Below are 47,191 nucleotides of genomic sequence, written 5' to 3' on the forward strand. Positions count from 1 at the left end.
ACCAGGGACGCCACCACCACGAACGCGCGATAGGCCGGCAGGAACATGAAGCCCAGGTCGAAGCCACCCTGCAGAACCTCGGGCGGCTCATAGCCCACCCCTGAAATGCCGTAGAAGTAGCGAAAGCCGCCTTCCATCATCAGCGCGATGCCGAAGGTCAGCAAGAGGCCGTACAGGTGGTCCAGGTGGTACAGGCGCTTGAGCAGCGTCTTCTCGATCACGACCCCCACCAGCCCCACCAGCAGGGGAGCCAGGATCAGCGCGGCCCAGAAGTTGATCTGCACGCCCGGCCCAAGCAACTGCGGCAGCTGCGTGAAGCCGATCCAGGCCAGGAACGCCGCCATCATGAACTGGGCGCCGTGCGTGAAATTGACGATGTTGAGCAGGCCGAAGATGATGGCCAGCCCCATGCTGAGGATGGCGTAGAAGCAGCCGTTGATCAGGCCCACCAGCAGTTGGGCGAGCAAGGCGGAAAGCGAGATGTCGAACATGGTAGGCGGCGGGCGGAAAGGTGTCGCGTCGATTTCCGGGAAGCGCGCGGCGGTGCGCCGCGGCCATGGCAGCCGGCGCCGCACGCTGTGCGTGCGGCGCGTGGCGGCATCAGGTCTTGTTCAACGAGCACGCGGCCTGGGGCTTGGGGAACACGTCCTCGCCCTTGAGCACCGACTTCACGTTGTAGTAGTCCCACGGCGCCTTGGACTCCTTGGGCGTCTTGACCTGCAGCAGCAGCATGTCGTGCACCAGCGCGCCGTCGGCGCGCAGCTTGCCGTTGCGGATCACGGCGTCGTTGATGGTCATTTCGCGCAGCTTGGCCATCACGGCGGGTGCGTCGTCGGTGCCGGCGGCTTCGATCGCCTTCAGGTACGACAGCGTGGCCGAATACACGCCGGCCTGCGAGGCGGTCGGCATCTTCTTGGCCTTTTCAAAGAACTTCTGGGCCCAGGCGCGCGAAGCGTCGTCATAGTCCCAATAGAAGGCTTCGGTCAGGTACATGCCCTGCGCCTTGGCCAGGCCCATGCTGTGCACGTCCGAGATGTAGGTGAGCAGCGGCGCCACGATCTGCTTCTTGTTGATGCCGAACTCGTTGGCCTGCTTGACCGCGTTGACCGTGTCGTTGCCGGCGTTGGCCAACGCGATCACGTCGGCCTTGGAGGCCTGCGCCTTCAGCAGGAAGGAAGAGAAGTCGTTGCCGGGGAAGGGATGGCGCGACACGCCCACCACATTGCCGCCGTTCTCCTGGATGACTTCGGTGCCGTCCTTTTCAAGCGAGTGGCCGAAGGTGTAGTCGGCGGTGATGAAGTACCAGCTCTTCTTGCCTTCCTTGACCAGCGCGCGTGCGGTGCCGGCGGCCAGGGCGTAGGTGTTGGTGGTCCATTGGGCGTTCAACGGCGAGCACTTTTCGCCCAGGATCGCGGTGGACAGGCCCGCCGACGGCATGGTCACGCGGTTCTTCTGCTTGGCGATTTCCATCACCGCCAGCGCGGTGGACGCGGTGGGGAAGTCGGTGATCATGTCGACCTTGCCCTGGTCGAACCATTCGCGGGCCAGGTTGGCCGCGACGTCGGGCTTGTTCTGGTGGTCGGCGGAAACCACTTCCACCGGCTTGCCCAGCACCTTGTTGCCCATTTCCTCGGCGGCCATGCGGGCCGCGATCACGGAGCCGTTGCCGGCCAGGTCGGAATAGACGCCGGACAGGTCGGTCAGGACGCCGATCTTGACCACGTCATCGCTGACCTTGGTCTGGGCCTGGGCGGCGCCGATCATGCCGATGGCGAACAGCGCTGCTGAGATTCGATTCAATTTCATCTGACTACGCTCCGTGTAGGAAGGGGACTGCGGTCGGAAGGAATGCGTCTGGAAAACTCAAATGCCGAGCAGGGCGTTCAACCTGTCCTGCGATTGCTGGACTTCGGCGCGGTCTATCACCGCCACCACCTGGCCGTGCTCGATGACGTAATGGCGGTCGGCCAGGTGCTGGGCAAAGCGGAAGTTCTGCTCGACCAGCACGGTGGTGTAGCCGCGCTCTTTCAATTGCCGGATCACGCGGCCCAGGGACTGCACGATGACGGGGGCCAGGCCTTCCGTGATTTCATCCAGCAATAGCAGGCGGGCGCCGGTGCGCAGGATGCGCGCCATCGCCAGCATCTGCTGTTCGCCGCCCGACAGGCGCGTGCCGGGGCTGTGCGCGCGTTCTTTCAGGTTGGGGAACATGTCGTAGATCTCTGCCACCGACATGCCGTCCGGCCCTACCGAGGGCAGCAGCATGAGGTTTTCCTCGGCGGTCAAGGATGCATAGATGCCGCGCTCTTCAGGGCAATAGCCGATGCCGCGGCGCGCGATCTTGTGGGGCGGCAGGCCGACGGTCTCCTGGCCCTGGATCCTGATTGAGCCGCTGCGCCGGCCCACCAGGCCCAGGATGGACTTCAGCGTGGAGCTGCGGCCCGCGCCGTTCCTGCCCAGCAGGGTCACGCATTCGCCGGGCTTCACGTCCAGATCGATGCCGTGCAGGATGTGCGATTCGCCGTACCAGGCGTGCAGGTTGCGGATCTCCAGCATGCTGGAGGCTGCGGCGGCTTCATTCATCTTCGGCTCCCATGTAGGCTTCGCGCACCGCCGGGTTTTCCGATACGGTCGCGTAGGGGCCTTCGGCCAGGATCTCGCCCCGCTGCAGCACGGTGATGGTGTCGGAGATGTCCGCCACCACTTTCATGTTGTGTTCGACCATGAGGATGGTGCGGCCCGCGCTGACCTGCTTGATCAGATGCTTGACCCGGTCCACGTCCTCGTGGCCCATGCCTTGCGTCGGTTCGTCCAGCAGCAGCAGCTCGGGTTCGAGCGCCAGGGTGGTCGCGATTTCCAGCGTGCGCTTGCGGCCATAGGGCAGGTCGCCCGCGGCCACGTCCAGGTGCGTGCGCAGGCCGACCTGATCCAGCAGTTCCTCGACGCGGTGGTGCAGGCTTTCCAGCGTGCGTTCCGACCGCCAGAAGCAATAGTCCACGCCCAGCTTGCGCTGCAGGGCCACGCGCACGTTCTCGCGCACCGACAGCTGCGGAAAGACGGCGGAAATCTGGAACGAGCGCACGATGCCGCGGCGCGCGGTCTGCGCGGGGCGTTCCTGCGTGATGTCCACGCCGTCGTACAGGATCTCGCCGCGCGTCGGGATGTGGAACTTGGTCAGCAGATTGAAGAAGGTGGTCTTGCCCGCGCCGTTGGGGCCGATGAGCGCGTGGATGGCGCCGCGGCGCACGCTCATGTCGACGTTGTTGACGGCCACGAAGCCGCGGAATTCCTTGCTCAGGCCCCGTGTCTGAAGAATGATGTCGCTTTGCATGATGTCCGTTGGGCTTGCTGGGGACAGGCCCTGGCGCGTCGCGGTCCCGCCACGCGCCAGGAGGTTCGTGCTTCTTCCGGAGCCCGGCCTTACTTCGACTGGTACTGCGCGGGGCGCTTGGCCAGAGAGGCCTGGATGATGGCGGCGCAGCGTTCGCGTTCGGCGCCGGCCAGCGGCAGGCGCGGGCGGCGCACGTGCTCATTGCCCACGCCGGCCAGGGTCTCGGCCAGCTTGATGTTCTGCACCAGCTTGGTCGAGACATCCAGGTGCAACAGTGGCGTGAACCACTGATACAGCGCCAGCGCTTCCTGCCACTTGCCGGCCTTCATCAGGTCGTACAGGGCCACGGTTTCGCGCGGGAAGGCGGTGACCAGCCCGGCGAGCAGGCCGTCCGCGCCCAGCGCCAGCGCCTCGAACGACAGGTCGTCCACGCCGATGAACAGCTGATAGCGCGTGCCTAGCGCGTTGCGCAGGTCGGTCAGGCGGCGCACGTCGTCGCTGCTTTCCTTGATGGCGACCAGCCACTTGCAGTCGGCCAGTTCGGCCATGTGCTCGGGCTTGAGATCCACGCGGTACGCGACCGGGTTGTTGTAGATCATGCAGGGCTTCTGCGCGGCCTCGGCCATCGTGCGGATGCTCTGCATCGCTTCGCGCGAGTCCGCCACGTAGATCAGCGAGGGCATCAGCATGAAGCCGTCCACGCCCAGTTCCACGGCGGCCTTGATGAAGCGCAGCGCTTCGCGGGTACTGGTCTCGGACACGTTGGCCAGGACCGGAATGCGGCCGGCGCTGACTTCCACCGCGCAGCGCGTCACTTCCAGCTTTTCTTCCAGGGTCAGGGTGCTGGCTTCGCCCAGCGAACCGCAGGTGACCAGGCCGTGTACGCCGTTGTCGATCAGGAAGCCGAAGTGCTTGCGCATCGCCTCGAAGTCGAGGGTCTCGTCGGCATGGAACTTACTCGTTACGGCAGGGAAGACGCCCTGCCAATGCACGTTACTCAACTGGCTTCTCCTCAAGATGCCGTCGCTTCAATGGCGGAGCGGCGAGCAGGTGCAAAGTCTAATATCTGATAAATATATTTAGAAGATATTTTGATTCGGGGATTTCCCGGGGCGGGTCAACCCGGGGGGATTTCCCAAGAGGGCATTGCTTTCGGCGTGGGGCCAGCGCGGCGCGTGTCTTTCCGCGGGGCGGGTCACGAAAGGGAAGCGCGCTAAGGAGGCGTGGGCAGGCAGTCCGAGCCTGCCGCGTCGACGCGGAGGGCTGTCAGCCTGCCTTGCGCGGATACGCGCGGCTCGCGTCCTGCATGAAAGTCTTCACCGCGGTTTCATACTGCGCGCCGCTGCGGAAGGCGCCGGAATGCGAGGCGCCTTCGATCTTGACCAGGCGCTTGAGCTCGGGCGCGACGTTGCTGGCGGCGGCGTAGAGCTCGTCGCTCATGGTGTGCGGCACCACGCGGTCGGCGGTGCCGTGCATGAACAGCATGGGCGTGTGCATGCGCGCAAGCTTTTCCACCGAGGCGAACGGCTGCGTGACCAGCAGGCTGGCGCCGGGCACCTTGCCCCAGCGCAGCGTGGCAAGCATCGCGCCGATGCTGGTGAAGCTGGATTCCACGATCAGCCCGGCGAAGGCCGGCTGTTCGGGGCGCGCGGCCAGGTCAATCGCGATCGCGCCGCCCAGGCTGTGGCCGTAGATGAAACGGCGCGCCGGATCGGGCTGGATGCGGGCCAGCTCCTTCAACCCGGCCATTGCGTCTTCCAGCGCGCTTTCCTCGGACGGCAGGCGCGGGGTCGAGGCGCCGAAGCCGCGGTAGTCGATAGCCAGCACGGAATAGCCCATGCGCGTCCAGCCGTCGATGCGGAAGGCGCTGCCGTTCAGGTTCCAGCGTGCGCCATGCAGGTACAGCACGGTGGGCGCGCCGGCTTGGGGACTTTGCCAGTACCAGGCGCGCACCTTGTCGCCGCCGGCCAGCGTCAGGTCGTAAACCTGGGTGCCGGCGGCGGGCTCGCGCCACCACGTTTGCGGTTCGGACTGGGGGGAGAAAATGGTCTGCCGCTGCCAGGAATCGAGCTGGGTGCAGCCGACGACGCTGGCGCCGGCCAAGAGGGCAACGGCGAACAGGCGGCGGGGAGAGAGGCGGGGGAAGGCTGGCATGGATTATGTGACCCGGGCGAGGCGGCTGGGTTCCGGCATCAGCATACTTCGGGATGGACTTCGCGGGTCAGGGCCAGCCAGGCCTGGGCGGCATGCGACAGGTAACCGCCGCGCCGCCACACCTGCACCATCTCCCAGTCCGTGCCGGCATCGCGCAGCGGCACCCGCGCCACGCCGGCGTGCAGCTCTTCGCGGGCCTTCAGGCGTGGCAGGAAGGCCACCCCCAGGCCGGCCGCCACCAGCGCCGCGATGAAATCGATCTGGCCGCTGCGCGCGGCAACGGCAGGGGCGAAGCCGGCGCGCTGGCAGGCGTCGTGGATGATGCGGTTCAGGGCGAAGCCCGTCTCGAACAGAATGAAAGGCGTGTCCCGCAAGTCGCTCAGCCCGACGGTTTCAGCATGCGCCTTGGGGTGGTCGGCCGGCATCAGCGCCACCAGCGGCTCGCGCGCCACGGGCTGCCATTCGAAGATGTCGGGCACCGGTTTGAGCGAGGCGGCCAGTTCGATCTCGCCGGCCATCACCATTTCCTCCAGCCGGCGGCTGCCGTGTTCCACCAGACTGATTTCAATCTGCGGATAGCGGCTGCGAAAGCGCGCAAACATGGGTGCGAACAGCGTGCTGCTGCCCAGCGGCGGCAGGCCCAGGCGCAGCACGCCGCGCTTGAGCCCCTTCAGTTCGTCCAGCTCGGCGTGCAGATCGTCGCGCTGCGCCAGCATGGCGACGGCTCGGCGGTAGACGATTTCGCCGGCGGCGGTCAGCCGCGGCGGCTGGGCGTGGCGGTCCAGCAACGGCATGCCCAGTTCGTCTTCCAGTTGCCGCACGGCTTTGCTCACGGTGGGCTGGGTCGCGAAGATGGTCTTGGCGGCCTGGGAGAAACCGCCCTGGCGGACCACTTCGACCAAGGCGCGCAGGGGACGCAGTTCCATATTTATGCCTTATTGGAATGGCCTGAATTCAACGAATTCATTTTATCTATGGGCGGCGCAGGCGTAAAACATCTGCTTGCCGCAGGAACTTCGTCTCATGTCTCGCCCACGTCTCGCCATTCTTCTACGCAGCAAGCTGCGCCGCAGCCGCGTGCTGCAAATCTGCCTGCTGGTCCTCTTCTCCCTGCTGGGTCAGGCGCTGGCCCAGTTGCTGGGGCTGCCCGTGCCGGGCGGCGTCATCGGCATGGCGCTGGTGCTGTTGCTGCTGGCCACGCGCCGCCTGCGGGTGCGCAACGTGCATCGCGGCGCCAGCTGGCTGCTGGGCGAGATGCTGCTGTTCTTCGTGCCGGCCGTCATGTCGCTGCTGGACCACCGCGAATTCCTGGGCGTGCTGGGCCTGAAGCTGCTGGCCGTCATCCTGCTGGGCACGGCCCTGGTGATGACGGGCACGGCCTTGACCATCGATCTCTGCTACCGCTGGATGAACCGCCATGCCAGCTGATTTCAACTTGTTGTTCTGGCCCGCCGCGACGGTGCTGGCCTATGTCTGCGCGCGCCTGTTCTACCGGCGCTACGCCTACTGGTGCACGTCGACCCTGGTGGTGGCGCCCGCGCTGTTGCTGGCGCTTGCGCTTGCGCTGCACACCGGCTACCGGGACTACATGGCGGGGTCGCACTGGCTGATGGGGATGCTGGGGCCGGTCATCGTCGCCTTCGCGCTGCCCTTGTACGAACAGCGCGCGCTGATCCGCCGCTACTGGCCCGTGCTGGTGGCGGGCGTGGCGGTGGGCAGCCTGATCGCAGGCGCCAGCGCCTGGATGCTGGGCAGCTTGCTGGGCCTGTCGCCGGACCTGCGCCTGAGCCTGCTGCCGCGTTCGGTGGCCACGCCGTTCGCGGTGGCCGTGTCGTCGCACGTGGGCGGCGTGCCGGACCTGACCGCCGTCTTCGTGATCGTTACGGGCGTGTTCGGCGCGGCCATGGGCCAGTTGATGCGGCGCTGGCTGCCGCTGCGCTCGGCGCTGGCGCGCGGCGCGTTGTTCGGCATGGGTGCGCATGGCGCCGGAACGGCCAAGGCCCGCGAGCTGGCGGCCGATGAGGGCGCCGTCGCGGGCCTGGTGATGGTGATGGCGGGCCTGTTCAATGTGCTGGTCACGCCCGCCGTGGTTGTGGGATTGCTGGCCTGAGGGCCGTGTCAGTGCAGCATTTCCAGCGCCACCGGATACAGCGACGCTACCAGCAGCAGCGCCATGCCCACATTGAAGGCGCGGATCGCCCAGGGCTTGTGCAGCACGCGGCGCAGCGCCGTGCCGAAGGTCACCCAGATGCCGATGCTGGGCAGGTTGACGATGCCGCAGACTACGGTGGCGATGACCAGATTGGCGAAGAAACCGTTCTGCGGCGTGTAGGTGGCGATCACGCCCACGGCCATGACCCAGGCCTTGGGGTTGACCCACTGGAAGGCGGCGGCCTGCAGGAAGGTGAACGGCTTGCCGCGCGTCTCGCCGTCGTCCATTTCACCTGAATTCGCGATCTTCCACGCCAGGTACAGCAGATAGGCCGCGCCCGCGTACTTCAGCACGGTGTACAACTGCGGCACCTGCTGGAACACCGAGCCCAGTCCGATGCCCACCAGGAAGATCATGAAGGTGAAGCCCAGGTTCACGCCCAGCAGATGCGGCACGCTGCGGCGGAAGCCGAAATTCAGGCCGGACGAGGCCAGCATTACGTTGTTGGGTCCGGGCGTAATGGAGCTGACCAGCGCGAACATGGCCAGGGGGCCCAGCAAGGACAGGGACATCAGAGGCACGTCGGCCCAGTTGGAGGGGAGCAGATTCATTCTTTGGTCCTGACGATGGCGCGGCGTCCGCCGGCGATGACGGCGATCACGGCAGCGGCGAAGACATACGTCGCCGGTTCCACCGATTCGCCAAACAACAATGCGGCCGCCACCACCGTCAGGAACGGTTGCAGCAACTGCACCTGGCCGACCCGGGCGATGCCGCCCACGGCCAGGCCGCGATACCAGGCAAAAAAGCCCAGGAACATCGATCCCAGCGCCAGATAGGCGCTGGCGTAGATCACCGGGGCGCTGGGCCAGCTGGCCTGCTGCGCCGCCATCCAGCCGACTGGCGCGGCCACCACGGGGGCGCTGATCACCAGGGCCCAGCAGATGGTGCGCCCGCCGCCCAGCGTGCGGGAAGCGCGCGCGCCTTCGGCATAGCCCAGGCCGCCCAGCAACACGGCCAGCAGCAGCCACAGATAGCCCGTCTGCAGGGCGCCTTCGCCTTGGCGCAGCGCATAGGCCGTCACCAGCGCGGCGCCCAGCACGGCCCAGGCCCAGAAGGCGGGCGAGGGGCGCTCACCGCTGCGCAGCGCGGCAAAGGCCGCGGTCGACAGGGGCAGCAGCCCATTGAAGACGGCGCCCTGCGACGCGGGCACGGTCTGCATGGCGAGCGAGGACGCTAGCGGCCAGCCCACCACGATGCCCAGGGCGGCCAGGATCACGCCGGGCCATTCCTCGCGGTTGGGCCGGCGGGCGCGCGTCAGCCAGAGCACGGCAATCGCCGGCACGGCCGCCAGCAGCGCGCGGCCCAGTCCCACCAGCAGCGGCGCCAGCTCGCCGACCGCCAGGCGCGTCATGGGCAGCGTCAGGGAAAAGACCAGCACTCCCAGAAAACCATAGCCGTACCCCTCCCATAGCCCAGCGGGGGCGCCAGGCGCAGCCTGGGAGGTCGGATAGAAAGCGGGACGGGTCATCGCAGCCACCAAGGTAGGGGAACGCCGCGGGCATCGCGCCCATCCGCTATTGCGGGTTTTCGGCATTGCTGTCACTCTACGCATAGTTGTCGGTACAGTACCGGTACACTTTTGCATATCACTTTAATCACTGGCCTGGTGAAATCCCCATGACAGTTGCTTCCGCCGCGACCGCCTCCATGCCTTGGCAGCCCGTGCGCCAGGCCGACGCCACCCTGGTGGCGCAATTGGCCGACGGGCTGGCGCGCCGCATCGATGAACAGGGCCTGCGGCCCGGCACCCGCCTGCCGTCGATCCGCAAGATGGCCGAACAGTCGGGCGTCAGCCGCTTCACCGTGGTCGAGGCCTACGACCGCCTGGTGGCCCGCGGCCTGGTGCAGTCGCGGCGCGGCGCGGGATTCTTCGTACGGGCGCGCAGCGGGCAACTGGCCGCCGTGGCCAGCGCGGCGCCCGCGGCGTTCACGCCGCCTGCGCGGATCGACGTCGCCTGGCTGCTGCGCAGCATGTTCCGCGACACCAATCCTTCAGGCATGCCCGGCGGCGCGGGACTGCTGCCCGCGGACTGGCTGGACCCCGAGATGGTGGCAGGCGCGGTGCGCGCCGTGGGCCGCTCCGTACGCGGCCATCTGGTCAGCTATGGGCATCCCCAGGGCTTCGGCCCCTTGCGCCAGCAGATCGCCGCCTTCCTGCAGAACGACGGCGTGCCTGCGCATCCGGAACTCAATCTGCTCACGACCAACGGCGTCACGCACGGGCTGGACCTGATCGCGCGGCACCTGGTCAAACCGGGCGACACCGTACTGGTCGAAGACCCGGCATGGTTCGTCATCTTCGGCCGGCTGGCCGCCTTCGGCGCGCGCCTGATCGGCGTGCCGCGCGGCCCGGACGGCCCCGACACGGCGCTGCTCGAACAGCTGGCGGCCCAGCACAAGCCCAAGCTCTTCATCATCAACGGTTCGGTGCACAACCCCACCGGCCACACGCTGTCGGCCGGCGCCGCTTACGACATCCTGCGCATCGCCGAACGCCACGATTTCCTGGTGGTCGAGGACGACACCTACGGCGAACTGCATCCAGGCGGCGCCATGAAGCTGGCCGCGCTGGACCGCCTGAAGCGGGTGATCCTGGTGGGCGGCTATTCCAAGATGCTGGCGGCCAGCCTGCGGGTGGGCTATCTGGCCGCGAATCCCGAGATCCTGCAGAAGCTCGCCGACCTGAAGATGCTGGCCGGCCTGACCTCGCCAGAACTCGGCGAGCGGGTGATCCACCGGGTGCTGATGGAAGGGCAGTACCGCCGCCACATCGAGCGCGTGCGCCTGCGGGTGGACGATGCCCGCCAGCGGTGCCTGAAAGGACTGCTGAAACTGGGCCTGACGGTGCATCACGAGCCGCACGCCGGCATGTTCGTCTGGGCCGACTACGGTCGCGATACCGAGGCGCTGGCGCGCGTGGCGGCCGACCACGGCATGCTGCTGGCGCCGGGCACGCTGTTTTCCCCGTCCCAGGCGCCGTCGACGATGCTGCGCTTTTCGGTCACGATCGCCGATCATCGGGGCGTCTGGACCGATCTGGAAAAAATCTTCGCGCAAAACGTCTCCAGCAATCAATAATAGAAAGCTGTCTCTTTGAAGCCATTGAAGGAACCGCCATGTCCGCACCCATCAAACCCCTGACCCAGAATTTCGCCGTCGCGCCCCAGCTCGGCCCGGACGACATGGCGGACGTCGCCGCCGCCGGCTACAAGAGCGTGATCATCAACCGTCCCGATTTCGAAGGCGGCCCGGACCAGCCCACCGCCGCAGACGTGTCCAAGGCTGCCCTGGCCGCCGGCCTGCAGATCGAATACCAGCCCGTCGTGGGCAGCGCCATGACTGCCGCCGACGTGGTGCGTTTCGCCGAGCTGTTGCGCACGCTGCCCGGCCCGGTCCTGGCGTACTGCCGCACCGGCACCCGCTGCACCAATCTGTTCGCCGCCGCCCAGCAGCTGGGCTGAAGGCAGGCTTGACGCGCGTCAAGGCGCGCCGGGTTCGGTTGATGTGAACCTGGCGCGTTTCCGGTAGCATGGAGGTACCTCACAAACAGGAGCAGGCAAGATGTTCAAGAAGATCCTGATTCCCACCGACGGTTCTCCGCTCTCGGCCCAAGCCGCCAATGCCGGCATTTGCTTTGCGCGTTCCGTGGGCGCTGAAGTCGTCGCGCTCTACGTGACCCAGCCTTTCGCGGCAACGATCGGTTTTGACGGCATGGCTGCCGCTTACGCCATCACCGACGAAGACTACGAAAAGGCCTCCGCCGAGCAGGCCGACAAGTACCTCAAGCAGATCACCGACCGCGCCGACACCGCTGGCGTGAAGTCCGAGTCGCGCGCCGTGTCGAACTTCAACGTTGCCGACGGCATCGTGCAAGCCGCCGCCGACGCCGGCTGCGACCTGATCTTCATCGGCAGCCACGGCCGCAGCGGCCTGTCGCGCCTGCTGCTGGGCAGCGTCACCGCCAAGGTCCTGTCCCTGGCCAGCACGGCAGTGCTGGTGTATCGCGTCAAGGAAGAAAAGAAGTAGCCTGTCGCATCGACCGCCGCGGAATGCTCTACGGAGCTGCCCCAGGCTGGTGCATGGCTACCGAGCCCCTCCCGCTGGAGGGGCTTTTTTTATCCTTGGCCTTGGCAGGGACTAGGCTTGTTTCCTGGCGCGCCGCGCGTAATATTTACGCATCAGTGCGGGCGCGGTTCCGCGATTCTCAAGCACCCTACGCGGCATGGCGCCCGCCGCGGCAAGGCCCGGTCGGGCTTGCCGTCTTCGCCCGGTAGTTCACTGCAAGGGAAGAGGCCATGACTCGCAAGACGCGTATCGAGCTTTACCGCAATATCGGCATCAGCGCCCACATCGACGCGGGCAAGACGACGACCACCGAGCGCATCCTCTTCTATACCGGCATCACCCACAAGATTGGCGAGGTGCACGACGGCGCCGCCGTGATGGACTGGATGGAGCAGGAACAAGAGCGCGGCATCACCATCACGTCGGCCGCTACCACCGCCTTCTGGAAGGGCATGGCGGGTAATTATCCCGAACACCGCATCAACATCATCGACACGCCGGGCCACGTCGATTTCACCATCGAGGTCGAACGCTCCATGCGCGTGCTGGATGGCGCGGTCATGGTCTACGACGCCGTGGGCGGCGTGCAGCCGCAGTCGGAAACCGTCTGGCGCCAGGCCAACAAGTACAAGGTGCCGAGGCTGGCCTTCGTCAACAAGATGGACCGGGTCGGCGCGGACTTCCTGCGCGTGCAGCGCCAGATCGCCGAGCGCCTGAAGGGCGACGCCGTGCCCATCCAGCTGCCGGTGGGCGCCGAGGACCATTTCGAAGGCGTGATCGACCTGGTCAAGATGAAGGCCATCATCTGGGACGAGGCCAGCCAGGGCGTGCGCTTCGAGTACCGCGACATTCCCGCCGCAATGCAGGCGCAGGCCCAGGAATGGCACGACAAGATGGTGGAGAAGGCGGCTGAAGCCAACGAAACCCTGCTGGAAAAATACCTGTCGGGCGAACCCTTGACCGAAGACGAGATCAAGCAGGGTCTGCGCATGCGCACCATCGCCAACGAAATCGTCCCCATGCTCTGTGGCAGCGCGTTCAAGAACAAGGGCGTGCAGGCCATGCTGGATGCGGTCATCGACTACATGCCTTCGCCGGTGGACGTGCCCGCGATCAAGGGCCATGACCAGCGCGACCACGAAATCGAACGGCATCCCACCGACAACGAACCGTTCTCGGCGCTGGCCTTCAAGATCATGACCGACCCCTTCGTCGGCCAGCTGGTGTTCTTCCGCGTCTATTCCGGCGTGGTGAAGTCGGGCGACTCCGTTTTCAATCCCATCAAGGAAAAGCGGGAACGCCTGGGGCGCATCCTGCAGATGCACGCCAATGAACGGCGCGAAATTACCGAGGTCTACGCGGGCGACATCGCCGCGGCGGTGGGCATCAAGGACGTCACTACCGGCGACACGCTGACCGACCCGGCCCACATCATCATCCTGGAGCGCATGGTCTTTCCGGAGCCCGTCATTTCGCAGGCGGTGGAGCCCAAGACCAAGGCAGACCAGGAAAAAATGGGCATCGCGCTGGGCCGCCTGGCGCAGGAGGATCCGTCCTTCCGCGTGCGCACGGATGAAGAGTCCGGACAGACCATCATTTCCGGCATGGGCGAGCTGCACCTGGAGATCCTGGTCGATCGCATGAAGCGCGAGTTCGGCGTCGAGGCCACGGTGGGCAAGCCCCAGGTCGCGTACCGCGAAACCATACGCAAGACCTGCAACGAGGTCGAGGGCAAGTTCGTCAAGCAATCCGGCGGACGCGGCCAGTACGGCCATGTGGTGCTCAAGCTGGAGCCGCAGGAGCCCGGCAAGGGCTATGAATTCGTCGATGCCATCAAGGGCGGCGTGGTGCCGCGCGAATTCATTCCGGCCGTCGACAAGGGCATACGCGAAGCACTGAACGCCGGCATATTGGCGGGCTACCCCGTGGTGGATGTGAAGGCGACGCTGTTCTTCGGTTCGTACCACGACGTGGACTCGAACGAGAACGCCTTCAAGATGGCGGGCTCGATGGCCTTCAAGGAAGGCATGCGCCGCGCCGATCCGGTGCTGCTGGAACCCATGATGCAGGTCGAGGTGGAAACGCCCGAAGACTTCACCGGCAACGTCATGGGCGACTTGTCCTCGCGGCGCGGCATGGTGCAGGGCATGGAGGACATCGCGGGTGGCGGCGGCAAGCTGGTGCGCGCCGAAGTGCCGCTGGCCGAGATGTTCGGGTACTCCACCTCGCTGCGGTCGCTGACCCAGGGGCGCGCGACCTACAGCATGGAGTTCAAGCACTATGCCGAGGCGCCGCGCCAGGTGGCGCAGGAAGTGATGGCGGCCCAGGGCTCGGGCCGCTGAGTCAGCGTCAGGCGGGGGCGGCGGCCGTGGCCGCCGCCGCGCGCATGCGCGACGAGGCCAGTTTCACGCCCAGCAGAATCATCACGAAGCCGTAGGCATGGAACAGCTGCGGGGCCTCGCCCAGCAGCGGCCAGGCCAGCAGCGCGGCATAGACCGGCACCAGGAACATCGACAGCCCCGCCGTGGCTGGCCCCGCCTGGCTGATCAGGCGGCCGTACACGTAGTACGCGCCCAGGCTGGGCACCACCGCCAGGAACAGCAGCACCGCGGCCAGCCGCGGATCGCCCCAGGGCGGCGTGGCGCCGGCCGCAGCCTCGATCGCGGCAAAGGGCGCCAGGGCCAGCACGCCGCCCAGCATCATGGCCGCCAGCCGGGCGCTGTCCGGCACCGCGGGCAGACTCAGCCGCTTTTGCAGCACGGTGTAGAAGGCCCAGCCGGTGGCGGCCAGCAGCACCCAGAGGTCGCCCTGGCCGAAATCCAGGCGGGCCAGCGTCTGCGCATCGCCGCGCGCCAGCACCACCAGCACGCCGCCCAGGGCCAGCGCCAGGCCCGCGCCGCGCAGGGCGGACAGCGGCTTGCGCCAGATGATGGCTTCCAGCAGCGCCACCAGGATAGGGCTGCACGAAAAGATCAGGGCGATATTGGTCGCGCTGGTGTTCTGGGCGCCGATGTACTGCGGTGCCACGGCCACGCCCATGCCCAGCACTGCCAGCGGCGCCAGCGACGGCACGGCGCGCCACAAGGTCTTGCGGTGCGCGCGCAGGGCGGGCGCGGCAAGCGGCAGCAGGATCAGCAGGGCGATCAGCCAGCGGCCGAAGGCCAGAAAAACAGGAGGGAGGTTGGCATCATGGGCCCAGCGGGCCGCCACCATGTTGGAGGCGAATAGCGCCGGAGCGGCGAAGAGCATGGCGGTGCCGGACAGGCCCAGGCCGGATCTTGCGGGTGCTGCTGCTGCGAGAGACATGGTTTCCTGCCGCGCGGATCGGCGCGCGGCGTGCTGCGTTGATACTGCCGGCGCCTGCGCCGGGTTATGCCGCAGCGTGGACGCCGAAATCGGACGGGCGGGATAGGTGACCGTCTTGCAGGAGAGTCTACGGGCAGGAGGGCAAAATAGGTTTCCTGATTCACGCCATATTTGGGGAATCTGGAGAATAGTTGTCTTGTAGAATTAGTTTTTGAAGGGAAAATATCTTCGTTATCCGTCCATCATGCCCGCATCGCCCAAAATCGACGAAACCGACCGCAAGATCCTGCGCGCGCTACGCGCCGACGGACGCCTTACCAACCTGAAGCTGGCCGAGCAGGTGGGGCTGTCGCCCACGCCCTGCTGGAACCGGGTCAAGGCCCTGGAAGAGGCGGGCGTGATCGAAGGCTACGCGGCCCTCTTGAACCAGAAAGCGCTGGGCCTGCCGGACACCGTCATGATCGAGGTGACGCTGGAACATCACGACGACGACACGCTGGCGCGCTTTGGCGAAGAGATCACGCGGCTGCCGGAAGTGGTCGAGGCCTTTCTCGTGACGGGCGAGTACGACTATCTGATCAAGGTGGCGGTGGCGGGAACCGAAGGCTACGAGGAATTCCTGCGCAAGCGGCTCTACAAGCTGCGCGGCGTGCGGCACAGCCGATCCACCTTTGTGTTGCGGCGCTTGAAGCACACGCCTTCGGTCGAACCCTGAGGCGTGCGCTGCGGCCGGGCAGATCCGGCGTCAGCCGTTGATGAAGGCTTCGATGGCGCCGTTGAAGGCGCGCGGGTTGCCCAAGTTCATGCCATGCGACGATCCCGTGATCGTCACCCGCTGCGCCTGCGGCAGCCATTGCGACAACGCGTCCAGCACGGCCGGGTAGGGGGCAGGGCTGAGCGCGCCGCCAATCAGCAGGGTCGGCAGCTTCAGCGTGCCGATCTGCGCCGGCGTCAGCGCTTCGGGCTTCTCCTCGGCCTGTCCGAACAGCGTGCCGACGTTGTCGCGCACCATCTCCTTGAACCACGGCACCATGCGTTGCCAGGTGTCGGGGCCAGTCACGGTATCCACGAACAGCGCCAGGCCGTCTTCGATCTCGCCGTCGCGGATGAGCGCCAGCGCGCGCTGGCGAAAACCGCCGCGCAGGTCGTCGTCACCAGGCAAGGGCAGGCCCGGGTCGGCCAGGGTCAGGCTGCGCAGCGCGCCGGGCTGCTGCAGCGCCGCTTCCAGCGCTACGCGGCCGCCGCGGGAATGCCCCACCAGATGGGCCGGTTCGCCCGCCACGGTATCGATGAACTCCAGCACGTCGCTGGCATGCTGTTCGATCGAAAAGCCATCACCCTCGCCATCCCAGGTCTCGGGCCAGTAGCGGCGCAGGCATACCGCCAGCACGCGGAACGACTTGCCCAACGGCGCCATCTGCGACTTCCAGTAGCGGCAGTCGGACAGGGAACCGTGCACCAGCACCAGAGGCGCGCCGCTGCCATACTCAGTGTAGGACAAGGCGTAGCCGCCGATCAGGGCGGTTTGCAGGGGCAGGACGGGTTCGGAACGCATGGGTGTCGGATGGGAAAGCCAGGAGCGCATTCTAGCCCGCAGGCGCCGGGCCCCGGCGCTGATAAACTCGTTTTCCGATCCCTCGGCGCGCTGGCCGCGCTGATTTCCCAACTCCACGGAGCCGCCCCGATGTCGCCTGAGTCCCTTGCCGCCTTGCCCGAATCCGCCCAGCGCGTCGCGCGCCTGCTGCTGGAGCTGGGCCATGACAAGCCCGTGGTCGTCCTGCCGCAAACCGGCAAGACCTCGGCGGAAGCGGCGGCGGGGCTAGGCTGCGAGGTTGCGCAGATCGCCAAGTCCATCATCTTCCGGCGCGCCTCGGATGACGCGCCGGTGCTGGTCATCGCCAGCGGCGCGAACCGCGTGGACGAGGCCAAGGTGGCCTCGCAGGTGGGCGGGCTGGCCAAGGCGGACGCGAAGTTCGTGCGCGACATGACCGGCTACGCGATCGGCGGCGTGTGCCCCATCGGCCATGCGGTCAAGCCGGTGATGCTGTTGGACGCGGATCTCTTCAACTACGACAGCCTGTGGGCCGCCGCCGGGCATCCGCACGCGGTGTTCAACCTGACGCCGCGGCAGTTGGCGGACATGACCGGCGCGCCGGTCGTGGACGTGGCGCTGCGCGCCTGACATCGCGCCGTCTCGCGCTCAGTGCGGGTGTGCTTGCAGCCCGTCGATCAGCACCTGCCGCAGGCCGCGCGAGCAGGCCTCCACCCGTCCTTCGACCCCGTAGACCGCCGCCAGCGATGCCGGCGTGATCACATCCGCCGGCAGCCCCTCGGCGTGCAGCCGGCCATCATGGATCATGACGGCCCGGTCGGCGTGCTGCAGCGCCACGTTCAGGTCATGCAGCACGATGACGCTGATCAGGCCGTGCTCCAGGGTTTCCTGCCGCAGCAGTTGCATGACGTGGAACTGGTAGTTCAGGTCCAGCGCCGAAAGCGGCTCGTCCAGCAGCAGTACGCGCGGATGGCGGATCAAGGCCTGCGCCAGTCCCACCAGTTGCTTCTGTCCGCCGGACAGCGAATCCAGGTACTGCAAGGCCAGATGGGCAATGCCCAGGCGCTCCAGCAGCCGGTCTATGGCGTGCATGTCCACCGGCGTACCCAGGCCGTCGCCGGCCTTGGCCGCCACCAGCACGGATTCGAACACCCGCAGGTGCACGGCGGCGGGCAGGCCCTGGGGCAGGTAGACCACGTGCCGCGCGCGTTCGCCGAAGCTTTGTCGCAGCAGGTCGCGGCCGTCCAGCGTGACGTTTCCGGCGCGCACGCGGACCAGGCCCGCCAGTGCCTTGAGCAGGGTGGATTTGCCGCTGCCATTGGGACCGAGCAGGGCGGTCACCTGGCCGGCGGCCAACTCGGGTATCGACAGCGCATGCAGCACGTCCGTGCGTCCGTAGCCGGCGGTGAGGCCGCGCACGGATAGCGTCGTTGCAGAAGCGGTGCGCGGCGCGGTCATGGCATCTGCCGGCGCAGCACCACCGACGCAAAAAAGGGTATGCCGACCAGTGCCGTCACGATGCCTACCGGCACGATCACGCCCGGCATGAGGTTCTTGGAGGCGATCGACGCCAGCGACAGGATCACCGCGCCCACCAGCGCGCTGCCCGGCAGGAAGAACCGGTGGTCCTCGCCAAACAGCCGCCGCGCAATGTGCGGCGCGACCAGCCCGATGAAGCCTATCGTGCCGACAAAAGCCACGGCCAGCGCCGACAGCAGGCTGACCCGGGCCAGCGCCGCGACGCGCACGCGGCGCACGTCCACGCCGAAGCTTGCGGCGCGGTCTTCACCCAGGCGCAGCGCGGTCAGCTTCCAGGATTGGCGCATGGCCAGCGGCAGCGCCATTGCAAAGGCCGCAGCCAGCACGCCGACCGTGGTCCAGCTGGAACGCGACAGGCTGCCCATGGTCCAGAACACCAGGTTCTGCAGCGCCTCGGCGCTGGCCATGAACTGCACCAGCGACACCAGGGCATTGAAGGTAAACAGCATGGCAATGCCGAACAGCACCACGCCCGAGGTATTCATGCCGCCCCAGCGGGTCACGGCGTCCAGCATCAGCGCCGCCAGCAGCGCAAACAGGAAGGCGTTGCCCGCCACCAGCCAGCCGGCGGGGACGCCGGGCAGGCCCAGCTGCAGCACGATGGCCAGCGAGGCGCCAAAGGCCGCAGCGGACGACACGCCCAGCGTGAACGGGCTGGCGAGCGGGTTGTTCAGGATGGTCTGCATTTCCGCGCCCGCCATTCCCAGCGCCATGCCGACCAGAGCCGCCATCAGCGCCGATGGCAGGCGGATCTCCCACACGATCACGCGTGTGGTTGGATCGGCCGCGGCGGGAGCCGTGAGCGTCTGCCACAGTTCGCCCCAGGGCAGGCCCGAAGGGCCGACCGTGAAGTCGGCCAGCAGCGCAATGAAAAGCGCCGCCAGCAGCAGGGCGATAAGCCCTGCCCGGCGGCGCAGGATGTGCTGGTAAGCGGCAACCGCGCTCGCGGCAGGCGGCATTACTGCAGCAGCTGGAGACGGCTCTTGGCCGTGTTGGCGGCCGGCGTGGTCGGGTAGTCGCGCACGATGCGCTGCAGCGTGGTCTTGGCGCCGGCGCGGTTGTTCATTTCGATCTGGCTGCCGGCGATGACCAGCAGGGCGTCCGGTGCGCGCGCGTTGTCCGGGGCCTTCTGCACCATGGCGTTCAACTGCTCGATGGCGCCCTTGAAGTCCTTCAGCGCATAGCGGCTGCTGCCCAGGTAGAACTGGGCGCTGGGCGCGAGCTGGCTGGCGGGGTACAGGGCGGTGAAGGCGGCCAGCGATTCGGACGCTTCCTTGTACTGGCCCTTGCGGAACAGATCGATCGCGCCGTCATAGGCGGCCTGTTCCTGGGGATCGCCAGCGGAGGCCCCCGGCGGATTGGCGCTGCCCGCCGCGCCGCCCGGCTTGGCCGAGGGCTGCTGGCGCGACACCAGTTCGAGTTGGTCGCGCAGTTGGGCGACTTCCTGCTGCAAGGCCTGGATCTGGTCGGCCAATTGCAGCTTGGCGCGCTGGCTTTGTTCGTTCTGCTGCTGCACCTGTTGGCGCAAGTCCAGGATGGCCCGGCGGGCTTCATCGTCGGAAAAAGCGTGGGCGGGCGCCGCAAGGGCGGCAAGCACCAGGCCGGTGGCCGCAATCAGAGGACGCAGGGACAGAACGTTATCGCGCATGAAAATTCCCGGGTATAAAAACAAACGTCGGGACGGCCGGTTGACCGTCCCGACGCGTGGTAGGGCTCTAGACTATACGAAAAAGCTTAGCGGCGATAAACGATATCGGCGCGGCGGTTTTCCGCGAAGTCGGCTTCCGACGTGCCAGTCGCCTTCGGCTTTTCTTTACCGAAGCTGATGGTTTCGATCTGGTTGTCGCTGACGCCCAGCAGGGTCATCATGCGGCGCACAGCGTCGGCACGGCGCTGGCCCAGGGCCAGGTTGTATTCAGCGCCGCCGCGTTCGTCGGTGTTGCCTTCGATCTTGATGGTCTGCTGCTGATGCGAGGCCAGGTACTTGGCGTGGGTTTCGACCAAGCTGCGGTACTGGTCCGACACCGTGTAGCTGTCGAAGTCAAAGTACACCGAGCGCTGTTGCGCCAGGATGCTTTGGGGGTTGAAGGGATCAAGGATCTGGCCAGAGGCCGAGGATCCTTGGCCAGCGCCTCCGCCCTGACCCGCTTTATCGTCGAGAGGGACGGAGCTGCAAGCTGCCAGGGCGGCAGCCAGAGCGGCGATGGTTAGGCTTTTGGCAATGCGCGACTTCATGATAGTTCCTTTGCAAAGAGAGTCACACGTGTTATCGGGTAAATGGGCCCCAAGTCGGTTCACGTATTTCCCCATTCAGTACCGAAAGCGTCTGCCGTACGCGGCCATCGCTCGAGACACCAGCAAGCACGCTACGGCCATTTTGGATGGCTGCGTAGAGGACTTGCATTCCATTCGGCGCAAAACTCGGGGACTGATCGTCACGACCATCAGTCAACAAGGTCTCGGAGCCTGAGGACAGGTTCAACGATGCGATTCGAAACGCGCCGTCGCGTCTTGCAACGTACAGCAGCGTCGATCCATCGGGGGAAATTCGGGGTGATATGTTGTAACCACCATTAAACGTGAGGCGGCGTGCTTCGCCACCACTCGAGCCGGTCTGGTAGATCTGCGGCCCGCCGCTGCGGTCACTCGTAAAGATAATGGAAGCACCGTCTGGCGTAAAGCTCGGTTCGGTGTCAATCCCGGGAGAACGCGTAACTCGGGTCGGATTCGAGCCGTCGGTCGCGCCAACGATGTAAATTTGCGACAAACCATCGCGGGTCAGAGCCACCGCCAGCTTGCTGCCATCGGGCGACCAGCCGGGCGCACTGTTGTTGCCCTTGAAGTTGGCGACGGGCGAGCGGGCGCTGGTTGCCAGATTGTGCACGTAGACGACAGGTTTGCCGGATTCGAAGCTCACATAGGCGAGCTTGGAGCCATCGGGCGACCAGGACGGCGAAATGATGGGCTCGCGCGAACGCAGGGCGACCTGCGGGTTCTGTCCGTCGGCGTCCGCCACCTGCAGTTCGTAGGTGGCGCCCTTCTTCAGCACGTACGCGATACGGGTCGAGAAAACGCCCTTAACGCCGGTGATCTTCTCGTAAATGCGGTCGGCGATCTGGTGCGCCACGCGACGCAGTTCCTGCTCGGTGCCCGAGAACGCCACGCCGTCCAGCTGACTCTTCTTGACCGTGTCGGCCAGGCGGTAGCGCACGTCGTAGCGGCCGTCGGCGCCGCGCACGATGCTGCCGTAGGCGATGAAGTCGGCGCCCTTGCCGCGCCAGTCGTCATGGGCGATGGGGGAGTCCACGTTCAGGCCGGAACCGGCGGCGTTGATCAGGCGGAACTGGCCCGTGCGGGTCAGGTCGGCGCGGATGACTTCGGCCAGGGCGCGGCCATGGGTGTCGTCGACTGCAAAATCGGCGATGGCCACGGGGTATTGGGTGGCGCCGGTACCGGAAATATCGACGCGCAGCTGCGCATGGGCGGGCTTGATGGCCATCAGGCAGGCCAGGGCCAGCATCAGCAGCCCGAGTCCATACGATCGCCAGAGAGCGAGGGGGGGTACTCGTCGGCTATAAGCGGGAGTCATATTCATCAATCTCCTGTCAATCATACATTCTGTACACAACGTCAATAATGGGTTCGTAGCGGCCCGTCGAGGGCTTCGGGAAGGGGTTGCAACGGCGGATGCCCGTCTCGACCGCACGGTCGAAGCCGGCATTGCCCGAAGAACTGGTCAAGGTGACGCCGTTGACCTTCCCGTCGGAACCTAACTGTACCCGGTATTGTGCCGTGGGATTTTCCGATCCGCTGCGGGGCGGGGGCGGATAAGCCACCCCGGGTTGCACGCAGGCGCGGACCTTGGCGCCATAGCCGCTGTCGCGTCCGCCGCCCGCCTGATTGCGGTCGGCCGTGCCGCCGGGGATACCGGCGGCACCCAGGGCGTCGTTGCGGAAGGCATCCTTCAGCGCCTTGTCGGCGGCGGCCTTCTTGGCGGCTTCTTCCTTGGCCTTCTTCTCGGCCGCGGCTTTCTTTTCGGCGGCAGCCTTCTCGGCAGCCGCCTTTTCAGCCTTTTCTTCCGCAGCCTTCTCGGCAGCGGCCTTTTCGGCGGCAGCCTTTTCCGCCGCGGCCTTCTTGGCAGCGTCGTCCTTGGCCTTCTTCTCGGCAGCAGCCTTGTCGGCGGCGGCTTTCTCGGCGGCCTTTTCGGCAGCAGCCTTTTCAGCGGCCTGGCGTTCCTGCTCCAGACGCTTCTTTTCCTTCAGTTCGGCCTGCTTGCGTTCTTCGTCGAGGCGCGCCTTTTCCTTGGCGGCTTCGGCGGCCTGGCGTGCCTTTTCCTCTTGCTCGCGCTTTTTCTTGGCTTCCTGCAGCGCGATCTCGGGATCGACTTCCTCGGTCTTGGGCTGGGCCTCGGGCTCAGGCTTGGGAGGAGGGGGCGGCGGCGGGGGAGGCTCGGGCGCCTTTTCAGGTTCCGGCTTCGGTTCCGGCTTGGGCTGCGGCTTCGGGGGTTCGGGTTGCGGCGTGGGCGGCGGGGAGTCGGGCGAGTTGCCGTCTGCCCAGAGCTGTACCTGCACGGGGCCGGGGCTCTCGGAGCGCCAGTTCACGCCAAAGATCAAGACGATCAGCAGCAGCACGTGCACGGCCACGGCCAGGATCAATGCCTTCCGGTTGTCGTGGTTGGGCGGGGTGGCCGGGGGGCCGCTGCGGTGTCGGATTATGGGTGGCGTCATGAGCGTTGCATGCCGGCGGCGCCGGCGGAAGGCGTCGCGTTAGCGTTTTTTCGCGGGAGCAGGCTGGGATGCGCCGGCGGACTGGTCCACCAGCAGACCCAGGCGGGTGATGCCGCTGGTGCGAAGTTCATCCATGACCTTCACGACCGTCTCGTAGGGCACCTTGCCGTCGGCGGCGATGACCACCGGGGTTTCCGCGGTAATTCGCGAACGCACTTGCGCCACCAGCTCGGGGCGCGCGATGTCCTGCATGGTGGCGCCGGGTTCGCGCACGCGCAGGGCGATCTTGCCGTCTTCCGAAATCTGGACTTCCAGCGGCTTGACCGGCACGTCCGAGGCCGCGCCAACGGAGGGCAACTGGATCAGGCCGGGCGTGATGAGAGGGGCGGTCACCATGAAGATGACCAGCAGCACCAGCATCACGTCGATGTACGGCACCACGTTGATGTCGGCCTTCATGCGGCGGCCGGACCTGCCGCGTGAGCTTACCGAGGGCATTAGCGCACCTGCCGTTGCAGAATGTTCAGGAATTCATCGACGAAGCTGTCGAAACGGATCGAGATGCGATCGATGTCGTTCGTGAAGCGGTTGTAGGCGACCACGGCGGGAATGGCCGCGAACAGGCCGATGGCGGTGGCGATCAGCGCTTCCGCGATGCCGGGAGCCACCGAGGCCAGAGTGGCCTGCTGCATGTTCGACAGGCCGATGAAGGCGTGCATGATCCCCCAGACCGTACCCAGCAGGCCGATGTAAGGGGACACGGAGCCGGCCGAAGCCAGGAAGTTCAGGTGCGATTCCAGCGAATCCATCTCGCGCTGGTAGGCGGCGCGCATGGCGCGGCGCGGGCCGTCCAGCAGGGCGGTGGCGTCGCCGGAGGCATTGCCGCGGCGGGCTTTCAGGAATTCGGTCATGCCGGCATCGAAGATGCGAGCCAGCGCGCCTTGCTCGTCGCGGCGCGAGGCCACGGCCTGCTGCAACATGGACAGGTCGCCGCCCGACCAGAAATCGTCTTCGAAGCGGCGGGTCTGGGCATGGGCCCGCTTGATCGCCAGCCGCTTGGCGAAGATATAGGTCCAGGACATGATCGAAATGCCCAACAGCATCAGCATGATCAGCTGGACCGGCACGCTGGCGTGCGAAATCAGCGAAAGCAACGACATGTCGTTGGTGACTTGCATGGTTATTCCTGAATGAATTCCAGTTTGGCGCGAACGTCAGCCGGCAACTCCGCCGGCCGCATGTGAACGGCATCGACGCAGCAGACTTGGATGTTGCCTTCGGCAAGCAGTTCCCCGTCGCGTTCCGCGCGTTGCGCGAAGTGTATCGAAGCGCGGCCCAGTCGTGTAACCCGGCTGCGTATCGTCAGTAAATCGTCCAGCCTGGCCGGCTTGCGGTAGGACATGTCCAGGGAGCGGACAACGAATAGACGTTGCTCGCTGACCGCCAGGTTGGACTGGTTGACCCCCAGGTCGCGCAGCCACTCGGTGCGTGCGCGCTCCAGGAATTTCAAGTAGTTGGCGTAGAAAACCACTCCGCCTGCATCCGTGTCCTCGTAATAGACACGGACCTGCAGGACGGATTCGGCGGACTTCGGATCGGTCACGATGGATAGGAAAGGGCAGTCGGGACGCGGAAAGTCCGTAGTTACTATAAAGTTTACAGCGTGTCGAGTTTCGTCAGCACGGCTTCAAGCGCGGACTCTACCGGAATCTTGGCCGCTTCGGTTTCCCGACGGGCCTGCAATTCCACCACACCATCGTTCAGCCCGCGTTCTCCAACTGTTACACGCAGCGGCGCGCCGATCAGCTCCCATTCAGCAAACATCACGCCCGGGCGGGCATCGCGGTCGTCCAGGATGACGTCCACGCCGCGCGCCAGCAGGGATTCATAGAGCTTTTGCGCGGTGTCACGCACGGTTTCACTTTTGCCCCAGCCGACCGGGCAGATTACCACTTCGAAGGGGGCGATCGCGCGCGGCCAGATGATGCCGCGGGCGTCGTGGTTCTGCTCGATGGCCGCGCCCACGATGCGGGTCACGCCGATGCCGTAGCAGCCCATTTCCAGGACGGCGGGCTTGCCGGTTTCGTCCAGGAAGGTGGCCTTGAGGGCTTCCGAGTACTTCTTGCCCAGGTAGAACACGTGGCCGACTTCGATGCCGCGCTGGATCGACAGGGTGCCCTTGCCGTCCGGCGAGGGGTCGCCGGCAACCACGTTGCGCAGGTCCGCCACCAGTTCGGGCTCGGGCAGGTCACGGCCCCAGTTCACGCCTTGGATGTGGAAGTCTTCCTTGTTCGCGCCGCAGACGAAATCGGCCATGTTGGCCACGGTGCGGTCGGCAATGACGTGCACGGGGCGGACGGTCTTGACCGGGCCCAGGTAGCCCGGCTTGCAGCCGAAGGTTTCGACGATCTCGGTTTCCGTGGCGAAACGGAAGCCCGCCAGGCCGGGCAGCTTGCCGGCCTTGATTTCATTGAGTTCGTGGTCGCCGCGCAGCAGCAGCAGCCAGATGTCGGCGCCTTTCTCGCCGTCGGTGGCCAGCACGATGGACTTGATCGTGCGCTCCAGCGGCAGGCCCAGCAGCTTGGCCACGTCTTCGCACTTGGCGGCGCCCGGCGTGGGCACTTCGGCCATGGCCTGGGCGGGTTCGGCGCGGGTGGGGTACAGGCCCGGGGCCTCGGCCAGTTCCATGTTGGCGGCGTAGTCCGAGTCGGCGTTGTAGACCAGCAGGTCTTCGCCGGTGTCGGCGATCACCTGGAATTCGTGGCTGCGGGTGCCGCCGATCGAGCCCGTGTCAGCGGCCACGGCGCGGAATTCCAGGCCCAGACGGCCGAAAATCCGCATGTAGGCGTTGAACATGGTGTCGTAGCTGGCCTGCGCGCCGGCTTCGTCGCGGTCGAACGAATAGGCGTCCTTCATGGTGAATTCGCGGCCGCGCATCAGGCCGAAGCGCGGGCGGCGCTCGTCCCGGAACTTGGTCTGGATGTGATAGAAGTTCACCGGCAGCTGGCGATAGCTGTGGATTTCATTGCGCGCGATGTCCGTGATGACTTCCTCGGACGTAGGCTGCAGCACGAAATCGCGCTGGTGCCGGTCCTTGATGCGCAGCAGCTCGGCGCCGTATTGCTCCCAGCGGCCCGACTCCTGCCAGAGCTCGGCCGGCTGCACCACCGGCATCAGCAGCTCGATCGCACCCGCGGCGTTCATTTCTTCGCGGACGATGGCCTCGACCTTGCGAATGACTTTCAGCCCCAGGGGCATGTAGGTGTAGATGCCGCCCGCGAGCTTGCGGATCATCCCTGCCCGGGTCATCAGCTGATGGCTGGCGACTTCGGCTTCGGAAGGGGCTTCTTTGAGGGTGTTGATGTGGTAGTTGGATGCGCGCATGTTTAAAGGTGGCTGCAGATACGTATAATCGATCGTAATTGTATTGAATTCGGTGGGGGTGGCCCATGCTTGACCGCGAAGGCTACCGCCCCAATGTCGGCATCATTCTCGTCAACGGTAGAAACGAGGTCTTTTGGGGCAAGCGTATCAGGGAACATGCCTGGCAGTTCCCCCAAGGCGGCATCAAGTATGGCGAAAGCCCGGTGCAGGCCATGTATCGCGAACTCCATGAAGAGGTGGGCTTGAAGCCCGAGCATGTCCGTATTTTGGGGCGTACACGCGATTGGTTACGTTATAACGTGCCCGATCACTTCGTCCGGCGTGAGTGGCGTGGCCACTATAAAGGACAAAAACAGATTTGGTTCTTGTTGCGCCTGGTAGGACGTGACAGTGACGTGTGCTTGCGCGCGACGCAGCATCCGGAATTCGATGCCTGGCGCTGGAGCCAGTATTGGGTGCCCCTGGATGCCGTGATCGAGTTCAAGCGCGACGTCTACACCCAGGCGCTGAACGAGCTGTCGGCTATCCTCTTCCGGCGCCATCACGAAACCCGCTACTTGCGCCAGCGGGTGCACGGGCAACGGGCGGCAGAGAATCTGCCCGAAGGAACGGACGGTCATGCGCATATTGTTGGTTGAAGACGAACGGGACATGGCGTCCTGGTTGATGCGCGCGCTCGCCCAGAGCGGGTTCGTGCCGGACCACGCGGCCGACGCCCGCACCGCCGAAGCCTTCATGGCCGGTACCGAATACGACGCCATCGTCATGGACTTGCGCCTGCCCGACAAGCACGGCCTGGTGGTGCTGCGTGAAATGCGCAACCGCGACGACCGCACCCCCGTGCTCCTGCTGACCGCCCAGGGCGCCTTGCAGGACCGCGTGCGTGGCCTGAACCTGGGCGCGGACGATTTCCTCACCAAGCCTTTCGCGCTCGAGGAACTGGAAGCGCGCCTGACGGCGCTGGTCCGGCGCAGCCGCGGCCGCCAGCATCCGCGCCTGCAATGCGGTTCGCTGTCCTACGACAGCGAAAGCCGCGCCTTCACCCTGGACGGCTCGCTGCTGTTCCTGACCCCGCGCGAGCATGCCGCCCTGGCTGCCTTGCTCACGCGCAGCGGCTATCCGGTGGACAAATCCCAGCTATTCGGCAAGGTCTTCACGCACGACAGCGAAGCCAATCCCGACGCCATCGAGGTGGTGCTGCATCGGCTGCGCAAGAAGCTGGCTGGCAGCGACGTGCGCATCGTCACCGTGCGCGGGCTGGGCTACATGCTGGAAAGCGTCGCCAGCGAGTCCGCGGAATCCTGAGTGAGGCTGCGGCTATCCGAGCTGCCGCGCGTGGGCATCCGCGCGCTGCTGATCATTCTGCTGCTGCCGGGCGTGATCATGCTGCTGGTCGTGGACAGCGTGAACGACTACCGCACGCTGGCCGAGATCACCAACGAAGCCTACGACAGCGCCCTGGTCGAGCCGGCCCGGGTGCTGGAAAGCAGCCTGGAATTCACTGCTGACGGCAACCTGCAGGTCGCTACGCCGCTGTACGCGCAGGTGATGCTCGAGTCCCGCGCTGGCCTGCGCAAGTATTTCCGCATCGAAGAGATCGATCCGCCGCTGCCGGACGGCGCCGCCGTGCCCACCGAGCCCGGCAAGACTTTGCTCGGCATGCCGGAAATGCCGCGTCCGCCCACCTGGCCGCGTTCCAACAGCCAGCCGATTTTCTACGACAGCGTCTATCGCAACGATCCCGTGCGCGTCGTGGCCGTCGTGCGCGACCTGTACTACCAGGGTCAGCACCGCCAGGTGCTGGTCGTGGTGGCTGAAAGCACAGGCAAGCGCATCGAGGCCGAGAACAATGCCCGGCGCCAGGAAATCCTGCGCGACACCCGCATGCTGGCGCTGGTCGCGCTGCTGGTGTGGTGGGGCGTGTCGTGGGCGCTGAAGCCGCTGCGCCGCCTGCGTAACGACATCCGCGCGCGCCGCCCCGACGACCTGACGCCGCTGGACGCCTCGCGCGTGCCCAGCGAAGTGGCGCCGCTGGTCGATGCGGTCAATCACCATATCGCCCGCTACCGCCGCGTCCTCGACGAGCAGTCGCAGTTCCTGGCCGATGCGTCGCATCAATTGCGCACGCCGCTGGCCATCATGCTGACGCAGGCGCAGTATGCGCTGCGCGAACGCGATCCGGCGCGGGCGCAGGAGGGCCTGCGCGGCATCGTCGACCAGCTGGGTCGCACACGTCGCCTGACTGAACAGCTGCTGTCGCTGGCTCACGCCAACCAGGCCGACCAGTTGCCGCGGCAACTGCTGGACATGAACGCCGTCTCGCGCGAGGTGGTGCTGCAATATCTGCCGCTGGCGCACGAAAAACAGCAGGACCTGGGTTGGGTACAGGCGGGTTCCGAAGAGGGCCAGGAAATCCCCGCGCCGGTGTCGGGCAACGAGGCCGAACTGCACGAAGCCTTGTCGAACCTGGTGCACAACGCCATCCATTACGCGCCCGCGGGCGCACGCATCACCGTGTCGGTCTGCTGCCACGACAACCGCGCCGAGGTCGCTGTTTCCGACAACGGGCCGGGGCTGGACCCGATACTGCGCCAGCGCGCTTTCGCGCGTTTCGAGCGGGTCGGCACGGACAAGCCGGTCGCCTCGTCGGGCTCGGGCCTGGGCCTGGCGATTGCCCGCGCCTACGCGCGCCGCAACGACGGTGACATCGAACTGCGCGACGGCGAACCGAACGCGCAAGGCGGTGTTGGCCTGGCCTCCGTGCTGTGGCTGCCGTTGGCGTCCACGGTCTCCCAATATCCTCGTCCGCTCGATGTCGAGCTCAAGGGCGATCAGTAACTTCTCCCCATTTCCGCAGTCATGCGCGGCTTCCGTTCAGGGATAACCCCTGAATTCAGGAACGCGACAGCGCACAGAAAGCGGATTAGCAGCTTCCTTCCGTAATCTGCGTCCGGGCCTGTCGCCAGGCACCGGATGGCGCTCGTTTCGCGGGTGCGTCCCGGCCAGGCGCACGGCCGCACCACGAAGGAGGATGAAGTGCAAAAGACAATCAATAGAAAGGACTATTACGGCGGAGCGCTGATGGTCCTCATCGGGCTGGGGGCGATCTACGGTGGCACCGACTATCACATCGGCACCCTGAGTCACATGGGGCCGGGCTTTTTTCCCGCGGCGCTCGGCGGCCTGTTGGCGCTGACCGGCGTGCTGATCGCCATCTCGGCGCGCTCGGGTGAATCGTCCGCGCCTGCGCCCGGCGACGGCCATGCCCACGGCCTGCCGGACTTCCGCGGCGGCGCCTGCATCCTGCTGGGCATCCTGGCTTTCCTGCTGCTGGGTCATTACGGCGGTTTGCTGCCTGCCACGTTCGCCATCGTTTTCATTTCGGCGCTGGGCGACCGCAACAACACGATCAAGCAGGCTCTGCTGCTTTCGATCGCCATGACCGTCATCGCGGTCGTCGTCTTCTGGTGGGCGCTGCAGCTGCAGCTTCCGCTGTTTCGCTGGGGTTGAAGCGCCATGATTTCGCAATCCTTGATGGACCTCTGGTACGGCTTCGGCGTCGCCTTCCAGTGGCATAACCTGATGTGGTCGTTCTTCGGCGTGCTGGTGGGCAACCTCATCGGCGTGCTGCCCGGCATGGGCGCGCTGTCGGCCATTTCCATTCTGCTGCCGCTCACCTACGTGATGCATCCGGTGCCGGCCATCCTGATGCTGGCCGGCATCTTCTACGGTTCGCAGTACGGCGGCGCCATCGGCGCGATCCTGCTGAATCTGCCTTCGCATCCGCCGCACGCGGTCACCTGCCTGGACGGTTATCCGCTGACCAAACAAGGCAAGGGCGGAACGGCGCTCGGCATCACGATGATCTGTTCGTTCTTCGCCGCGTCGGTGGGGATCATCGTCATGATCTTCGCGTCTCCGCTGCTGGTCGAAGTCGCGTTCAAGTTCGGTCCCACCGAGATCTTCTCGATCATGTTGCTGGGCCTTTTGGCCGGCGCCACCATGTCGCGCGGCTCGCCGCTCAAGGGCGTGGCGATGACCTTGTTCGGCCTGATGTGCGGCGTGGTGGGTACGGACGTGAATACCGGCACCATCCGCTTTTCGTTCGGGCTGCTGGACCTGTCCGACGGCCTGGAGCTGGTGGCGATTTCCATGGGCCTGTTCGGCGTTGCCGACTTCCTCATGAGCGTCAACCGCATGACCATCATCGGCAGCGGCGCCAAGCTGCGCCTGCGCGACATGCGGCCCAGCAAGCAGGAGCTCAAGACCGCCTTCTGGCCTATGGTGCGCGGCACGGCGGTAGGCACGCTGTTTGGCGCCATGCCCGGCACCGGTCCTACCATCACCACCTTCGTGGCCTATGCGCTGGAGCGCAAGATCTCCAAGACGCCCGAGAAATTCGGCACCGGCATGATCGCCGGCGTGGCGTCGCCGGAAGCGTCCTCGCACTCCAAGACGCAGGTCGACTTCATCCCCACGATGAGCCTGGGCATCCCCGGCGACGCCGTGATGGCGCTGATCCTGGGCGCGCTGCTGATCCAGGGCATCCAGCCCGGCCCGCAACTGATCACCGAGCATCCGGACATCTTCTGGGGCCTGATCGCCAGCTTCTGGGTGGGTAATGTGCTGCTCATGGTGCTGAACGTGCCGCTGATCGGCGTGTGGGTGAAACTGCTGCAGGTACCGTACCGCTATCTGTTCCCGTCGGCGCTGTTCTTCATCGCGGTGGGCGTGTTCAGTACCCAGAACAGTCTCTTCCAGATCTGGGAAGTGCTGGCTTTTGGTGTGATCGGCGCCATCCTCATGACGCTGGAATTCTCGGTTGCGCCCATCCTGCTCGGCTTCGTGCTCGGCCCCATGGTGGAAGAGAACTTCCGCCGGGCGTTGCTGCTGTCGCGCGGCGATCTGGCGGTGTTTGTGGAGCGCCCGATCAGCGCGTGGTTCATCGGTGCGAGCGCCTTGCTGGTCCTCCTGCAGGTGTGGGCCTTCCTGCGCCGCAACAAGAACAAGGGCAAAGGCAAGCCCGAGGTGCCGCAGGCGGCCTGAGCGCTTTTCCGTTTGCCTGCACGCGGCCCGGCTACATGCCGGGCCGTTTGATTTGTGCGGCGGCATCCCTCATGCTTGAGGCTTCCCCAGTCTGCACACAGAGCCACCATGCACATACTCTTTGCCTGTCCCCACCATGATCCCGCCGCCTGGGTTCCGCTGCTGGAAGCCGCCATGCCCGGATGCCGCATTTCCGTGTGGAACCCGGACGGCCCGCCTTCGGGCGCGCAGGCGGCTCTGGTGTGGCGTCCGCCGGCCGAACTCTTCAAGCACGAGACCGGCCTTACCACGCTGTTCAACCTGGGCGCGGGCGTCGACGCCTTGCTGAAGATGCCCGAGATCCCGCCGCAGGTGCGCATCGTCCGTCTGGAAGACGCGGGCATGTCGGTGCAGATGGCGGAATACGCGCTGTACGCGTTGCTGCGCGTCGCGCGCGATTTCGAAGCTTTCGATCATGCGCAGGCGCGGCAGCACTGGGATACCCGCGAAGGCTCGCGGCAGGCGGACTGGCCGGTCGGCGTGCTGGGCCTGGGGCAGGTGGGCGCCAGAGTCGCTCAGACCCTGGCCGAATTCGGCTACCCCGTGGCGGGCTGGTCGCGCACGCCGCGCGAAATTCCCGGCGTCGAGACCTTTGCGGGCGCGGCCGCCTTGCCGGCGTTCCTGGCCCGCACGCGCTTCCTGGTGAACGTGTTGCCGCTCACGCCGGACACCGTTGGCATCCTCAACCGCGAAACGCTGTCGCAGTTGCTGCCCCATGCGCATCTGGTCAACGTGGGCCGGGGCGAACACCTGGTCGAGGATGACCTGGTGCAGATGCTCGAAGAAGGCGAAATCGACGGCGCCACGCTGGATGTGTTCCACACCGAACCCTTGCCCAAGGACCACGCGTTCTGGCGCGATGCGCGGGTGCACGTGACTCCGCACATCGCGGCGCGCACCTTGCGCGATGAGAGCATTCGCCAGATCGCAGGCAAGGTCGCGCAGTTGCAGCGCGGCGAAGCCATCACCGGCGTGGTCGACCGCTCGCGCGGCTACTGAGCCGGCGGCAGCGGGGCTTTTTCCAGCCGCTGGTACATGGCGGGCAGGCGCTCCGACAGGAAATCGAGCAGGGCGCGCACGGCGGGCATCATGCCCCGCCGCGACGGATAGATGCAATGCACGATGCCCTCGGGTGACTGCCATTGCGGCAAGACCTGCACCAGCTGGCCGCGCCGCAGCTGTTCATGCGTGGCGATCGAGGGCAGCAGGGCGATGCCGCGGCCCCGCACCGCGGCTTCGGTCAGCACGATGAAGTCGTTGCATGACAGCTGCGGTTTCAATTCCACATGCACTTCCTCGCCCTTGTCGTTGCGCAGGGGCCAGCGCACTTCGTTTTGCGGATCACTGAAGCTCAGTGTGGTGTGCGTGGCGAGGTCCTGCGGCGTGTCGGGCGTGCCATGGCGCTGCAGGTAGCTGGGGCTGGCGACCAGTGTGCCGCGCGCGGTGCCGAAGTGACGCACGACCAGTTCGGCGTCGGTATCCAGCTTGGTGCGCACGCGCAGCGCCAGGTCCACGCCCTCGCGGATCAGGTCCACGCGGCGGTTGGTCACAAGCAACTGCACCGACACGGCGGGCCAGGCGTCCAGGAACTCGGGCAGCAGCGGCGACAGCACGTCCTGCGCGATGGATACGGGGCAGCTCACGATCACGGGGCCGGTGGGTTCGGCCTGCAACTGCCGCATGGCGTCGTCCGCCGCGCGCGCCGATGCGGCCATTTCGCGGCAATAGTGCAGATAACGTTCGCCCGCCGAGGTCAGGCGCAAGCGGCGCGTCGTGCGTTGCAGAAGGCGCACGCCCAGGCTTTCCTCCAGGTGCGAGATCCGGCGCGACAAGCGGGATTTCGGAATGTCCAGCACCCTGGCCGCGGCGCTGAACCCTCCCTGTTCGACTACCTGGGAAAAGTAGTAGAGGTCGTTGAGATCTTGCATGATTGTTCTATTCCTGGAACGAATAGTTCATCATAACCGGATTTATGTGAACAATTAACCCGTCTACAGTGACGCCATGCACTCGGGATCTGATCAAAGCCTACGGATCCTGACCGCCCGCAGCGAGCGGGCCCTCACTGGAGAAATTTGCAATGAAGACCCTGGTTATCCTTTCCTCTATTCTCGGCGATCGTTCCAACAGCAAGCAATTGGCCGATCACCTGATCAACCGCGTCAAGGCGTCTAATCCGGCCGCGGCCATCAAGGTCCGCGACATCGGCGCCCAGCCCATCCCTTACTTCGACGGCAACACCGCCGGCGCCCTGTTCACTCCGGCCGATGCCCGCAGCGTGGACCAGCAACGCCTGGTTGAGATGAGCGACGCGCTGGTAGCCGAATTGATGGATGCCGATCGCATCGTGTTCGCCGTTCCGGTCTACAACTTCAATATGCCCGCTCAGTTCAAGAGCTATCTCGATCATCTCGCCCGCGCCGGCGTCACCTTCCGCTATGCCCCCGAAGGCGTGCCGGAAGGCCTGGTCAAGGGCAAGCAGGTGTTCGTGCTGACCGCCCGCGGCGGCAAGGCCGAAGGCACGCCTTCGGACACGATGACGCCTTACTTGCGCCAGATGCTGGCCTTCCTGGGCATGACCGACGTCACCTTCATCGCCGCCGAAGGCATGGCCATGGGTGAAGTGGCCGCGCTGGAAGGCATGGCGCAGGCCAAGCAGCGCATCGACGCGCTGCTGCCCGCTGCGCAGCAGGACAGCCTGGCTGCGTAAGCGCAGGCGTCCAAAGCAAAAGGCGAGCCTTGCGGCTCGCCTTTTTTCTTGCCGCGAGGGCAGGGCTCAGTCGCGCAGGCGCTTGATCAGGCTGGAGGTATCCCAGCGGCCGCCGCCCAGCTTCTGGACGTCGCCATAGAACTGGTCCACCAGGGCCGTCAGGGGCAGGCGCGCGCCATTGTGGCGGGCTTCGGCCAGCACCAGGCCCAGATCCTTGCGCATCCAGTCCACCGCGAAGCCGAAGTCGAACTTGTCGTCGACCATGGTGCCGCCACGGTTTTCCATCTGCCAGCTCTGCGCCGCGCCCTTGCTGATCACGTCCAGCACCAGCTTCATGTCCAGGTCGGCAGCCTGGCCGAAAGCGATCGCCTCGGACAGGCCCTGCACGACGCCTGCGATGCAGATCTGGTTGACCATCTTGGCCAGTTGGCCGGCTCCGGGCGGGCCCACCAGCGTGACCGCGCGGCCGAAGCTCTGCGCCACGGGCTTGATCGCATCGAACACGGCTTGTTCGCCGCCGCACATGATGGTCAACACGCCGTTGACCGCGCCTGCCTGTCCGCCGGATACCGGCGCGTCGACGAAATTCAGGCCCAGCTCCTTGGCCTGCGCGTAGAGTTCGCGCGCCACGTCGGCGGATGCGGTGGTGTGGTCGACGAAGACCGCGCCGGGCGTCATGCCGGCGAAAGCGCCGTCGGGGCCCAGCACGACGCTGCGCAGGTCATCGTCATTGCCGACGCAGGCGAACACGATCTGCGCGCCGGCCACGGCTTCGCGCGGCGTGGCTGCGCTCTTGCCGCCGAATTCGGCGACCCAGGCCTGGGCCTTGGCGGGCGAGCGGTTGTAGACCGTGACGTCGTGTCCTGCGCGCGCCAGGTGGCCGGCCATGGGCAGGCCCATCACGCCCAATCCGAGGAAAGTGACTTTCTGGGCTACGACAGCGTCGTAGCTCTTGGTACCGATCGTTGCCATGCAGGGGACTCCGCTTTATGTGATTGGGGCCGTCAGGCGTTGACGCCTGTAAACAGGCCCTAACCTTAACGCAATCAAAAGCCCGCGGCGAGTCCATCGCGCCGGCTGTCGCTGGCGCTGACATATCCGTCCACGGCCGGGTCGCCCAGGCGCCAGATGAACTGCCCCGATCCGAAGTCCATGTAGGGATCCGCCATGCTTTCGAGCACATGGCCGCGGGCGCGCAGTCCCTCGGCAACGGCCGCGGGCAGGCCGGCCTCCGCGTCCAGCGACAGTCCATGATTCCATTTCCAGCGAGGCGCGTCGCAGGCGGCCTGCGGCTGCTGGCCATAGTCCAGCATCCGGACCAGCGTCTGCACCTGCCCCTGGGGCTGCATATTGCCTCCCATGACCCCGAAACTCATGACGGGTGCGCCATTGCGCATCAGGAAGCCGGGGATGATGGTGTGGAAGGGGCGCTTGCCGCCCGCCACCGCATTGGCGTGGCCAGGGTCGGTGCTGAAGCAATGGCCGCGGTTCTGCAGGCTGACGCCGGTGCCCGGCACCACCACGCCGGAGCCGAAGCCCATGTAGTTCGACTGGATGAAGCTGACCATCATGCCGCACTTGTCTGCGGCCGTCAGGTAGACGGTGCCGCCGCGCGGCGCGTGGCCGCTGGCGTGGGGCTGCGCCGCATCGGGGTCGATCAGGCGCGCGCGCTGCGCCAGATAGTCCGCGGCCAGCATCTGCTCGGGCGTGACCTGCATGTGCTGCGAGTCGGCCACGTGCGCGTAGACATCGGCAAAGGCCAGCTTCATCGCCTCGATCAGCAGGTGCTGCGTTGCAGGGTGATCCACCGGGCGTGCCGCCACGTCGAAGTTCTGCAGGATGCCCAGGGCGATCAGGGCGGCGATGCCTTGGCCGTTGGGCGGAATCTGATGCAGCGTGTGGCCGCGGTAGCTTTGGCTGATCGGCGTCACCCACTGCGGCGCGTAATCGCGCAGATCCGCCAGCGTCAGCGCGGCGTCGTGGGCTTGGGCATGCGCCACCAGCTTGTGGGCGGTCTCGCCTTCGTAGAAGTCCCGGCCGCCGCTGGCCGCAATGCGCTTGAGCGTGGCGGCCGCGCCTTGAAGCACGAAGTGCTCGCCGACCTGCGGCGCGCGTCCGCGAGGCAGGAAATGCTCGGCGAAGCCCGGCTGCGGTTGCAGGAGGTCGGCTTGCGCCGCCCACTTTTCCTGCACGATGGGCGACACGGCAAAGCCGCGCTCGGCGTATTCGATGGCGGGTGCAAGCACGTCGGCAAAGGACAACCGGCCCAGCTTTTCGTGCAGGGCGGCCCAGCCCGCCACGCAGCCCGGCACCGTCACGCTGTCCCAGCCGCGCATCGGGATGGCGCCCTGGTGCTTGCGCCGGAAATAATCCATGTTCCAGGCTGCCGGCGCCGTTCCCGAGGCATTCAGTCCATGCAGCTTGGACCCGTCCCAGATGATGGCGAAACAATCCGATCCCAGCCCGTTGCTGACCGGCTCCGTCAGGGCCAGCGTGGCGGCCGCGGCGATCGCCGCGTCGACAGCGTTGCCGCCTTGCGCCAGGATCCGCAAGCCTGCCTGGGCGGCCAGCGGTTGTGACGTGGCGACCACGTTGCGTGCGAACACGGGGCGGCGGGTGGTGGGATAGGGGTTGTTCCAGTTGAAATTCATCTCGAATCATCGCGTGGGGTAAACCCCTAGCTTACCGTACGCGAACTGCGTTTGAACATAACCCGTATTGAGTTGTATTGATTCGTAGCGTTTATCGGACTGGATGCCGGACGCGCAAAGAAAAACCCCCGGGCGGAACCCGGGGGTTTTCAGGGCGAGACTGCCGCAGCGGGGCGGCAGGCTGGCTTTAGTCTTCTTCGACGAAGGTCTCTTCGCGCTTCTTGCGGATCGCCGGCAGGGCCACCAGGATCACCAGGAAGACGGCGACGGCCAGCAGCGAAGCCGACAGCGGACGCGTCACGAAGGTCGTGAAGTCGCCGCGCGACAGCAGCAGGGCGCGACGGAAGTTCTCTTCCATCATGGGACCCAGCACCAGGCCCAGCAGCAGCGGTGCGCCTTCGCACTTCAGCTTGGACCACACGTAGCCGATGATGCCGAAGATGGCGGTGGTGAAGATGTCGAACGTGTTGTAGTTCAACGAGTACACGCCGATCGTGCAGAACACCAGAATCGCCGGGAACAGGATGCGGTAGGGCACCTTCAGCAGCTTGACCCACAGGCCGATCAGCGGCAGGTTCAGCACGACCAGCATCAGGTTGCCGATCCACATCGAGGCGATCAGGCCCCAGAACAGCTCCGGGTGGCTCGTCATGACTTGCGGGCCGGGCTGGATGTTGTGGATGGTCATCGCGCCGACCATCAGCGCCATCACGGCGTTACCCGGGATGCCCAGGGTCAGCAGCGGGATGAACGAGGTCTGGGCAGCAGCGTTGTTCGCCGATTCCGGGCCAGCCAGGCCGGCCGGGTGGCCCTTGCCGAAGCGTTCCGGATTGCGCGAGATCTTCTTTTCCAGCGTGTAGGAGGCGAACGACGACAACACGGCGCCACCGCCAGGCAGGATGCCCAGGGCCGAACCCAGAGCCGTGCCGCGCAGCACAGCGGGGGCGGCTTCCTTGAATTCCTGCTTGTTGGGGTACAGCGAGCCGATCTTGTCGGTGATGTCGACGCGGTTTTCCTTCTGCTCGAGGTTGGTCATGATTTCGGCGAAGCCGAACACGCCCATGGCCACGATGGCGAAGTCGATGCCGTCTTGCAGTTCGGGGATGCCGAAGTCGAAGCGGGCGACGCCCGAGTTCACGTCGGTGCCCACCATGCCCAGCAGCAGACCCAGCAGGATCATCGCGATGGCCTTCGGCAGCGAACCCGAAGCCAGCACCACGGCGCCGACCAGGCCCAGGCACATCAGCGAGAAGTACTCGGCCGGGCCGAACTTGAACGCGACTTCAGCCAGCGGGGGCGCGAAGGCGGCCAGCAGCAGCGTGGCCACGCAGCCTGCGAAGAACGAACCCAGCGCAGCGATTGCCAGCGCGGCGCCCGCGCGGCCGTTGCGGGCCATCTGGTGGCCGTCCAGCACGGTCACCACCGCGGACGTTTCCCCTGGCAAGGCCACGAGAATTGCCGTTGTGGAGCCGCCATATTGGGCGCCGTAGTAGATGCCTGCCAGCATGATCAGGCCGGCCACCGGGGGCAGCACGTACGTGATCGGCAGCAGCATTGCGATGGTCGGGACAGGGCCGATGCCCGGCAGCACGCCGATCAGCGTGCCCAGGATGCAGCCCAGCAGGGCATAGGCCAGGTTCTCGGGCGTGAACGCCACCGAGAAGCCCAGCATGAGGTTGTCAAACAATTCCATGGCCGAAGGCTCCTTAGTTCATGCCCAGAAACGACGGCCACAGCGGGAAAATCAGCCCCAGCCCCTTGACGAATGCCAGATACGAGAACACCACCAGGAAGATCGCGTTGGCAACGGCGACCTTCAGGCTGAACTCATGGCTGGCCAGGCTGCTGACGACAACCAGAACGAACACCGAGATGTAGATGCCCAGCAGCTTGAGGATGAAGCCGTAGAGCACGACCGATCCGACCACCAGGAACACGATGCGCCAGTCGAACTTGTCGACGTGGGTTTCGTGCGCCTTCTTGGACATCGAGCCAAGCAGCACGATGGCGCCCAGCAATGCCAGAACAATGCCTAGCCAGAAAGGAAAATACCCTGGGCCCATTCGGGCGGCAGTACCCATTTGGTAGCTGCTGGCCTGCCAGGCGAATCCCAGTCCAAGGGCGATGAACATCACCCCCGACCAGAAGTCCTGTCGATTGCGTAGCTGCATGATTGGTTGGCTCCTGTTTACAGCATGTAGATAAAAAGGTCTGTGGCCAATCCCGCCGACAGGCGAGTGACAGGCACAAAAAAGGCACTTCAGGGTGCCATTTGTTCTTATGAAAGGTAAGGCTGGGATTCTTGAAAGGGCGAATGGTAATGGACGCCCGCCACGCTGCAAACCCTGTAAGGTCGGTGAAAGGCTGGGGTTTTCCCTAGAATTCGGGAACTCCCGACCCCGAGTTGTAACGGGTCAGGAAGTTTGAGGGCTTTTTGAAAGCTAAGTGAAAGTTTATAGAAAGAAAGACGAAAGCAGGATCGGCCGGATGCGTGGCTTTCGAATGAGGCAGGAATAAATCCTACTGAATATTGCCGGGTTTCTCACCTTGCGTGAAGAGACCCCGTTCAACTCAGGATGGTTTACGATAGCGCCCATGCTGCAAGATCTAGACCAACTCGCCGCCCGCATAGGGCAACTGGTGCAACGCACCCGGCAACTCCACGCAGAGCGTGACGCGTTGCGCCAACGCCTGAACGAAACCGAAGCTGAGCAGCGTGTGCTCAAGCAGCGCGCCGCCGAGCGCGAGGCCGAAATCGTCACGCTCCAGAGCAAGCTTCAGGATCACGACGGCGCGGTCACCTCCATGCTCGAGCAAGCCCAGCAGGCCGAGGCCGCGCTGCGCGAGCAACTGGCCCGCGAAACCTCCGAGCGCCAGTCTCTCGAATCGCGTTTCTCCGCCCGTGAAACCGAACTGCAAGGCAGCTTGCAGACCCGCGACACCGAATTACAGCGCTTGCGCGTGGCCGCCGCATCGGCCCGCGAGCGCATTGACGCCGTGCTGGCCCGCTTGCCGGGCGCACCGTCTGGAGAGCAACACTGATGGAACGCGTAGATGTCACCATACTGGGGCGCGACTATTCTTTGGCGTGTTCCGCCGAAGAGAAGCCGACGCTGCTGGCCGCCGTGCGCCACGTGGACCAACTGATGCTGCGCATCCAGGGCACGGGCAAGGTCTCCAGCAATGAACGCATCGCCGTGATGGCCGCGCTGCAAGTCGCGGGCGAGCTGCTCGCCATGAAAGCGCCCGATGGTCCGCTGGGCGGTTTGGCGGTCGGCGACTTCAAGCGTAGAATCGAGGACATGAACGCAGTACTCGATGACGCCTTGTCGGGTCAGGAAAAGCTGCTCTGACAGTTCATATAGCAGTACTCAAGTATTTTCAGTTTGTCCCTGCCGTGTTCGTGACTAGGCCATACATTCTCTGAACCTATGTCTTATGGCATATTGGTTGCGGGAGTGCAGAGCTGGAGTGATCGTCTCCTGTAGACGAACCCGACGCTCTTCGGAACGCGACCACCTTGAACCTCAGGGTTCGAGATGCCGGCCTTGACGGCACAGGCGGGGCATCTATCCCAGCGGGCCTGCCATAAGAGCAGGTCCGCCTCGGGCGCCTCACCACTCCCCTTCGTCCTCCCTCTAGGACCAGTCCATGTTCAAACACCCTGTTTTCTCGCTGACCAAACTCGGCGCAGCGTGCGCAGCCGTGGCCGCTCTGAGCGCCGCGCCGCTTGCCCATGCGCAGACCCAGGCGCCCGCCGCCGCGACGGAAGCGTCGGCCAGCCGCGCGCCCGAACTGACTCTGCAGGCCAATGCGTCTTCTGAAGTCAAGCAGGACACGGTCCGCATTTCCTTGTCCGCCGAAGTCGAGGCGCCCGACCAGCCCGCCGCAGGCAAGAAGCTGAGCGCGGCCTTGGACGACGTGGTCAAGCGTGCGCGCGACGTCAAAGGAGTGGAAGTGCGCACTGGCGGCTACAACGTCTGGCCGAACACTTCCAGCAAGGGCAAGATCGGTTCCTGGCGCGGCCAGGGCGAAGTGATCCTGGAATCCAAGGACTTCGAAGCCGCGGCGGCGTTGGCGTCCAAGCTGTCGGACAAGACCGCCATCTCGAATATCAGCTTCCTGCTGTCGCGCGAAGTGCGCGAGGCCGAAGAGCGCAAGCTGCTCAAGGAAGCCGCGCAAGCCTTCAAGGACCGCGCGCTGGCCGCAGCCAACGCCTTCGGTTTCTCGGGCTACCGCCTGTCCAAGCTGGAACTGGGCGGCTCGGGCGGCCCCGTGCCGATGCCGCGCATGATGGGCGCCGCGGCCATGGCCAAGGACGCCTCGGGCGGCTATAGCCCGGACGTCCCGCTGGAAGCGGGCAACGTCACGGTCAGCATCGCGGTCAACGGGACGATCGTTTTGCAGTAAGGCTGAACATGATGGCGCCCAGGGCGACCATCGGCACGGACAGCCACTGTCCCATGCTCAACCCGCCCGCGAGCAGGCCCAGGAAGTTGTCCGGCTCGCGGGTGAATTCCACCAGGAAGCGGAACGTTCCGTAACCCATCAGGAAGAGCCCGCTCACCTGGCCCAGCGGGCGCGGCTTGCTCGAAAACCACCACAGCAGCGCGAACAGCACGATGCCTTCCAGGCCCAGCTCATAGAGTTGCGAGGGGTGGCGCGCCAGTCCGTCGCCGCTGTCCGGAAACACCATGGCCCACGGCACATCGGTGGGCCGGCCCCAGAGTTCGCCATTGATGAAGTTGCCCAGGCGGCCAAAGCCCAGCCCCAGCGGAATCAGCGGCGCGATGAAATCGCTGACCGCGAAGAATGGCAGCTTCTTCTTGCGTGCGAACAGCAGCATCACCACGATTACGCCGATCAGCCCGCCATGGAACGACATGCCGCCCTGCCACAGGTACAGCACTTCCAGCGGATGGGACAGGTAGTAAGAGGGCTTGTAGAACAGCACATAACCCAGCCGTCCGCCCAGCACCACGCCCAGCACGCTATAGAAGATCAGGTCTTCCAGATCCTTCACGTTCAGTGACGTGGTGTGGCCGGAGGTGATGCGGCGGCGTCCCAGCAGGTACACCATGGCGAAGCCCACCAGGTACATCAGTCCGTACCAGTGGATGGCAAGCGGCCCGATCTGCAGGGCGACGGGGTCAAATTGGGGATATTGCAGCATGTTCTGCCCGACACAATAAAGTTGAATGATAATAACCGGCGAACATTGAAGATTCGCGCGCAAGCGAGCCAGTTCCCCCCGGGGCGGTTGCCATGTCCGAGCCCCGGCGGCCGACAGGAGACAGACCATGCCGCACAACGATCGTTCCCGCCACATCACCCACGGTGTCGCGCGCGCGCCCAATCGCGCCATGTATTACGCGCTGGGCTATCAGGAAGCCGACTTCGAAAATCCCATGATCGGCGTGGCCAACGGCCATTCGACGATCACGCCATGCAATAGCGGCCTGCAGCGCCTGGCCGATGCGGCCATCGATGCGATCCGCGCGTCACGGGCCAATCCCCAGGTATTCGGCACGCCCACCATTTCAGACGGCATGTCCATGGGCACCGAGGGCATGAAGTACTCGCTGGTCTCCCGCGAGGTCATCGCCGACTGCATCGAGACCGCGGCGCAAGGTCAGTGGATGGACGGCGTGGTGGTGATAGGCGGGTGCGACAAGAACATGCCTGGCGGCATGATTGCACTGGCGCGCACCAACGTGCCCGGCATCTACGTCTATGGCGGCACCATCAAGCCCGGCCACTACAAGGGCAACGATCTCACCATCGTATCCGTCTTCGAGGCCGTGGGCGAATACACCATGGGCCGCATGCCCGAAGAAGATTTCAAGCAGATAGAAAAGTGCGCGATTCCCGGCTCCGGGTCCTGTGGCGGCATGTACACCGCCAACACCATGAGCTCCGCGTTCGAAGCCATGGGCATGAGCCTGCCGTACTCGAGCACCATGGCCAACGAGGACGAAGAAAAGGTCACTTCCGCCGCGGAGTCTGCGCGCGTACTTGTCGAGGCGGTCAGGAAGGGTTTGCGCCCGCGCGACATCATCACGCGCGAATCCATCGAAAACGCGGTGTCCGTCATCATGGCCACGGGCGGCTCCACCAATGCTGTGCTGCATTTCCTGGCAATCGCGCATGCGGCGGAAGTGCCGTGGACCATCGACGACTTTGAACGCATCCGCAAGCGCGTGCCTGTCCTGTGCGACCTGAAACCGTCCGGCAAATATGTCGCCACCGACCTGCATCGCGCCGGCGGCATTCCGCAGGTCATGAAGCTGCTGCTCAACGCCGGCCTGTTGCACGGCGACTGCATCACCATCACCGGCAAGACCATCGCCGAGACCCTGGCTGATGTGCCCGACGCTCCCAGGGCGGACCAGGATGTCATCATGCCGCTGGATCGCGCGCTGTACCCGCACGGCCATCTTGCCATCCTGAAAGGCAATCTCTCTCCCGAAGGCTGTGTCGCCAAGATCACTGGCTTGAAGAATCCCGTCATCACGGGCCCGGCGCGCGTCTTCGATTCCGAGGATGACGCCATGACCGCCATCATGGCGCGCGAGATCCGCGATGGCGACGTGGTGGTCATCCGCTACGAAGGGCCGAAGGGCGGTCCCGGCATGCGTGAGATGCTTGCGCCGACCTCCGCGCTGGTCGGCCAGGGACTGGGCGAAACGGTGGGTCTCATCACCGACGGCCGTTTTTCCGGTGGCACCTGGGGGATGGTCGTGGGCCATGTCGCGCCTGAGGCTTTCGTGGGCGGCCCCATCGCGCTGATCCGCGAGGGCGATTCGGTTACCATCGATGCCCACAAGCTGCTATTGCAGCTCAATATCAGCGACGAAGAAATGGCGGCTCGTCGCCAGGCCTGGGTTCAGCCCCGGCCGCGTTATACACGCGGTGTGCTTGCCAAATTCGGCAAGCTCGCCAGCACCGCGAGCCGTGGGGCAGTTACCGATGCATTTGAAGAGTAGTCTGTTGTTGGCCGCCGCCTGCGTCCTGGGCGCGGGGGCGGCGCAAGCGCAAACCACCGGGTTGGATCTGGCCAAGAACAAGGCCTGTATGGCCTGCCACCAGGTCGAAGCCAAGCGTGTCGGCCCGCCGCTCAAGAGCGTGGCTGAACGCTATGCGGGGCAGGGCGACGCCATGGTCGATTACCTGGCAGGCAAGGTCCGCGGCGGCGGTCGCGGCGCCTGGGGTGCCGTGCCCATGCCCGCGCAGACTCAGGTCAGCCCGGACGACGCCCGCGCGCTCGCCGAATGGATCTTGTCGCTGGCTCCGCCCAAGCAGTAGTCTTATTCTCTCGCGTTCCGCGCACGAAAGCCGGGACGCCAGGCCGTATTCCGCGGCCCTTTATCAGGAAGGAATCGTCATGGCAGAACAACCCTCTCCGGGCAATGAGGTCGCGGTACTTGGCGGCGGCTGCTTCTGGTGCGTTGAAGCGGTGTTCACCGAGCTGCGCGGGGTCAAGAGCGTGCTGCCCGGTTATAGCGGCGGGCATGTGGACAATCCCAGCTACGAGCAGGTCTGCGGCAAGGCCACGGGCCACATCGAAGTGGCCCGCATCGAGTTCGATCCCGCTGAACTGTCCTACAGTGACTTGCTGCGCGTATTCTTCGCGACCCACGACCCCACCACACCGGGCCGCCAGGGCAATGACGTCGGTCCGCAATACGAATCCGCCATCTTCTGGCAGAACGAGGGGCAGCGCGAGCAGGCCCAAGCCGTCATCGCCGAGGTCAATGCACAGCAGATCTACGATGCGCCCATCGTGACGCACGTGCTGCCGCCCGCCAAGTTCTGGCAGGCCGAGGACTACCACAGCAACTACTTCGCCCTGCATCCCGAGCAAGGCTATTGCCAATTCGTGATCGCGCCCAAGGTCGCCAAGTTCCGCAAGCAGTTCCAGGAGCGGCTGCAAAAGTAGCAGGCAAAAAAAACCTCACCACAAGGTGAGGTTTCAAAGCCAGCGCCGATGCCCGAGCACCGGGCGCTGGCGGGGGAAGACTTTATTCGACGGTCTTCACCACGCCGCGGCGCATCTGGTCCAGTTCGATCGACTCGAACAGGGCCTTGAAGTTACCTTCGCCGAAGCCATCGTTGCCCTTGCGCTGGATGATCTCGAAGAAGATCGGGCCGATCTGGTTTTCGGTGAAGATCTGCAGCAGCAGGCCGCCGCCGGGGGCGCCGTCCAACAGGATGCGGTTCTTTTGCAGGCGCGCTACGTCTTCGCCGTGGTTCGGCAGACGCCGGTCCAGCAGCTCGTAGTAGGTTTCCGGCGTGTCCAGGAACACTACGCCGTTCTGGCGCAGCGCTTCGATGGTGGCGTAGATATCTTCCGTGGCCATGGCGATGTGCTGGATGCCTTCGCCACGGTACAGGTCCAGGTATTCCTGGATTTGGCCTTTTTCTTCCGTGCCTTCCTCGTTGATCGGAATGCGGATGTTGCCGCAAGGCGAGGTCATGGCTTTGGACTTCACGCCCGTCACCTTGCCCTCGATGTCGAAGTAGCGCACTTCGCGGAAATTGAAGAGGCGTTCGTAGAACTCTGCCCACTCGGCCATGCGGCCCTTGTGCACGTTGTGCGTCAGGTGGTCCACCAGCGTCAAGCCGGCGCCGCGGTGATTCAGGTCGGCCTGGGCGTTTTGCGGATCCACGGGAACGAAGTCCACGTCATAGATGCTGATGTCGCCAATACCGCCATGGCCGTCCTTGCCAGCCCAGCGGTCCACCAGGTAGATCAGCGAATCGCCGATTCCCTTGATCGCTGGAATGTTCAATTCCATCGGGCCGCTGTGCGAATCGAAGCCCCACGCGCCCAGTTCCAGCGCGCGCTTGTAGGCGGCGTTGGCATCTTGCACACGAAAGCCGATCGCACAGATCGACGGGCCGTGCAGGCGCGCGAAACGCTGGGCGAAGGAATCCGGTTCTGCGTTGATCAGGAAGTTGACGCCGCCCTGGCGGTACAGGGTCACGTCCTTGTGGCGGTGCTTGGCGATGGCCTTGAAGCCCAGCAGTTCGAACACCTTGCGCAGCGCGGCGGGGTCCGGCGCGGCATATTCAATGAATTCGAACCCGGCGGTGCCCATCGGGTTGTCCCAGGGTTGGAAAGCGCTGCTCATAAGTCTGCTCCCTTGCATCGTTTTTAAGGACGACTTGTTCTTCAAGTCTAGACGGAGATTGTAGGAAGGAACGACGGGCAGACAATTGCAAACATGTCGCGAAAGCCAGTAGGTTGAGCAATAATATTGCCGGATAGAAAATATTAAGGGCTGAAAATGTCTGACATTGAGCTGGATAGGACAGATATACGGATTCTGGCCGAATTGCAGCGCGACGGCCGCCTCAGCAACCAGGAGCTGGCCGATCGTGTGTCGCTGTCGCCCAGTCCCTGCCTGCGGCGGGTCCGCAGACTGGAAGAGAAGGGCTTCATCAAGAAGTACGTCGCCCTGATCGACGCGAAGAAGGTCGGCCTGGGGCTGCTCGCCTACGTAAACATCCGTCTGAACAAGCACAGCGGATCCAGTCATGCTCCCATGAGCGACTTCGCACGCGACGTGCAACTATGGCCGGAGGTCGTGGAGTGCTATGCCATGTCCGGAGACATGGACTACCTGTTGCGTATACAGGTCGCCGACCTGGCGCATTTCTCCCGGTTCGCCATGGATACGCTCATGCGCCACCCTGCAGTGGTGGACATGCGTTCATTCTTCGCCCTACAGCAGATCAAGGAAACCACAGAGCTCAGGCTCTAGCTATGGCTTTTCAGCCCCTCTCTATATATAGGTACCGCCCTCAGACGTTTGTCGTGGGGTGTCCAGGGCGAATGGTGCGTCCCCGTAAAGGATGCATCTTTTAAAAAAAGGGTGTCACCTTCGTAGTCCCGCCAAAATTCCGTGCTATAGTCTCGCTCCTTCGCGATTCGGGCAGTTTTGAAGCGTGAAGCCAAGCAGGCACACGGGTTGGCTAAGGGAAACCTAGCCGGCCTGCCGCCAGGTCAGCAGCGATGTTGACAGCGGTTATTGCAAGGGTTGCAGCAAATTAGGCAGAAGCCAGTTGCGTAATCTGCAAAAATCGTGCTATAGTCTTGGGCTTGGCTGGTGATGATTGTTAAGGGTTTACCCTTATATTGCTGACCATCCAGGCGGTAACCGATCTCAGATTCAAAGCGAAAGCGGCGGCGATGGGGTTGCTAGATAAGGTGCAAATTAGGCAAAAGCCAGTTGCACAATCTGCAAAAATCGTGTTATAGTCTTGGGCTTGGCAGTTGCCGAAAACTTAGGGTTAACCCTGATATTTCGATAGCTGCTAAGAGAGGCAGACCTGAAGAGGTCGCAAGCAAGAAAGCGAAACGCAGTATGTGACGCCGACTTGACAAGCGAAAAAAACTTCTTCATAATCTCGTTTCTCTGCTGCAAACAACGCGGCGCCAGCGAAAGCGGCGTAGCGAAGCGAGCAGG

51 protein-coding genes and 1 other RNA gene (1 of these 52 cut by a window edge) are annotated in these 47,191 nt (G+C 65.0%); 23 read left to right on the top strand and 29 right to left on the bottom strand.

The genetic code is table 11. The features are described 5' to 3' along the window. From IB258_RS27905 to IB258_RS27935, 7 genes are all read right to left on the bottom strand, one after another. A protein-coding gene (locus IB258_RS27905; protein WP_054458471.1) for a branched-chain amino acid ABC transporter permease crosses the window boundary here: on the bottom strand, positions 1 to 491 show its 5' portion. It extends 412 nt beyond the left edge of the window; 491 of the gene's 903 nt are visible here — the first part of the coding sequence; its start codon is at positions 489 to 491; the stop codon falls past the left edge of the window. A gap of 109 nt (positions 492 to 600) precedes the next feature. Beyond that, positions 601 to 1,806, bottom strand: a complete 1,206-nt coding sequence (locus tag IB258_RS27910; protein ID WP_054458472.1) for an ABC transporter substrate-binding protein — start codon at positions 1,804 to 1,806, stop codon at positions 601 to 603. Positions 1,807 to 1,863: 57 nt separating this feature from the next. Beyond that, a complete protein-coding gene (locus IB258_RS27915) occupies positions 1,864 to 2,583 on the bottom strand; it encodes an ABC transporter ATP-binding protein (RefSeq protein WP_054458474.1) in 720 nt (239 codons plus the stop codon). Then, positions 2,576 to 3,331, bottom strand: coding sequence for an ABC transporter ATP-binding protein (locus IB258_RS27920; protein ID WP_082401334.1), 756 nt, complete (start codon positions 3,329 to 3,331; stop codon positions 2,576 to 2,578). The genes IB258_RS27915 and IB258_RS27920 overlap by 8 nt, the downstream gene beginning before the upstream one ends. Before the next feature lie 89 nt (positions 3,332 to 3,420). Beyond that, positions 3,421 to 4,332, bottom strand: a complete 912-nt coding sequence (locus IB258_RS27925; protein WP_175161276.1) for a dihydrodipicolinate synthase family protein — start codon at positions 4,330 to 4,332, stop codon at positions 3,421 to 3,423. 265 nt (positions 4,333 to 4,597) lie between these two features. Beyond that, the gene (locus IB258_RS27930) at positions 4,598 to 5,485 is read right to left on the bottom strand and encodes an alpha/beta hydrolase (RefSeq protein ID WP_119450679.1); all 888 of its coding nucleotides are present in this window, start codon (positions 5,483 to 5,485) and stop codon (positions 4,598 to 4,600) included. A gap of 38 nt (positions 5,486 to 5,523) precedes the next feature. Then, positions 5,524 to 6,411 carry a LysR family transcriptional regulator gene (locus IB258_RS27935; protein ID WP_054458482.1) on the bottom strand — a complete coding sequence of 296 codons (888 nt, stop codon included), beginning with the start codon at positions 6,409 to 6,411 and terminating at the stop codon, positions 5,524 to 5,526. A 97-nt stretch (positions 6,412 to 6,508) separates the two neighbouring features. On the opposite strand from IB258_RS27935, the gene IB258_RS27940 reads away from it, so the two are divergent. Next, positions 6,509 to 6,913, top strand: a complete 405-nt coding sequence (locus tag IB258_RS27940; protein ID WP_054458484.1) for a CidA/LrgA family protein — start codon at positions 6,509 to 6,511, stop codon at positions 6,911 to 6,913. Next, positions 6,903 to 7,595 (top strand): LrgB family protein, encoded by a 693-nt coding sequence (locus IB258_RS27945; RefSeq protein WP_192353488.1) that lies wholly within the window; start codon positions 6,903 to 6,905, stop codon positions 7,593 to 7,595. The genes IB258_RS27940 and IB258_RS27945 overlap by 11 nt, the downstream gene beginning before the upstream one ends. Before the next feature lie 8 nt (positions 7,596 to 7,603). On the opposite strand, the gene IB258_RS27950 is transcribed toward IB258_RS27945, so the two are convergent. Together IB258_RS27950 and IB258_RS27955 are read right to left on the bottom strand one after the other, a co-directional pair. Beyond that, positions 7,604 to 8,248, bottom strand: coding sequence for a LysE family translocator (locus IB258_RS27950; protein ID WP_054458487.1), 645 nt, complete (start codon positions 8,246 to 8,248; stop codon positions 7,604 to 7,606). Beyond that, positions 8,245 to 9,168, bottom strand: coding sequence for a DMT family transporter (locus tag IB258_RS27955; protein ID WP_054458489.1), 924 nt, complete (start codon positions 9,166 to 9,168; stop codon positions 8,245 to 8,247). Before IB258_RS27955 ends, IB258_RS27950 begins: the two co-directional genes overlap by 4 nt. Positions 9,169 to 9,317: 149 nt before the next feature. Here IB258_RS27955 and IB258_RS27960 point away from each other — a divergent pair, with 149 nt between their 5' ends. From IB258_RS27960 to fusA, 4 genes are all read left to right on the top strand, one after another. After that, on the top strand, positions 9,318 to 10,778 hold the full coding sequence (locus IB258_RS27960) for a PLP-dependent aminotransferase family protein (RefSeq protein ID WP_054458490.1): 1,461 nt from the start codon (positions 9,318 to 9,320) through the stop codon (positions 10,776 to 10,778). 38 nt (positions 10,779 to 10,816) lie between these two features. After that, positions 10,817 to 11,161: a TIGR01244 family sulfur transferase gene (locus IB258_RS27965; RefSeq protein WP_042796377.1), complete on the top strand. Its 345-nt coding sequence runs from the start codon at positions 10,817 to 10,819 to the stop codon at positions 11,159 to 11,161. Between the two features lie 100 nt (positions 11,162 to 11,261). Continuing rightward, on the top strand, positions 11,262 to 11,726 hold the full coding sequence (locus IB258_RS27970; RefSeq protein WP_013391481.1) for a universal stress protein: 465 nt from the start codon (positions 11,262 to 11,264) through the stop codon (positions 11,724 to 11,726). A 269-nt stretch (positions 11,727 to 11,995) separates the two neighbouring features. Continuing rightward, positions 11,996 to 14,107: an elongation factor G gene (gene fusA, locus IB258_RS27975; RefSeq protein ID WP_054458492.1), complete on the top strand. Its 2,112-nt coding sequence runs from the start codon at positions 11,996 to 11,998 to the stop codon at positions 14,105 to 14,107. Positions 14,108 to 14,114: 7 nt separating this feature from the next. On the opposite strand, the gene IB258_RS27980 is transcribed toward fusA, so the two are convergent. Beyond that, complete coding sequence (locus IB258_RS27980; RefSeq protein WP_225590536.1) at positions 14,115 to 15,071, bottom strand: DMT family transporter; 957 nt, start codon at positions 15,069 to 15,071, stop codon at positions 14,115 to 14,117. 244 nt (positions 15,072 to 15,315) lie between these two features. Here IB258_RS27980 and IB258_RS27985 point away from each other — a divergent pair, with 244 nt between their 5' ends. Next, on the top strand, positions 15,316 to 15,786 hold the full coding sequence (locus IB258_RS27985) for an Lrp/AsnC family transcriptional regulator (RefSeq protein WP_054458496.1): 471 nt from the start codon (positions 15,316 to 15,318) through the stop codon (positions 15,784 to 15,786). 30 nt (positions 15,787 to 15,816) lie between these two features. Here IB258_RS27985 and IB258_RS27990 read toward each other — a convergent pair whose 3' ends face one another. After that, on the bottom strand, positions 15,817 to 16,626 hold the full coding sequence (locus tag IB258_RS27990) for an alpha/beta fold hydrolase (RefSeq protein WP_054458499.1): 810 nt from the start codon (positions 16,624 to 16,626) through the stop codon (positions 15,817 to 15,819). Between the two features lie 129 nt (positions 16,627 to 16,755). Between IB258_RS27990 and IB258_RS27995 the strand changes: the two genes are divergently transcribed. Then, positions 16,756 to 17,253, top strand: coding sequence for a YbaK/EbsC family protein (locus IB258_RS27995; protein WP_054458501.1), 498 nt, complete (start codon positions 16,756 to 16,758; stop codon positions 17,251 to 17,253). Positions 17,254 to 17,271: 18 nt separating this feature from the next. Here IB258_RS27995 and IB258_RS28000 read toward each other — a convergent pair whose 3' ends face one another. The 10 genes from IB258_RS28000 to IB258_RS28045 form a co-directional block, all read right to left on the bottom strand. Then, the gene (locus IB258_RS28000) at positions 17,272 to 18,081 is read right to left on the bottom strand and encodes an ABC transporter ATP-binding protein (protein ID WP_175181731.1); all 810 of its coding nucleotides are present in this window, start codon (positions 18,079 to 18,081) and stop codon (positions 17,272 to 17,274) included. Next, positions 18,078 to 19,121: an iron ABC transporter permease gene (locus tag IB258_RS28005; RefSeq protein ID WP_054458504.1), complete on the bottom strand. Its 1,044-nt coding sequence runs from the start codon at positions 19,119 to 19,121 to the stop codon at positions 18,078 to 18,080. The genes IB258_RS28000 and IB258_RS28005 overlap by 4 nt, the downstream gene beginning before the upstream one ends. Further along, positions 19,121 to 19,810 carry a tol-pal system protein YbgF gene (ybgF, locus tag IB258_RS28010; RefSeq protein WP_054458506.1) on the bottom strand — a complete coding sequence of 230 codons (690 nt, stop codon included), beginning with the start codon at positions 19,808 to 19,810 and terminating at the stop codon, positions 19,121 to 19,123. Before ybgF ends, IB258_RS28005 begins: the two co-directional genes overlap by 1 nt. A gap of 86 nt (positions 19,811 to 19,896) precedes the next feature. Further along, entirely contained in the window at positions 19,897 to 20,397 is a 501-nt protein-coding gene (gene pal, locus IB258_RS28015) for a peptidoglycan-associated lipoprotein Pal (protein ID WP_042796384.1), read from the bottom strand. Positions 20,398 to 20,428: 31 nt separating this feature from the next. Beyond that, positions 20,429 to 21,751: a Tol-Pal system beta propeller repeat protein TolB gene (gene tolB / locus IB258_RS28020; RefSeq protein ID WP_054458554.1), complete on the bottom strand. Its 1,323-nt coding sequence runs from the start codon at positions 21,749 to 21,751 to the stop codon at positions 20,429 to 20,431. A 16-nt stretch (positions 21,752 to 21,767) separates the two neighbouring features. After that, positions 21,768 to 22,889, bottom strand: a complete 1,122-nt coding sequence (gene tolA / locus IB258_RS28025; RefSeq protein ID WP_054458507.1) for a cell envelope integrity protein TolA — start codon at positions 22,887 to 22,889, stop codon at positions 21,768 to 21,770. Between the two features lie 39 nt (positions 22,890 to 22,928). Next, the gene (locus IB258_RS28030) at positions 22,929 to 23,387 is read right to left on the bottom strand and encodes an ExbD/TolR family protein (RefSeq protein WP_054458509.1); all 459 of its coding nucleotides are present in this window, start codon (positions 23,385 to 23,387) and stop codon (positions 22,929 to 22,931) included. Then, positions 23,387 to 24,067, bottom strand: a complete 681-nt coding sequence (gene tolQ / locus IB258_RS28035) for a protein TolQ (protein ID WP_054458511.1) — start codon at positions 24,065 to 24,067, stop codon at positions 23,387 to 23,389. The genes IB258_RS28030 and tolQ overlap by 1 nt, the downstream gene beginning before the upstream one ends. A gap of 2 nt (positions 24,068 to 24,069) precedes the next feature. Then, complete coding sequence (gene ybgC, locus IB258_RS28040; RefSeq protein ID WP_054458513.1) at positions 24,070 to 24,492, bottom strand: tol-pal system-associated acyl-CoA thioesterase; 423 nt, start codon at positions 24,490 to 24,492, stop codon at positions 24,070 to 24,072. A gap of 53 nt (positions 24,493 to 24,545) precedes the next feature. Next, a complete protein-coding gene (locus IB258_RS28045) occupies positions 24,546 to 26,273 on the bottom strand; it encodes a proline--tRNA ligase (protein ID WP_054458515.1) in 1,728 nt (575 codons plus the stop codon). Between the two features lie 65 nt (positions 26,274 to 26,338). Between IB258_RS28045 and IB258_RS28050 the strand changes: the two genes are divergently transcribed. From IB258_RS28050 to IB258_RS28075, 6 genes are all read left to right on the top strand, one after another. Then, positions 26,339 to 26,911, top strand: a complete 573-nt coding sequence (locus tag IB258_RS28050; RefSeq protein WP_042796390.1) for an RNA pyrophosphohydrolase — start codon at positions 26,339 to 26,341, stop codon at positions 26,909 to 26,911. Next, positions 26,892 to 27,578 (top strand): response regulator, encoded by a 687-nt coding sequence (locus tag IB258_RS28055; protein WP_008157866.1) that lies wholly within the window; start codon positions 26,892 to 26,894, stop codon positions 27,576 to 27,578. Before IB258_RS28050 ends, IB258_RS28055 begins: the two co-directional genes overlap by 20 nt. 30 nt (positions 27,579 to 27,608) lie before the next feature. Then, positions 27,609 to 29,111 (top strand): sensor histidine kinase, encoded by a 1,503-nt coding sequence (locus tag IB258_RS28060; protein WP_119449443.1) that lies wholly within the window; start codon positions 27,609 to 27,611, stop codon positions 29,109 to 29,111. A 243-nt stretch (positions 29,112 to 29,354) separates the two neighbouring features. Then, positions 29,355 to 29,783 carry a tripartite tricarboxylate transporter TctB family protein gene (locus IB258_RS28065; protein WP_054458558.1) on the top strand — a complete coding sequence of 143 codons (429 nt, stop codon included), beginning with the start codon at positions 29,355 to 29,357 and terminating at the stop codon, positions 29,781 to 29,783. Between the two features lie 6 nt (positions 29,784 to 29,789). Next, the gene (locus tag IB258_RS28070; RefSeq protein ID WP_042796392.1) at positions 29,790 to 31,319 is read left to right on the top strand and encodes a tripartite tricarboxylate transporter permease; all 1,530 of its coding nucleotides are present in this window, start codon (positions 29,790 to 29,792) and stop codon (positions 31,317 to 31,319) included. A gap of 108 nt (positions 31,320 to 31,427) precedes the next feature. Beyond that, on the top strand, positions 31,428 to 32,357 hold the full coding sequence (locus tag IB258_RS28075) for a glyoxylate/hydroxypyruvate reductase A (protein ID WP_119449438.1): 930 nt from the start codon (positions 31,428 to 31,430) through the stop codon (positions 32,355 to 32,357). Here IB258_RS28075 and IB258_RS28080 read toward each other — a convergent pair. Next, positions 32,351 to 33,286 carry a LysR family transcriptional regulator gene (locus tag IB258_RS28080; RefSeq protein WP_054458519.1) on the bottom strand — a complete coding sequence of 312 codons (936 nt, stop codon included), beginning with the start codon at positions 33,284 to 33,286 and terminating at the stop codon, positions 32,351 to 32,353. The genes IB258_RS28075 and IB258_RS28080 overlap by 7 nt on opposite strands. Positions 33,287 to 33,438: 152 nt before the next feature. Between IB258_RS28080 and IB258_RS28085 the strand changes: the two genes are divergently transcribed. Next, positions 33,439 to 34,068, top strand: a complete 630-nt coding sequence (locus IB258_RS28085; protein ID WP_192353489.1) for an FMN-dependent NADH-azoreductase — start codon at positions 33,439 to 33,441, stop codon at positions 34,066 to 34,068. Positions 34,069 to 34,134: 66 nt separating this feature from the next. Here IB258_RS28085 and IB258_RS28090 read toward each other — a convergent pair whose 3' ends face one another. The 4 genes from IB258_RS28090 to IB258_RS28105 all read right to left on the bottom strand — a co-directional run bounded on the left by IB258_RS28090 (position 34,135) and on the right by IB258_RS28105 (position 38,890). Then, positions 34,135 to 35,040: an NAD(P)-dependent oxidoreductase gene (locus IB258_RS28090; RefSeq protein ID WP_119449440.1), complete on the bottom strand. Its 906-nt coding sequence runs from the start codon at positions 35,038 to 35,040 to the stop codon at positions 34,135 to 34,137. A 74-nt stretch (positions 35,041 to 35,114) separates the two neighbouring features. Beyond that, positions 35,115 to 36,719 carry a gamma-glutamyltransferase family protein gene (locus IB258_RS28095; RefSeq protein ID WP_175161287.1) on the bottom strand — a complete coding sequence of 535 codons (1,605 nt, stop codon included), beginning with the start codon at positions 36,717 to 36,719 and terminating at the stop codon, positions 35,115 to 35,117. Between the two features lie 187 nt (positions 36,720 to 36,906). Beyond that, a complete protein-coding gene (locus tag IB258_RS28100) occupies positions 36,907 to 38,412 on the bottom strand; it encodes a tripartite tricarboxylate transporter permease (RefSeq protein WP_054458528.1) in 1,506 nt (501 codons plus the stop codon). Between the two features lie 13 nt (positions 38,413 to 38,425). Further along, entirely contained in the window at positions 38,426 to 38,890 is a 465-nt protein-coding gene (locus IB258_RS28105) for a tripartite tricarboxylate transporter TctB family protein (protein WP_054458530.1), read from the bottom strand. Between the two features lie 424 nt (positions 38,891 to 39,314). Between IB258_RS28105 and IB258_RS28110 the strand changes: the two genes are divergently transcribed. The 4 genes from IB258_RS28110 (at position 39,315) to IB258_RS28125 (ending at position 41,129) form a co-directional block, all read left to right on the top strand. Beyond that, the gene (locus IB258_RS28110) at positions 39,315 to 39,761 is read left to right on the top strand and encodes a hypothetical protein (RefSeq protein ID WP_054458532.1); all 447 of its coding nucleotides are present in this window, start codon (positions 39,315 to 39,317) and stop codon (positions 39,759 to 39,761) included. Beyond that, positions 39,761 to 40,072, top strand: coding sequence for a cell division protein ZapA (locus IB258_RS28115; RefSeq protein WP_006388757.1), 312 nt, complete (start codon positions 39,761 to 39,763; stop codon positions 40,070 to 40,072). Before IB258_RS28110 ends, IB258_RS28115 begins: the two co-directional genes overlap by 1 nt. A 33-nt stretch (positions 40,073 to 40,105) precedes the next feature. Further along, positions 40,106 to 40,290: non-coding RNA, 6S RNA (gene ssrS, locus IB258_RS28120), on the top strand. Positions 40,291 to 40,370: 80 nt separating this feature from the next. Continuing rightward, positions 40,371 to 41,129 carry an SIMPL domain-containing protein gene (locus tag IB258_RS28125; protein WP_054458533.1) on the top strand — a complete coding sequence of 253 codons (759 nt, stop codon included), beginning with the start codon at positions 40,371 to 40,373 and terminating at the stop codon, positions 41,127 to 41,129. On the opposite strand, the gene lgt is transcribed toward IB258_RS28125, so the two are convergent. Further along, the gene (lgt, locus tag IB258_RS28130) at positions 41,104 to 41,892 is read right to left on the bottom strand and encodes a prolipoprotein diacylglyceryl transferase (RefSeq protein WP_192353490.1); all 789 of its coding nucleotides are present in this window, start codon (positions 41,890 to 41,892) and stop codon (positions 41,104 to 41,106) included. The genes IB258_RS28125 and lgt overlap by 26 nt on opposite strands. Before the next feature lie 127 nt (positions 41,893 to 42,019). On the opposite strand from lgt, the gene ilvD reads away from it, so the two are divergent. The 3 genes from ilvD to msrA all read left to right on the top strand — a co-directional run bounded on the left by ilvD (position 42,020) and on the right by msrA (position 44,658). After that, on the top strand, positions 42,020 to 43,705 hold the full coding sequence (gene ilvD, locus IB258_RS28135; RefSeq protein WP_192353491.1) for a dihydroxy-acid dehydratase: 1,686 nt from the start codon (positions 42,020 to 42,022) through the stop codon (positions 43,703 to 43,705). Beyond that, entirely contained in the window at positions 43,689 to 44,024 is a 336-nt protein-coding gene (locus tag IB258_RS28140; protein WP_192353492.1) for a c-type cytochrome, read from the top strand. The genes ilvD and IB258_RS28140 overlap by 17 nt, the downstream gene beginning before the upstream one ends. A 79-nt stretch (positions 44,025 to 44,103) precedes the next feature. Beyond that, positions 44,104 to 44,658 carry a peptide-methionine (S)-S-oxide reductase MsrA gene (gene msrA / locus IB258_RS28145; protein WP_054458540.1) on the top strand — a complete coding sequence of 185 codons (555 nt, stop codon included), beginning with the start codon at positions 44,104 to 44,106 and terminating at the stop codon, positions 44,656 to 44,658. Positions 44,659 to 44,740: 82 nt separating this feature from the next. Here msrA and hppD read toward each other — a convergent pair whose 3' ends face one another. Beyond that, entirely contained in the window at positions 44,741 to 45,853 is a 1,113-nt protein-coding gene (hppD, locus tag IB258_RS28150; protein WP_054458542.1) for a 4-hydroxyphenylpyruvate dioxygenase, read from the bottom strand. A 156-nt stretch (positions 45,854 to 46,009) separates the two neighbouring features. Between hppD and IB258_RS28155 the strand changes: the two genes are divergently transcribed. Continuing rightward, on the top strand, positions 46,010 to 46,486 hold the full coding sequence (locus IB258_RS28155; RefSeq protein ID WP_054458545.1) for an Lrp/AsnC family transcriptional regulator: 477 nt from the start codon (positions 46,010 to 46,012) through the stop codon (positions 46,484 to 46,486). Between the two features lie 453 nt (positions 46,487 to 46,939). Here the strand turns inward: IB258_RS28155 and IB258_RS30450 are convergent. Continuing rightward, positions 46,940 to 47,191: hypothetical protein (locus tag IB258_RS30450; RefSeq protein ID WP_225590537.1), on the bottom strand; the 252-nt coding region annotated here is incomplete at its 5' end.

Source organism: Achromobacter sp. ACM02, assembly GCF_014851605.1.
Classification (GTDB): Bacteria; Pseudomonadota; Gammaproteobacteria; order Burkholderiales; family Burkholderiaceae_B; genus Achromobacter; species Achromobacter aegrifaciens.

Bases quoted from the DNA above. Each gene is read 5' to 3' on its own strand.
- IB258_RS28110 (WP_054458532.1), top strand. From the start codon at position 39,315: ATGCTGCAAGATCTAGACCAACTCGCCGCCCGCATAGGGCAACTGGTG.
- IB258_RS27990 (WP_054458499.1), bottom strand. From the start codon at position 16,626: ATGCGTTCCGAACCCGTCCTGCCCCTGCAAACCGCCCTGATCGGCGGC.
- IB258_RS28050 (WP_042796390.1), top strand. From the start codon at position 26,339: ATGCTTGACCGCGAAGGCTACCGCCCCAATGTCGGCATCATTCTCGTC.
- tolA (WP_054458507.1), bottom strand. From the start codon at position 22,889: ATGACGCCACCCATAATCCGACACCGCAGCGGCCCCCCGGCCACCCCG.
- hppD (WP_054458542.1), bottom strand. From the start codon at position 45,853: ATGAGCAGCGCTTTCCAACCCTGGGACAACCCGATGGGCACCGCCGGG.
- tolQ (WP_054458511.1), bottom strand. From the start codon at position 24,067: ATGCAAGTCACCAACGACATGTCGTTGCTTTCGCTGATTTCGCACGCC.
- IB258_RS28105 (WP_054458530.1), bottom strand. From the start codon at position 38,890: ATGCAGCTACGCAATCGACAGGACTTCTGGTCGGGGGTGATGTTCATC.
- IB258_RS28080 (WP_054458519.1), bottom strand. From the start codon at position 33,286: ATGCAAGATCTCAACGACCTCTACTACTTTTCCCAGGTAGTCGAACAG.
- IB258_RS28065 (WP_054458558.1), top strand. From the start codon at position 29,355: ATGGTCCTCATCGGGCTGGGGGCGATCTACGGTGGCACCGACTATCAC.
- IB258_RS28045 (WP_054458515.1), bottom strand. From the start codon at position 26,273: ATGCGCGCATCCAACTACCACATCAACACCCTCAAAGAAGCCCCTTCC.
- fusA (WP_054458492.1), top strand. From the start codon at position 11,996: ATGACTCGCAAGACGCGTATCGAGCTTTACCGCAATATCGGCATCAGC.
- IB258_RS28000 (WP_175181731.1), bottom strand. From the start codon at position 18,081: ATGACCGCGCCGCGCACCGCTTCTGCAACGACGCTATCCGTGCGCGGC.
- IB258_RS27995 (WP_054458501.1), top strand. From the start codon at position 16,756: ATGTCGCCTGAGTCCCTTGCCGCCTTGCCCGAATCCGCCCAGCGCGTC.
- IB258_RS27940 (WP_054458484.1), top strand. From the start codon at position 6,509: ATGTCTCGCCCACGTCTCGCCATTCTTCTACGCAGCAAGCTGCGCCGC.
- IB258_RS27955 (WP_054458489.1), bottom strand. From the start codon at position 9,168: ATGACCCGTCCCGCTTTCTATCCGACCTCCCAGGCTGCGCCTGGCGCC.
- IB258_RS27915 (WP_054458474.1), bottom strand. From the start codon at position 2,583: ATGAATGAAGCCGCCGCAGCCTCCAGCATGCTGGAGATCCGCAACCTG.
- pal (WP_042796384.1), bottom strand. From the start codon at position 20,397: ATGAAGTCGCGCATTGCCAAAAGCCTAACCATCGCCGCTCTGGCTGCC.
- msrA (WP_054458540.1), top strand. From the start codon at position 44,104: ATGGCAGAACAACCCTCTCCGGGCAATGAGGTCGCGGTACTTGGCGGC.
- IB258_RS27965 (WP_042796377.1), top strand. From the start codon at position 10,817: ATGTCCGCACCCATCAAACCCCTGACCCAGAATTTCGCCGTCGCGCCC.
- ybgF (WP_054458506.1), bottom strand. From the start codon at position 19,810: ATGCGCGATAACGTTCTGTCCCTGCGTCCTCTGATTGCGGCCACCGGC.
- IB258_RS27910 (WP_054458472.1), bottom strand. From the start codon at position 1,806: ATGAAATTGAATCGAATCTCAGCAGCGCTGTTCGCCATCGGCATGATC.
- IB258_RS27920 (WP_082401334.1), bottom strand. From the start codon at position 3,331: ATGCAAAGCGACATCATTCTTCAGACACGGGGCCTGAGCAAGGAATTC.
- IB258_RS28140 (WP_192353492.1), top strand. From the start codon at position 43,689: ATGCATTTGAAGAGTAGTCTGTTGTTGGCCGCCGCCTGCGTCCTGGGC.
- lgt (WP_192353490.1), bottom strand. From the start codon at position 41,892: ATGCTGCAATATCCCCAATTTGACCCCGTCGCCCTGCAGATCGGGCCG.
- IB258_RS27950 (WP_054458487.1), bottom strand. From the start codon at position 8,248: ATGAATCTGCTCCCCTCCAACTGGGCCGACGTGCCTCTGATGTCCCTG.
- IB258_RS27960 (WP_054458490.1), top strand. From the start codon at position 9,318: ATGACAGTTGCTTCCGCCGCGACCGCCTCCATGCCTTGGCAGCCCGTG.
- IB258_RS28005 (WP_054458504.1), bottom strand. From the start codon at position 19,121: ATGCCGCCTGCCGCGAGCGCGGTTGCCGCTTACCAGCACATCCTGCGC.
- tolB (WP_054458554.1), bottom strand. From the start codon at position 21,751: ATGACTCCCGCTTATAGCCGACGAGTACCCCCCCTCGCTCTCTGGCGA.
- IB258_RS28075 (WP_119449438.1), top strand. From the start codon at position 31,428: ATGCACATACTCTTTGCCTGTCCCCACCATGATCCCGCCGCCTGGGTT.
- IB258_RS28095 (WP_175161287.1), bottom strand. From the start codon at position 36,719: ATGAATTTCAACTGGAACAACCCCTATCCCACCACCCGCCGCCCCGTG.
- IB258_RS27945 (WP_192353488.1), top strand. From the start codon at position 6,903: ATGCCAGCTGATTTCAACTTGTTGTTCTGGCCCGCCGCGACGGTGCTG.
- ilvD (WP_192353491.1), top strand. From the start codon at position 42,020: ATGCCGCACAACGATCGTTCCCGCCACATCACCCACGGTGTCGCGCGC.
- IB258_RS27985 (WP_054458496.1), top strand. From the start codon at position 15,316: ATGCCCGCATCGCCCAAAATCGACGAAACCGACCGCAAGATCCTGCGC.
- IB258_RS28070 (WP_042796392.1), top strand. From the start codon at position 29,790: ATGATTTCGCAATCCTTGATGGACCTCTGGTACGGCTTCGGCGTCGCC.
- IB258_RS27970 (WP_013391481.1), top strand. From the start codon at position 11,262: ATGTTCAAGAAGATCCTGATTCCCACCGACGGTTCTCCGCTCTCGGCC.
- IB258_RS28125 (WP_054458533.1), top strand. From the start codon at position 40,371: ATGTTCAAACACCCTGTTTTCTCGCTGACCAAACTCGGCGCAGCGTGC.
- IB258_RS28155 (WP_054458545.1), top strand. From the start codon at position 46,010: ATGTCTGACATTGAGCTGGATAGGACAGATATACGGATTCTGGCCGAA.
- IB258_RS28085 (WP_192353489.1), top strand. From the start codon at position 33,439: ATGAAGACCCTGGTTATCCTTTCCTCTATTCTCGGCGATCGTTCCAAC.
- IB258_RS28055 (WP_008157866.1), top strand. From the start codon at position 26,892: ATGCGCATATTGTTGGTTGAAGACGAACGGGACATGGCGTCCTGGTTG.
- IB258_RS27930 (WP_119450679.1), bottom strand. From the start codon at position 5,485: ATGCCAGCCTTCCCCCGCCTCTCTCCCCGCCGCCTGTTCGCCGTTGCC.
- IB258_RS28030 (WP_054458509.1), bottom strand. From the start codon at position 23,387: ATGCCCTCGGTAAGCTCACGCGGCAGGTCCGGCCGCCGCATGAAGGCC.
- IB258_RS28090 (WP_119449440.1), bottom strand. From the start codon at position 35,040: ATGGCAACGATCGGTACCAAGAGCTACGACGCTGTCGTAGCCCAGAAA.
- IB258_RS27935 (WP_054458482.1), bottom strand. From the start codon at position 6,411: ATGGAACTGCGTCCCCTGCGCGCCTTGGTCGAAGTGGTCCGCCAGGGC.
- IB258_RS28100 (WP_054458528.1), bottom strand. From the start codon at position 38,412: ATGGAATTGTTTGACAACCTCATGCTGGGCTTCTCGGTGGCGTTCACG.
- IB258_RS27980 (WP_225590536.1), bottom strand. From the start codon at position 15,071: ATGTCTCTCGCAGCAGCAGCACCCGCAAGATCCGGCCTGGGCCTGTCC.
- IB258_RS28115 (WP_006388757.1), top strand. From the start codon at position 39,761: ATGGAACGCGTAGATGTCACCATACTGGGGCGCGACTATTCTTTGGCG.